The sequence below is a fragment of the Sphingomonas sp. HMP6 genome (genome assembly GCF_013374095.1).
Taxonomy (GTDB): Bacteria; Pseudomonadota; Alphaproteobacteria; order Sphingomonadales; family Sphingomonadaceae; genus Sphingomonas.
This window is the reverse complement of sequence record NZ_AP022672.1, coordinates 1602253-1659054: the sequence shown is the minus strand read 5'-3', so window position 1 is coordinate 1659054 and position 56802 is coordinate 1602253. Positions and strand designations below refer to the sequence as shown.

The 56802-nt window shown below is 65.2% G+C and carries 54 protein-coding genes and 1 tRNA gene (2 of these 55 cut by a window edge); 28 read left to right on the top strand and 27 right to left on the bottom strand.

Annotated features, from left to right (window positions below):
* Positions 1-445, bottom strand: the start of a protein-coding gene (gene hemW, locus HMP06_RS08280) for a radical SAM family heme chaperone HemW (RefSeq protein WP_176496661.1). 710 nt of this gene lie to the left of the window's left edge; 445 of the gene's 1155 nt are visible here — the first part of the coding sequence; it begins with the start codon at positions 443-445; the stop codon falls past the left edge of the window.
* Positions 446-483: 38 nt separating this feature from the next.
* Here hemW and HMP06_RS08275 point away from each other — a divergent pair, with 38 nt between their 5' ends.
* Positions 484-1041, top strand: a complete 558-nt coding sequence (locus HMP06_RS08275; RefSeq protein ID WP_232089923.1) for a CAP domain-containing protein — start codon at positions 484-486, stop codon at positions 1039-1041.
* A 54-nt stretch (positions 1042-1095) separates the two neighbouring features.
* On the opposite strand, the gene rdgB is transcribed toward HMP06_RS08275, so the two are convergent.
* Together rdgB and rph are read right to left on the bottom strand one after the other, a co-directional pair.
* Positions 1096-1728: an RdgB/HAM1 family non-canonical purine NTP pyrophosphatase gene (rdgB, locus tag HMP06_RS08270; RefSeq protein WP_176496659.1), complete on the bottom strand. Its 633-nt coding sequence runs from the start codon at positions 1726-1728 to the stop codon at positions 1096-1098.
* The gene (rph, locus tag HMP06_RS08265) at positions 1725-2441 is read right to left on the bottom strand and encodes a ribonuclease PH (RefSeq protein WP_176496658.1); all 717 of its coding nucleotides are present in this window, start codon (positions 2439-2441) and stop codon (positions 1725-1727) included. Before rph ends, rdgB begins: the two co-directional genes overlap by 4 nt.
* 127 nt (positions 2442-2568) lie before the next feature.
* Here rph and HMP06_RS08260 point away from each other — a divergent pair, with 127 nt between their 5' ends.
* From HMP06_RS08260 to HMP06_RS08230, 7 genes are all read left to right on the top strand, one after another.
* Positions 2569-3330 (top strand): energy transducer TonB, encoded by a 762-nt coding sequence (locus HMP06_RS08260; RefSeq protein WP_176496657.1) that lies wholly within the window; start codon positions 2569-2571, stop codon positions 3328-3330.
* A 45-nt stretch (positions 3331-3375) separates the two neighbouring features.
* Entirely contained in the window at positions 3376-4419 is a 1044-nt protein-coding gene (gene hrcA / locus HMP06_RS08255) for a heat-inducible transcriptional repressor HrcA (protein ID WP_176496656.1), read from the top strand.
* 17 nt (positions 4420-4436) lie between these two features.
* Positions 4437-4985, top strand: coding sequence for a nucleotide exchange factor GrpE (gene grpE / locus HMP06_RS08250; RefSeq protein WP_176496655.1), 549 nt, complete (start codon positions 4437-4439; stop codon positions 4983-4985).
* A gap of 84 nt (positions 4986-5069) precedes the next feature.
* On the top strand, positions 5070-5567 hold the full coding sequence (locus HMP06_RS08245) for a hypothetical protein (RefSeq protein ID WP_332103029.1): 498 nt from the start codon (positions 5070-5072) through the stop codon (positions 5565-5567).
* Positions 5530-5703 carry a hypothetical protein gene (locus HMP06_RS08240; protein ID WP_176496653.1) on the top strand — a complete coding sequence of 58 codons (174 nt, stop codon included), beginning with the start codon at positions 5530-5532 and terminating at the stop codon, positions 5701-5703. Before HMP06_RS08245 ends, HMP06_RS08240 begins: the two co-directional genes overlap by 38 nt.
* The gene (locus tag HMP06_RS08235; RefSeq protein ID WP_176498435.1) at positions 5703-6929 is read left to right on the top strand and encodes a threonine synthase; all 1227 of its coding nucleotides are present in this window, start codon (positions 5703-5705) and stop codon (positions 6927-6929) included. The genes HMP06_RS08240 and HMP06_RS08235 overlap by 1 nt, the downstream gene beginning before the upstream one ends.
* Before the next feature lie 117 nt (positions 6930-7046).
* On the top strand, positions 7047-9998 hold the full coding sequence (locus HMP06_RS08230) for a PAS domain-containing protein (RefSeq protein WP_176496652.1): 2952 nt from the start codon (positions 7047-7049) through the stop codon (positions 9996-9998).
* 49 nt (positions 9999-10047) lie between these two features.
* On the opposite strand, the gene HMP06_RS08225 is transcribed toward HMP06_RS08230, so the two are convergent.
* From HMP06_RS08225 to HMP06_RS08210, 4 genes are all read right to left on the bottom strand, one after another.
* Positions 10048-11193 carry an SET domain-containing protein gene (locus tag HMP06_RS08225; protein WP_176496651.1) on the bottom strand — a complete coding sequence of 382 codons (1146 nt, stop codon included), beginning with the start codon at positions 11191-11193 and terminating at the stop codon, positions 10048-10050.
* A 235-nt stretch (positions 11194-11428) separates the two neighbouring features.
* Complete coding sequence (gene dapE, locus HMP06_RS08220) at positions 11429-12547, bottom strand: succinyl-diaminopimelate desuccinylase (protein WP_176496650.1); 1119 nt, start codon at positions 12545-12547, stop codon at positions 11429-11431.
* Between the two features lie 67 nt (positions 12548-12614).
* Complete coding sequence (locus tag HMP06_RS08215; RefSeq protein WP_176496649.1) at positions 12615-12986, bottom strand: VOC family protein; 372 nt, start codon at positions 12984-12986, stop codon at positions 12615-12617.
* Between the two features lie 74 nt (positions 12987-13060).
* Positions 13061-13753, bottom strand: a complete 693-nt coding sequence (locus HMP06_RS08210; RefSeq protein WP_176496648.1) for a helix-turn-helix transcriptional regulator — start codon at positions 13751-13753, stop codon at positions 13061-13063.
* 127 nt (positions 13754-13880) lie between these two features.
* On the opposite strand from HMP06_RS08210, the gene HMP06_RS08205 reads away from it, so the two are divergent.
* On the top strand, positions 13881-14345 hold the full coding sequence (locus HMP06_RS08205; protein ID WP_176496647.1) for a cupin domain-containing protein: 465 nt from the start codon (positions 13881-13883) through the stop codon (positions 14343-14345).
* A 159-nt stretch (positions 14346-14504) separates the two neighbouring features.
* Here the strand turns inward: HMP06_RS08205 and HMP06_RS08200 are convergent, their stop codons facing one another.
* Positions 14505-15173: a glutathione S-transferase family protein gene (locus HMP06_RS08200; RefSeq protein WP_176496646.1), complete on the bottom strand. Its 669-nt coding sequence runs from the start codon at positions 15171-15173 to the stop codon at positions 14505-14507.
* An 89-nt stretch (positions 15174-15262) separates the two neighbouring features.
* Between HMP06_RS08200 and HMP06_RS08195 the strand changes: the two genes are divergently transcribed.
* Positions 15263-15727, top strand: coding sequence for an OsmC family protein (locus tag HMP06_RS08195; RefSeq protein ID WP_176496645.1), 465 nt, complete (start codon positions 15263-15265; stop codon positions 15725-15727).
* A gap of 105 nt (positions 15728-15832) precedes the next feature.
* Here the strand turns inward: HMP06_RS08195 and yihA are convergent, their stop codons facing one another.
* The 6 genes from yihA to HMP06_RS08165 form a co-directional block, all read right to left on the bottom strand.
* A complete protein-coding gene (yihA, locus tag HMP06_RS08190; RefSeq protein ID WP_176496644.1) occupies positions 15833-16468 on the bottom strand; it encodes a ribosome biogenesis GTP-binding protein YihA/YsxC in 636 nt (211 codons plus the stop codon).
* The gene (gene yidC, locus HMP06_RS08185; protein WP_176496643.1) at positions 16465-18243 is read right to left on the bottom strand and encodes a membrane protein insertase YidC; all 1779 of its coding nucleotides are present in this window, start codon (positions 18241-18243) and stop codon (positions 16465-16467) included. Before yidC ends, yihA begins: the two co-directional genes overlap by 4 nt.
* A 16-nt stretch (positions 18244-18259) precedes the next feature.
* Positions 18260-18472 carry a membrane protein insertion efficiency factor YidD gene (gene yidD, locus HMP06_RS08180; RefSeq protein ID WP_176496642.1) on the bottom strand — a complete coding sequence of 71 codons (213 nt, stop codon included), beginning with the start codon at positions 18470-18472 and terminating at the stop codon, positions 18260-18262.
* Positions 18473-18593: 121 nt separating this feature from the next.
* Positions 18594-18860 (bottom strand): ribonuclease P protein component, encoded by a 267-nt coding sequence (gene rnpA / locus HMP06_RS08175; protein ID WP_232089922.1) that lies wholly within the window; start codon positions 18858-18860, stop codon positions 18594-18596.
* Positions 18861-18916: 56 nt separating this feature from the next.
* Positions 18917-19051, bottom strand: coding sequence for a 50S ribosomal protein L34 (rpmH, locus tag HMP06_RS08170; RefSeq protein WP_010162954.1), 135 nt, complete (start codon positions 19049-19051; stop codon positions 18917-18919).
* Between the two features lie 86 nt (positions 19052-19137).
* Positions 19138-19401, bottom strand: a complete 264-nt coding sequence (locus HMP06_RS08165; RefSeq protein ID WP_176496641.1) for a hypothetical protein — start codon at positions 19399-19401, stop codon at positions 19138-19140.
* 140 nt (positions 19402-19541) lie between these two features.
* On the opposite strand from HMP06_RS08165, the gene HMP06_RS08160 reads away from it, so the two are divergent.
* The 4 genes from HMP06_RS08160 to HMP06_RS08145 all read left to right on the top strand — a co-directional run bounded on the left by HMP06_RS08160 (position 19542) and on the right by HMP06_RS08145 (position 22215).
* Positions 19542-21047, top strand: coding sequence for a YifB family Mg chelatase-like AAA ATPase (locus HMP06_RS08160; protein ID WP_176496640.1), 1506 nt, complete (start codon positions 19542-19544; stop codon positions 21045-21047).
* 80 nt (positions 21048-21127) lie between these two features.
* Entirely contained in the window at positions 21128-21661 is a 534-nt protein-coding gene (locus HMP06_RS08155; protein ID WP_176496639.1) for a DUF805 domain-containing protein, read from the top strand.
* Between the two features lie 93 nt (positions 21662-21754).
* Positions 21755-22093 carry a helix-turn-helix domain-containing protein gene (locus tag HMP06_RS08150; RefSeq protein WP_176496638.1) on the top strand — a complete coding sequence of 113 codons (339 nt, stop codon included), beginning with the start codon at positions 21755-21757 and terminating at the stop codon, positions 22091-22093.
* 37 nt (positions 22094-22130) lie between these two features.
* Positions 22131-22215, top strand: a tRNA-Leu gene (locus tag HMP06_RS08145).
* A 170-nt stretch (positions 22216-22385) separates the two neighbouring features.
* On the opposite strand, the gene HMP06_RS08140 is transcribed toward HMP06_RS08145, so the two are convergent.
* Positions 22386-24245 (bottom strand): ABC-F family ATP-binding cassette domain-containing protein, encoded by a 1860-nt coding sequence (locus HMP06_RS08140; RefSeq protein ID WP_176496637.1) that lies wholly within the window; start codon positions 24243-24245, stop codon positions 22386-22388.
* 302 nt (positions 24246-24547) lie between these two features.
* On the opposite strand from HMP06_RS08140, the gene HMP06_RS08135 reads away from it, so the two are divergent.
* Together HMP06_RS08135 and HMP06_RS08130 are read left to right on the top strand one after the other, a co-directional pair.
* The gene (locus HMP06_RS08135) at positions 24548-25000 is read left to right on the top strand and encodes a GreA/GreB family elongation factor (protein WP_176496636.1); all 453 of its coding nucleotides are present in this window, start codon (positions 24548-24550) and stop codon (positions 24998-25000) included.
* A 115-nt stretch (positions 25001-25115) separates the two neighbouring features.
* A complete protein-coding gene (locus tag HMP06_RS08130; protein WP_176496635.1) occupies positions 25116-25442 on the top strand; it encodes a hypothetical protein in 327 nt (108 codons plus the stop codon).
* A gap of 326 nt (positions 25443-25768) precedes the next feature.
* Here HMP06_RS08130 and HMP06_RS08125 read toward each other — a convergent pair whose 3' ends face one another.
* The 5 genes from HMP06_RS08125 to HMP06_RS08105 all read right to left on the bottom strand — a co-directional run bounded on the left by HMP06_RS08125 (position 25769) and on the right by HMP06_RS08105 (position 30891).
* Entirely contained in the window at positions 25769-27076 is a 1308-nt protein-coding gene (locus HMP06_RS08125; protein WP_176496634.1) for a sensor histidine kinase, read from the bottom strand.
* Positions 27077-27120: 44 nt separating this feature from the next.
* Positions 27121-27840 carry a response regulator gene (locus HMP06_RS08120; RefSeq protein WP_176498433.1) on the bottom strand — a complete coding sequence of 240 codons (720 nt, stop codon included), beginning with the start codon at positions 27838-27840 and terminating at the stop codon, positions 27121-27123.
* A 117-nt stretch (positions 27841-27957) separates the two neighbouring features.
* Positions 27958-28449: an EF-hand domain-containing protein gene (locus tag HMP06_RS08115; RefSeq protein WP_232089921.1), complete on the bottom strand. Its 492-nt coding sequence runs from the start codon at positions 28447-28449 to the stop codon at positions 27958-27960.
* Between the two features lie 127 nt (positions 28450-28576).
* Positions 28577-29365 carry a thioesterase family protein gene (locus HMP06_RS08110; RefSeq protein WP_176496633.1) on the bottom strand — a complete coding sequence of 263 codons (789 nt, stop codon included), beginning with the start codon at positions 29363-29365 and terminating at the stop codon, positions 28577-28579.
* Positions 29362-30891 (bottom strand): class I adenylate-forming enzyme family protein, encoded by a 1530-nt coding sequence (locus HMP06_RS08105; RefSeq protein ID WP_176496632.1) that lies wholly within the window; start codon positions 30889-30891, stop codon positions 29362-29364. The genes HMP06_RS08110 and HMP06_RS08105 overlap by 4 nt, the downstream gene beginning before the upstream one ends.
* Positions 30892-30988: 97 nt before the next feature.
* Here HMP06_RS08105 and HMP06_RS08100 point away from each other — a divergent pair, with 97 nt between their 5' ends.
* The gene (locus HMP06_RS08100; RefSeq protein ID WP_176496631.1) at positions 30989-31603 is read left to right on the top strand and encodes a glutathione S-transferase family protein; all 615 of its coding nucleotides are present in this window, start codon (positions 30989-30991) and stop codon (positions 31601-31603) included.
* Positions 31600-32397, top strand: coding sequence for an SDR family NAD(P)-dependent oxidoreductase (locus tag HMP06_RS08095; protein WP_232089920.1), 798 nt, complete (start codon positions 31600-31602; stop codon positions 32395-32397). The genes HMP06_RS08100 and HMP06_RS08095 overlap by 4 nt, the downstream gene beginning before the upstream one ends.
* A gap of 4 nt (positions 32398-32401) precedes the next feature.
* On the opposite strand, the gene HMP06_RS08090 is transcribed toward HMP06_RS08095, so the two are convergent.
* Positions 32402-33628: a TCR/Tet family MFS transporter gene (locus HMP06_RS08090; protein ID WP_176496630.1), complete on the bottom strand. Its 1227-nt coding sequence runs from the start codon at positions 33626-33628 to the stop codon at positions 32402-32404.
* 142 nt (positions 33629-33770) lie between these two features.
* Here HMP06_RS08090 and HMP06_RS08085 point away from each other — a divergent pair, with 142 nt between their 5' ends.
* The 5 genes from HMP06_RS08085 to HMP06_RS08065 all read left to right on the top strand — a co-directional run bounded on the left by HMP06_RS08085 (position 33771) and on the right by HMP06_RS08065 (position 43012).
* A complete protein-coding gene (locus HMP06_RS08085; protein ID WP_176496629.1) occupies positions 33771-34988 on the top strand; it encodes an acyl-CoA dehydrogenase family protein in 1218 nt (405 codons plus the stop codon).
* A gap of 185 nt (positions 34989-35173) precedes the next feature.
* Entirely contained in the window at positions 35174-36241 is a 1068-nt protein-coding gene (locus tag HMP06_RS08080; protein ID WP_176496628.1) for an acyl-CoA dehydrogenase family protein, read from the top strand.
* Positions 36242-36449: 208 nt separating this feature from the next.
* Positions 36450-39185: a TonB-dependent receptor gene (locus HMP06_RS08075; RefSeq protein WP_232089919.1), complete on the top strand. Its 2736-nt coding sequence runs from the start codon at positions 36450-36452 to the stop codon at positions 39183-39185.
* A gap of 194 nt (positions 39186-39379) precedes the next feature.
* A complete protein-coding gene (locus HMP06_RS08070; protein WP_176496627.1) occupies positions 39380-41689 on the top strand; it encodes a ribonuclease R family protein in 2310 nt (769 codons plus the stop codon).
* Positions 41690-41713: 24 nt separating this feature from the next.
* A complete protein-coding gene (locus HMP06_RS08065) occupies positions 41714-43012 on the top strand; it encodes an acetamidase/formamidase family protein (protein ID WP_197940729.1) in 1299 nt (432 codons plus the stop codon).
* 22 nt (positions 43013-43034) lie between these two features.
* Here HMP06_RS08065 and HMP06_RS08060 read toward each other — a convergent pair whose 3' ends face one another.
* From HMP06_RS08060 to HMP06_RS08050, 3 genes are all read right to left on the bottom strand, one after another.
* Positions 43035-44735, bottom strand: coding sequence for an SPASM domain-containing protein (locus tag HMP06_RS08060; RefSeq protein ID WP_176496626.1), 1701 nt, complete (start codon positions 44733-44735; stop codon positions 43035-43037).
* A 226-nt stretch (positions 44736-44961) separates the two neighbouring features.
* Entirely contained in the window at positions 44962-46122 is a 1161-nt protein-coding gene (locus HMP06_RS08055; protein ID WP_176496625.1) for a saccharopine dehydrogenase family protein, read from the bottom strand.
* Positions 46123-46235: 113 nt separating this feature from the next.
* Complete coding sequence (locus HMP06_RS08050; protein ID WP_176496624.1) at positions 46236-48047, bottom strand: ABC transporter transmembrane domain-containing protein; 1812 nt, start codon at positions 48045-48047, stop codon at positions 46236-46238.
* Positions 48048-48199: 152 nt separating this feature from the next.
* Here HMP06_RS08050 and HMP06_RS08045 point away from each other — a divergent pair, with 152 nt between their 5' ends.
* The 4 genes from HMP06_RS08045 to HMP06_RS08030 all read left to right on the top strand — a co-directional run bounded on the left by HMP06_RS08045 (position 48200) and on the right by HMP06_RS08030 (position 52719).
* On the top strand, positions 48200-49432 hold the full coding sequence (locus HMP06_RS08045) for a polyhydroxyalkanoate depolymerase (RefSeq protein WP_176498428.1): 1233 nt from the start codon (positions 48200-48202) through the stop codon (positions 49430-49432).
* 540 nt (positions 49433-49972) lie between these two features.
* Positions 49973-50569, top strand: coding sequence for a DUF5343 domain-containing protein (locus HMP06_RS08040; protein WP_176496623.1), 597 nt, complete (start codon positions 49973-49975; stop codon positions 50567-50569).
* Between the two features lie 185 nt (positions 50570-50754).
* Positions 50755-52107, top strand: a complete 1353-nt coding sequence (locus HMP06_RS08035; RefSeq protein ID WP_176495742.1) for an IS1380 family transposase — start codon at positions 50755-50757, stop codon at positions 52105-52107.
* A 306-nt stretch (positions 52108-52413) separates the two neighbouring features.
* Positions 52414-52719: a hypothetical protein gene (locus HMP06_RS08030; RefSeq protein WP_232089918.1), complete on the top strand. Its 306-nt coding sequence runs from the start codon at positions 52414-52416 to the stop codon at positions 52717-52719.
* 139 nt (positions 52720-52858) lie between these two features.
* On the opposite strand, the gene HMP06_RS08025 is transcribed toward HMP06_RS08030, so the two are convergent.
* The 3 genes from HMP06_RS08025 to HMP06_RS08015 form a co-directional block, all read right to left on the bottom strand.
* The gene (locus HMP06_RS08025; RefSeq protein WP_176498426.1) at positions 52859-53140 is read right to left on the bottom strand and encodes a CsbD family protein; all 282 of its coding nucleotides are present in this window, start codon (positions 53138-53140) and stop codon (positions 52859-52861) included.
* A gap of 324 nt (positions 53141-53464) precedes the next feature.
* The gene (locus tag HMP06_RS08020; RefSeq protein WP_176496622.1) at positions 53465-54643 is read right to left on the bottom strand and encodes an acetyl-CoA C-acyltransferase; all 1179 of its coding nucleotides are present in this window, start codon (positions 54641-54643) and stop codon (positions 53465-53467) included.
* 179 nt (positions 54644-54822) lie between these two features.
* Entirely contained in the window at positions 54823-55257 is a 435-nt protein-coding gene (locus tag HMP06_RS08015; protein ID WP_269473427.1) for a MaoC family dehydratase, read from the bottom strand.
* 123 nt (positions 55258-55380) lie between these two features.
* On the opposite strand from HMP06_RS08015, the gene putA reads away from it, so the two are divergent.
* Positions 55381-56802 carry the start of a bifunctional proline dehydrogenase/L-glutamate gamma-semialdehyde dehydrogenase PutA gene (gene putA / locus HMP06_RS08010; protein WP_176496620.1) on the top strand. Its footprint extends 1587 nt past the window's final position, so the window shows 1422 of its 3009 coding nt (coding positions 1-1422); it begins with the start codon at positions 55381-55383; the stop codon falls past the right edge of the window.

The following is a 56802-nucleotide window of genomic DNA, read 5'->3' as shown; positions in this document are numbered from 1 at the left end:
CGGCCAGCCCCTCGGCCACGTCATGCGCGCGGCCAAGGAAGCCGAGCGCCGCATCATCGAGCGCCTGCAACCCGAGCGACACGCGGTTGACCCCGGCGCGGGCGATGTCGGCGAAGCGCGCGGCCTCGACCGAGGAGGGGTTGGCCTCAAGCGTGATTTCGATGTCGTCCTCGGCGGCCCAATGCCCGGTCGCGGCGTCGATCACCGCCGCCACCGTCGCGGGCGGCATGAGCGAGGGCGTGCCGCCGCCGAAGAAGATCGAGCCCAAGCGCCGCCCCGGCAATGCCGCCGCTTCATAGGCGAGATCCGCGAGCAAGGCTTCGCGCCACGCCGCCTGGTCGACACTCTCGCGGACATGGCTGTTGAAGTCGCAATAGGGGCATTTCGACACGCAGAACGGCCAGTGGACGTAGAGCGCGAGCGGATCGGTTTGGGCGGGGTTCATCGCGCCGTGCTATGGCCGCCCTGAGGAGATTGCGAAAGATGCGGTTTTTGGTGCTGGCGTTGCTGTTGGTCGGCTGTTCGGCCGGGACGGACGATCGTCCGTCGCGGGTCGTCGAGCCGCGGCCCGACGCTGCGTCGGCGGCGCGCGGCGGAGCGCTGCTGCGGCGCGCGATGCTGACCGAGCACAACGCCGCGCGTGCTGCAGTCGGCGCGCCGCCGCTGGTGTGGAGCGATGATCTTGCGCGCGACGCGGCACGCTACGCCGCTGTCCTGGCCACGAGCGAGCAGTTCAAACACTCGACCGAACCACGCGGTGCGGTGCCGGAGGGGGAGAACCTCTTCATGGGATCGCGCGGGGCATATCGTTACGATGAGATGGCGCGGCTGTGGGTTGAGGAGCGCCGTTTCTATCGCGCAGGGGCGGTGCCGGACATCAGCACCACCGGACGCTGGCAGGATGTCGGGCACTATACGCAGATCATCTGGCGGCGCACGACGCAGGTCGGCTGCGCGCTGGCGAGCAGCCGACGCGACGATTATCTGGTGTGCCGCTACACGCCGCCGGGGAATGTGGTGGGGCGGCGGGTGGAGGACTGAGGTCGCATCGACGCCACCCCGGCCTTCGCCGGGGTGGAGATATCGCAAGATCGTTCAGAGCACCGCCGCGATCAGCTGCGCAAACGCCTTGGCGCGGTGGTTGTTGGCCTGTTTTTCCTCGAACGGCATTTCGGCATAGGTGCGCGTGTCGCCCTCGGGCACGAACATCGGGTCGTAGCCGAAGCCCATGTCCCCGCGCGGCGGCCAGATCAGCGTGCCGTCGATCCGCCCCTCGAACCATTGCACATGGCCGTCGGGCCAGGCGAGCGCGAGCGTGCTGACGAAATGCGCCGAGCGGCTGGTATCGGGGCCGAGCGTGGTGAGCTTGTCCTCGACCTTGCCCATTGCCAGTGCCCAGTCGCGCGTGCCGTCCGCTGTTTCGGCCCAGTTCGCAGTGTAGACGCCGGGATCGCCGTTCAGCGCCTCGACGCACAGCCCGCTATCGTCGGCGAGCGCGGGGAGGCCCGACAGATCGGCGGCGTAGAGCGCCTTCAGTTCGGCATTGGCGACGAAGGTCGTGCCGGTTTCCTCGGGCTCGGGCAAATCGAGCTCGCCCGCTGAAATCGCGTCGATACCGAACGGCGCGAGCAAGGCGCGGATTTCCTTGACCTTGCCGGCATTGTGCGTGGCGATCACCAGCTTGCCGGGGGCGAGCTTGCGGATCGCTTGCGGTGCGACCTCGCTCATTTCCCGACGGCCGTGGCTTGCGCGGCGAAGATGTCGGTGCAGCCGATGCGCGCAAGGCGGAGCAGCCGGAGCAGCGCCTCCTCGTCATAGGTTGCGCCCTCGGCCGTCGCCTGGACTTCGGCGATATTGCCGTTTTCGAGCAGCACGAAATTGGCGTCGGCGTCGGCGTTCGAATCCTCGTCATAGTCGAGATCGAGCACCGGCGTGCCCTTGAAGATGCCGCACGAGATCGCCGCGACCTTCTGCGTCAGCGGGTCGGCGGTGAGCTTGCCGCTCGCCATCAATCCGTCGATCGCGAGGCGCAGCGCGACCCATGCGCCCGAGATCGAGGCGGTGCGGGTGCCGCCATCGGCCTGGATCACGTCGCAATCGAGGACGATCTGGCGCTCGCCGAGCAGCTTGAGATCGGTCACCGCGCGCAAGGATCGGCCGATAAGCCGCTGAATTTCCTGCGTTCGACCTGATTGTTTACCCTTCGCCGCTTCACGCGACCCGCGCGTATGCGTGGCGCGCGGCAACATGCCGTATTCGGCCGTGACCCAGCCCTCGCCCTTACCACGCAGGAACGGCGGCACCTTTTCCTCGATCGAGGCGGTGACGAGCACTTTGGTCTCGCCGAAGCCGATCAGCACCGATCCTTCGGCATGTTTGGTGAAGCGCGGCTCGATGCTGATCGTGCGCATCTGGTCGGGGGTGCGGCCTGATGGGCGCATGGGGAGTCTCCTGGAAATGGTCGCGCTGCCCTACCTGTGCGTTGGGCGAGTGTCACCCTTGGAAGTTCGGGCCTTGGCAGGGGACCGGGACAGACCACATTCATCGCGGAAGGCGCAGGCGAACGGCATGACGGTTTACGGGTCCACGCAAGATCGGATCAAGAGCGCGGGCGCGGCGGCGGGGTTGGTCGCGCTGATCGGCTATGGCCTGATCGCGGGGCTGGGCGTTGGCGTTTCGCAGCGGATCGTCGAGCAACTAACCGTCGTCGCGCTCCTGCCCGACAGCCCCCCGCCCAAGCCCGATCCGGTGCGTGCGCCGAAACAGGCGGAGAAGCGCAAGGAGGGTGCGGCGTCGCCGCCAAACATTCGATCGAAAGCGACGGAAGTGGTCGCGCCGCCGGTGCCGATCCTCCTCCAGCAGCCACCGCCTGTGGTGGTGTCACCGGTCGCCGGGCTGGGGAGCGATCGTTCCGCCGGAGCCGCGCCGGTCATCGGTCCGGGAACGGGAAGCGGCGGGCAGGGCAATGGCCTGGGTAGCGGCGATGGCGGCGACGGCGATGGCGGCGGCGGCGGCGGGGGAACCGACGCCGAACTCGTCAGCAACAAGCTGCGCTACAAGGATTTGCCGCGCGCGCTGTGGGATGCGCAGGCGGCGGGGGTCGTCACCTATCGCGCGACGATCGGCATTAACGGGCGGCTCAGCGAGTGCCGGGTGACGCGAAGCAGCGGCAACGCCGCGCTCGATGCGGCAACCTGTGCGCTCGCGCTGCGGCATGTCCGTTTCCGTCCGGCGCGAGACGAGAAGGGGCGCAAGGTCACCGACAGCGCACTGTTCGAACAGGAATGGACGGTGGCGCGCGCCGAGGGGGCCGCGGTGGAGGTTCGCTGACCTGGACGATTGAGTCATCCGGCGACACGCCCCATATATCCCCCGATGGCACTCCCACCGATCACCGAACTCAACGACCGCGCGCGCGACGTGTTTCGCGTGGTGGTGCAAAGTTATCTCGATACCGGATCGCCGATCGGATCGCGTACGATCGCGCATCTCTCGGGTCTGAACTTGTCGCCCGCCTCGATCCGCAACGTGATGCAGGATCTCGAGGAGCTGGGTTTGCTCGCCGCGCCGCACACCAGCGCCGGGCGGATGCCAACCGACATTGGCCTGCGGCTGTTCGTTGATGGGATGATGCAAGCGCTCGAACCCTCGGCCGAGGAGCGCGCCGCGATTTCCGCGCAAATCGTCCAGGCCGGGCCGGTCGAACACGCGATCGCCGCGACCACGGCGGCGCTGTCGGGCCTGTCCGCGTGCGCGGGGATGGTGATGGTTGCAAAACGCGATCTCGTCTTGCGCCAGATGAGCTTCGTGTCGCTGTCAACCAATCAGGCGTTGGCGGTGCTGGTCGGGGAGGATGGATCGGTCGAGAATCGCGTGATCGATTTGCCGCCGGGCCTGCCGCCCTCGGCTTTGGTCGAGGCAGGCAATTATATGAGCGCGATCTTCGGCGGGCTGACGCTCATCGAGGCGCGCACCCGGATCGAGCGCGAACTGGTCGCCGAACGCGCAGAACTCGACGGCGCGGCGCGTACGCTGATCGAGCGCGGGCTCGCGATTTGGAGCGAGGATACCGACCGTCGCCCGGTGCTGATCGTGCGCGGGCAAGCGCGGCTGATCGACGACGCCGCCGCCGCCGATTTGGAGCGCGTGCGCGAATTGCTCGACGATCTCGAGGGCAAGCAGGAGATCGCGCGGCTGCTCGACAATGCCAGCGCCGGCGATGCGACGCGCATCTTCATTGGCGCTGAAAACAAATTATTCTCGCTGTCGGGATCGTCGGTGATCGCCAAACCGTTCCGTGGGCTGGACGGTCGCGTGGTCGGCGTGGTGGGCGTGATTGGCCCGACTCGGTTGAACTATGCGCGCGTCGTGCCCATGGTGGATTATACCGCCGCGACGCTCGCGCGGCTGATGAGTTAACAGGATAGTTTGACGACATGATCGAAGACGAAAAGATCGACATCACCAGCGGTGTGGATGTGCGTGAAGAAACCGCAGCCGAGGCCCCCGAGGTTGCGCAGCATGACGCGACCGCCAAGCTGGCCGAGGAACTGGCGGAAGCGAAATCGGCGCTGCTGTATGCGCATGCCGAAGCGCAGAACATGCGCCGTCGCGCCGAGAAGGAAGCCGCGGATGCGCGCGCTTACGCCGCCACCGCCTTTGCGCGCGATCTGTTGTCGGTCGCCGACAATCTCGCCCGCGGATTGGAAGCGATCCCGGCCGAACTGCGTGCCGATGAGAAGATGAAGGGCCTCGTCGCCGGGCTCGATGCGACGGGCCGCGAAATGGAAGCGGTGTTCCAGCGCCACGGCATCAAGAAGATGACCACGATTGGCGAGAAGCTGGACCCGAATTTCCACCAGGCGATGTTCGAGATTCCGAGCGATCAGCCGGTCGGCACCGTCGTGCAGGAAATGCAGTCGGGCTATATGATCAAGGACCGGCTGCTGCGCCCGGCGTTGGTAGGTGTGGCGAAGGCTGGGTGACGCTTATCGAAGGGTGGCTTCATGGTTCGGTTGAGACCTGAATTCGAAGCTGCTCTTCGCTATTTCGCTCGCGCTAGCACCGCGATGACGACGCTGGGGTTTCAAGCCCCGATCCTCGTAGGTGGAGCAGCGGTCGAGCTGTTCACCCGTAGTGCAATATCGACGGGTGACTTTGATGTATCCACCGCGCGGCAATCCGCATTCGAGTCTGCGCTCCGGGATTTGGGGTTCATCAAGCCATCCGGACCCGGCGTTGCGACACGCGGATGGATGCATCCGGATTTGGCGCTAGGCTTTGAGGTAGTCTCTAGCGCGCTTTTGGGTGGGCTGGCCGATCGAGATCGGGTGAAGATGATCGACCTTGGGGAAGATGGGGTCGCCACCATAATCGCGGTCGAAGACATCATTGCCGATCGGATGGGGCAGTTCGCCTCTGGGACCGCGCCGGAAATGCTTGATCAGGCATGGCGGCTGCTTGTTCTTCACAGCGAGGTAGATCGCGCCTATTTGGATCGAAGGGTTCGGGAAGAGACGGCTGGCGATTATGGCATCGACGATATCAAAGAAACCGATCCCGCTTGACGAATTCGTCGCGGATATCGAGCGCCGTCGAATTGAAACCGGCATCACCGAACTCCCCCGCAATGCCGGCAACCGCCGCACCGAGAGCAAACGCGCGTTGTTGAAGGCGATCGAGGAGGCGGGCGGCAAGTGGTGATCAACGCGAATCTAACCGCCGACCGCGCGACGTTCGTCACGCATCTCGAATGCCCGATGACGGGCGAGCGCTACGAGGCCGACACGCTTCATGGCCTGTCGCGCGTCGGGCGGCCGTTGCTGGTGCGGTATGATCTCGACGCCGTCAAAGCCGCGATTCCCAAGGCGATGATTGCCGCGCGGCAAACCGATCTCTGGCGCTGGCGTGAGCTGCTGCCGGTGCGGCATACCGCGAATATCGTCAGCCTCGGCGAAATCGAGACGCCGCTGATCCCGATCCCGCGCTCCTCGGGCAGCCCTAACGTGCTGGTCAAGGATGAGGGCCGCTTGCCCACCGGCAGTTTCAAGGCGCGGGGCCTCGTCATGGCGGTCGCGATGGCGAAGGAGCTTGGCGTTACCAAGATCGCGATGCCGACCAACGGCAATGCCGGGGCCGCGCTTGCCGCGTACGCCACGCGCTGCGGGATCGAGACGATCGTCTTCTGCCCGGACGATACGCCCGAGATCAACGTGCGCGAAATCCAGGCGCAGGGTGCGCGGGTGTACCGCGTCAACGGGCTGATCGATGATTGCGGGGCGATCGTCGGCAAGGGCGCTGCCGAGGGCCGCTGGTTCGATTTCTCGACGCTGAAGGAGCCGTACCGGATCGAGGGCAAGAAGACGATGGGGCTGGAACTGGCCGCGCAGTTCGGTTGGAAACTCCCGCACGCGATCTTCTACCCGACCGGCGGCGGTACCGGCCTGATCGGCATGTGGAAGGCGTTCGATGAGCTCGAAAAGCTCGGCTGGATTGGCCCGGAGCGCCCGCGCATGTACGCCGTGCAAGCGAGCGGCTGCGCGCCGATCGTCCGCGCGTTCGAAGCGGGTGAGGAACATGCCGAGCGCTGGGAAGATGCCGCCACCGTAGCGGCGGGCATCCGCGTGCCGAAAGCGGTCGGCGATTTCCTGATCCTCCGCGCGGTGCGGGAAAGCGGCGGCAAGGCGCTCGGCGTCGGCGATCCGGCGATCCTGAAAGCGGTCGATGAGTGCGCCCGTAAGGACGGGCTGCTGCTGTGTCCGGAAGGCGGCGCGACGCTGGCGGCGTATAAAGAGGCGCTGCGCACCGGCGAGGTCGATGAAGAGGAGCGCGTCGTGCTGTTCAATTGCGCGACCGGGCTGAAATATCCTATGCCGGAGGCGAACGATACGCTGGACCGGTTCGCACCGATCGATCTTGCGACGCTGTAGCGAGCGGAACATCGGCTGGCTTGGCCGGTTGAAACGAAACAGGCCGGTTCGCATGCTCACTTCCGTCCCAAGTCGTTGATTCGGCGTGTTGAGTGAGTGCATGATGAGGCTGTTGTGATGCCCGACACCGCCCCTGACCCCGACCCCGACCCCGACCCTAGGCCGACTGTGGCGGGCTTGGGGTTTCTTGACGGCGGGGGTGAAGTCGGCACGCTGCTGCGCGCGTTTGACTGGCACGCGCACCCGTTCGGGCCGCCCGATCGTTGGCCGGCCGCGTTGAAGCTGAGCGTCAGCCACTGCCTGCATTCCAGCTTTCCGACCGCCATCTATTGGGGGCGGGAATTTCGTATGATCTACAACGATGCCTGGACGGTGCTCGCCGAGAAGCACCCGTGGGCGCTGGGGCGCCCGGCGGCGGAGGTCCGGCGCGATATCTGGCCGGTGCTCGGGCCGCAATTCGCCGCCGTGCTGGCCGCGCGGCGCGGCGTCGCATATGTCGCGCAGCGGCTGATGATGCTTCGCGCAGGCGTCCCGACCGAGACGTTCTGGACCTACAACAGCTCGCCGATCCTCGATGAGAATGGCGCGCCGTATGGCATCCTCAACCAGGGTCTCGAAGTTACCGCGCAAGTCCTTAACGAACGGGCGCTGCGCACCGCGAAGGACGAGCGCGAGTTTATTCTGGCGCTGACCGAGCGGCAGCGCATCCAGGCCGATCCCGACGATGTGATGCAACTGACCGCCGATGCGGTGGGGGAATATCTCGGTGTCGATCGCGCGGGGTTCTTCGAGATGCTGCCCGGCGACGTGATCCGGTACGGCGCGTGCTGGGTCAGCGACCTGCTGCCGCCGCTGAGCGGCACGGTGGCGTCCGCGGCGTTCGGGACGCGGATCGGTGACACCATCCGCAGCGGCGGCACGTTAGTGTTTGCCGCGCCAGAGGATGCCGATGCGCCCGACCAAGGCGCGCTGGAGGCGACCGGAACGCGCGCGGGGATCAGCGTGCCGCTGGTGCGTGGCGGCGAATGGCAGGGCGGATTCTACCTCAGCAATGCGACCCCGCGCGGCTGGACGCGCAGCGAAATCGCGCTGGTGGAGGAAGTCGCGGAACTGAGCTGGGACGCCGTCGCCCGCGTACGCGCCACGGCGCGGTTGCAGGTGATCAACCTCAGCTTGCAGGACGAAGTCGCCGCGCGCACCGCCGAACGCGATAAGTTATGGGAGGTCAGCAACGATCTGCTCGGGATTGCCGAACCCGACGGGCGCTGGATCGCGGTGAACCCGGCGTGGGAACGCCTGCTCGGCTGGACGGCGGACGAGATCGTCGGCCGCGATACGGCGTGGCTGCGTCACCCGGACGACCATGGCGGCAGCGCGGCGGAACGCGCGGCGGTGGCGGAACCAGGGACGCCGCAGCGGCTCGAGAAGCGCTTGCGCACGCGCGACGGGAGCTATCGCACGCTGGCGTGGCAGACGATCCTGTTCGGCGACCGGCTCTACACCAACGCCCGCGACGTAACCGAGGAGCGCCGGCAGCAGGCGGCGCTGGTCGCCGCCGAGAAGCGCACGCGGATGGTGCTGGAGGCGATGGATGGGATGGGGGTGTGGACCTATGAGGCCGCCACCGACCGCTTTTACAGCGACCCCGGTTTCGGCGCGTTGCACGGATTCCCGGCGGAGGAAGCCGGGCCGGGCCGGTCGATGGCGGAGATCCTCGAACGGATTCACCCGGAGGATTTGCCGCGTACCTATGCCGTGATCGCGAAATCGCGCGAAACGGGCGAGGATGAAGAAAACGAATATCGCATCCTCCTGCCCGACGGGGCGATCCGCTACATCCTGTCGCGCAGCCATGTCATCCGCGATGCCGCCGGGCAGCTTGAACAGGTGATCGGCGTCGGGGTGAATGTGAGCCGCCAGCGCGAGTTGGAGGAGCGCTTGCGCCAATCGCAGAAGATGGAAGCCGTCGGGCAGCTGACCGGCGGGTTGGCGCATGATTTCAATAATCTGCTGACCGGTATTTCGGGCGCGCTCGAACTGATGCAGTTGCGCCTCAAGCAAGGGCGGATCGACGATCTGCCGCGCTATATCGGCGCCGCGCAGACCAGCGCCGGGCGCGCCGCGGCATTGACGCACCGGCTGCTCGCGTTCTCGCGGCGGCAACCGCTTGATCCGCGGCCGGTCGATGTGGCGCGGCTCATCGCTGGGATGGAGGATCTGCTGCGCGGGACGCTTGGCCCGGGGATCGCGCTGGCGGTGGATGTCGATTCCGACACCTGGCCGGTCCTGGCCGATGCCAACCAGCTCGAAAACGCGCTGCTCAATTTGTGCATCAACGCGCGCGACGCGATGCCCGAGGGCGGCACGGTGACGCTCCAGACCGGTCAGCAATGGCTCGACGACGCCGCCGCGATCGAGCGCGACGTGCCGCCGGGGGCGTATCTGACGCTGTGCGTGACCGACACCGGCACCGGCATGAGCCCCGACGTCATCGCCCGCGCGTTCGATCCCTTCTTCACCACCAAACCGATGGGGCAGGGGACGGGGCTCGGCCTGTCGATGATCTATGGCTTCGTCCGGCAATCGGGCGGTGAAATCCAGATCCGCTCGACACCGGGCGAGGGCACGACGATGTGCCTGTATCTGCCGCGCCATTATGGCGTGGTCGCCAGTGCGGCAGTGGGCGGGAGCGCGGCGCTGGAACCCGAGGGATTGGGCGAGACGGTGCTGCTGGTCGATGACGAGCCCGGCGTGCGGATGCTGGTAAGCGAAGTACTCGGCGAACTGGGCTATGCCGTGATCGCGGCGGAAACGGGGGCCGAGGCGCTGGAACTGCTTGTCTCGGCGCGGCGGGTCGATCTGCTGATCACCGATGTCGGCTTGCCCGGCGGCATGAACGGCCGGCAAGTCGCCGACGCGGTGCGCGCTGATCTGCCGGTGTTGTTCATTACCGGCTTTGCCGAGAATGCGGTGGTGGGGGATGGGCCGCTGGAGGCTGGGATGGCGCTGATCGCGAAGCCGTTTGCGATGGAGACGCTGGCGGCGCGGGTGCGGGAGATGTTGGGGTAGGGATATCTAGAATCCCCCCCCTGGCGGGGGAGGATTCTCGTGCAGCACGCTAAGCAGCCCGATCCCGCGCCCTCGCGACTTCATCCTTCCGCCGCAGATACGGCGCGACCAGATTCCGCGCGCGGAACCATTCCTGCCGTTCGGGCGAAAGCGTCGCGAAATTGCCGATGACGCGGCGGCACTCAGGCGCGCGGCACTGGCAGATCATGTGCCAGTTCGATTCGGCCAAAGTGGTCGAATAATCCCAGGCGATTTCCTCGCCCGGCGCGATGTCACGGATTGCGATCAGCGTCACGCTGCCGCCGGCGAAGCGCAGGCCGGCATTGGGCGCACAGCTATGGTTGATCAGATCGTCGATCCGCCCCGACGGGCCCATATAATGTTGCGGCGTGACCTGCACGAAGCGGTCGCTCGACCCGCGCATCAGGCTCGGCACGCGGTCGGCGCGGAAGCGGCGGCCGGTGAAGCGGATGATCTCGTCGCCCTCGGCAAAGCCTTGCGCGGCGTACACCGCCTTGCCGAGATGCGTCTCGCCGACCGAGAACAGGCTCGCCGCCGGACTATAGGCATCGAGCACATAGAGCCGCCCGTTGCGGAAACCGAGCGAGCGCAACGGGTTGATCGTCGCGAGGCCGACCATGAACCACACGCTTGCGTGGCACAGCAGTTCGACCAGGATATAAGCATATTCGCCAACCTGTTGATCGCCGCCGCGCGTCGCGACGAGCAGCGTGGCGAGATCGCCGACCGCCCACAGCCCCCAAGCGGGCGATCGCTCGCGGTTACGGTCCTGCGCCACGCTTTGCCACGTCGGCCAGAAACTGGCCGGTACAGCGGCGACCACCAGCATGTGCGCCCAGAAGGCGTTGTTCGACACGATCCACAGCGTCAGCGCGGCAAGGCAGGCGGCGGTACAGACGATCTCGCCGCGCGACGGTGCACTCCACACCGATCGCTGCCAGATGCCGATCGTCACCGCGACGCACGCCAGCGCCGACAGCGCGAACACCCAGCCTTGCAACGCGCCGGGGTTCACCGCGGCATAGGTCCCCGCCTCGACTGCGGTCGCGGCACTCCAGATCAGCCAGGAGGCGCGATTGGGTTGCACCAATTGCCGCCGCAGCCCGGTCAGATACAGCGTGTATCCGGTCAGGCTGCATCCGACGGCAATGAAGAACCAGGGATCGATCGCCATGCCCGCTTACCATTATGGTTAAGGGCAGGCTTACGCTCTTCGCCGACTCGCGTCCACAAAAACCAAGGAGTCAGCACGAGTCGCGGGGAATCGTGAGTCGTTTGAGTCGGTTATGGGCGGCAAACGCTGCCCAGTTCCCGTCCATGCTGAGCTTGTCGAAGCACTCGTGCAACAGGCGAAATCTGAGTTTGTGGCCCAGGCCCTTCGACAGGCTCAGGGCGAACTGAAGGAGGATTTACGTCGCGGCAACCCGCGCGATGATGTCCGCGTAGATATCGCGCAACGCCGCCAGATCCTCGATCGCCACCGCCTCGTCGACCTTGTGCATCGTGGCGTTGGTCAGGCCGAATTCCACCGTCGGGCACAGCGCCGAGAGGAAGCGCGCGTCGGAGGTGCCGCCGGTGGTGGAAAGCTCGGGGCGGATGCCGGTGCGGGCTTCGATCGCAGCGCTGAGCAGGTCCGAAAAGGCGCCGGGCGGGGTCAGGAACGCCTCGCCCGAGATGCGCGCGGTGACTTGGGCGGCGGGGTCGTGGCGGCGGACCAAAGCCTCGATCCGTTCGACCAGCGCGGTGCCGCGTTGCTCGTCATTGAAGCGGATGCTCAGCCGCGCGCTTGCCTGCGCGGGGATGACGTTGGTGGCGGGGTTGCCGACGGTGATGTCGGTCACTTCGATATTCGACGGCTGGAACCAGGCATTGCCGGTATCGAGCACGATAGCGTCGATCTCGGCGAGCATAGCGATCAGGCGCGGAATCGGGTTGTCGGCCAGATGCGGGTAGGCGACATGGCCTTGCTTGCCCGGCACCGTGATCCAAAGATTGACCGAGCCGCGCCGCCCGATCTTGATCATGTCGCCCAGCCGCGCGGAGGAGGTCGGCTCGCCCACCAGGCACAGATCGGGGGCGACGCCTGTCTCGCGCATCCGATCGATCAGCGCGCAGGTGCCGAAGGTGGCGGGGCCTTCCTCGTCGCCGGTGATGATCAGGCTGAGTGGTGCGCTGGGCTCGGCCGGGATGGCGGCGACGAACGCCGCGATCGCGCCCTTCATGTCGACCGCGCCGCGCCCGTAGAGCAGACCGCCGCGCTCGGCCGGGGTAAACGGGCCATTGGTCCAGCCCGCGCCCGGCGGAACGACGTCGAGATGCCCGGCGAAGGCGAGGTGCGGGCCGGCCCCGCCGCGCGTGGCCAGCAGATTCTCGACCGGCCCATCGGGCGCGTCCCCGACGATGAAGCGATCGACCGTGAAGCCGAGCGGCACGAGTGCTGCCTCGAGCACGTCGAACACCGGCCCCTGTGCGGGTGTCACGCTCTCGCACGCCAGAAGCGCCTTGGTCAGTGCTACAGGATCGGTCACGTCAGCCCCTTATCAGCCCGCTTCCCTTTCGCGTTTCCGGGCGCGGAAGGGAAGCGGCTTTGCGGCGTCAGCCGACGGGCGGGGCGGTGACCCGCAGACGATGTCCGTCGGCGTCCTGCGCGACGAAGGTCATGCCGAACGGCATCGGCGTCGGCGCTTGCAGGATCGTCACGCCGCGCGCGTGCCAAGCGGCGTGCAAGGCCGCGACCGCAGCGTCATCGGCGACACCGACACCGATCTCACTCGCGCCCGATTGCCCCGAACTGCTCGGCGCGACCGTGTCGCGTTGCCACAGCCCGAGCATGACGCCCTCGGTAAGCGGGAGCATCGCGAAGCCGGGTTTCTCTTCGATGATTGGGATGCCGAGCATTTCGCTGTAGAAGGCGGCACTGGCGGTCTCGTCGGTCACATGCAGTAGCACAAAGTTGAAGGTCGGCATCGAAGGTCTCCGCTGCGGCGCGCGGGAATGGCGCCGTCGCAGATCGGTCTACGGGTGCGTGCTGTCAGTTTGTGTCAGTATTGATCGGGGATGCCGCGGACCGTCCGCCATTCCTTGAGCAAGGCGGCACGACGGCGCGGGTATCGCCTGGGCGCGACGTACAGCGCGGTGATCCGGTCGGTGCGGAAATGGCGGTAGCCGCCGCGCGATTCGCACCAGCCGACGACGACGCGAACACGGTCGTAAAAGGCGAGCGCGAACGGCCAGATCGCGCGGTGCGTGATCGCGCCCTGTTCGTCGGCATAGGCGATCTGGATGATGTTTTCCGAGCGGATCGCCTCGCGGATCGTCGCAAGTTTGCGGTCGCCGACCGGAATCGGATCGCCGGGGCCGATCAGCAGGCCCGACGCTTCGATATTGGCCTTGAGATCGTCGGGCAGCACGGCGTTGATCTTGGCGAGCACGTTGCGCGCGGCCTTGCCGAGCGGCTCGTCGGCGCGTTCCGATACCCAGCGCGAGCCGAGCACCAGCGCCTCGATCTCTTCCTCCGAAAACATCAGCGGCGGGAGCATGAAGCCGGGGCGCAGCACATAGCCGACGCCCGCCTCGCCATCGATCGGCGCGCCCTGCGCGCGCAGCGTCTCGACGTCGCGATACAGCGTGCGGAGCGACACGCCGAGTTCCTCGGCCAGCAGCGAACCCGCGACGGGACGACGATGCCGCCGCAGCACTTGGATCAGATCGAGCAGGCGCTGGGAGCGGGACATCGCCACGCCGTAGCATATGCTGACGAAGCTTGGCAGTAGTGCCTCTGGATGAGGATTGGAGCTTCTCCGGCGGCGCATCCCGCGCCATACTCGCGCGATCCCGCCGGGGCGGGCCGGGGGACATGCCATGCCGAAACTCGATCTGGACTCGATTCCACAGACCAATGCGACGGGGTATCCGCCGCCGTTCGATGCGCCCGTTGCGGGCCGCTGGTATCGCCGCCTCGCGCCGCCGTCGGGCCTGTCGCACTTCGCGGCGAGCCATGTTGTGCTCAAGCCCGGCGCGTGGTCGTCGCAACGGCATTGGCACGCCGACGAGGATGAAATGGTCGTAATGATCGCGGGCGAAGCCGTGATGATCGAGGACGGCGGCGAGAAGCTGCTGCGCGCCGGGGACATCGCGACTTTCCCGGCGGGCGTGGAGAACGGGCATCATCTGCAGAACCGCAGCGATACCGACTGCGTGTTCGTCGCGATCGGCGCCGGGCCGCGCGCGGCGGGCGGGGCCTATTCCGACATCGACATGACGTTCGGGCCTGACGGCTATTTTCAGAAGGACGGCACGCCGTACGCTGCTGCGCGGCTGCCTTAACCTAAGGTCGTATTCGCCAAGGGTGGAACACTCTCCGTTCGCCCTGAGCCTGTCGAAGGGCTGCGTGCAACACGTCCGACATCGCTTGTGGCACGCAGGGCTTCGACAGGCTCAGCCCGAACGGAAATTAAGGTGACCCCGCTTAAAAACAAAAAGACTCTAGGCCTTTGCGGCGGGCTGCTCGAACTGTTCGATCACCCATTCCTCTTCCTGCGCACTGGCGATCCAATCCTGCATAAAGGGGTGGTGTAGCACGGCGTCCATATACCCCGTCGCAAAGCGCGCGACGGGAAGCGAATAGGTGACGATCCGAGTGACGACCGGCGCGTACATGATGTCCGCCGCGCGGAATGCGCCGAACAGGAAATCGCCTTCGCCGCCGAAGCGCGCGCGCGCCTGCGCCCATAGCTCCATGATGCGGGTGAGGTCGGCGACGACATCGTCATCGGGGCGCTGCGGCGGGAAGATCTGGCGCACGTTCATGCTGTGCTTGCGGCGCAGCGCGGTGAAGCTCGAATGCATTTCCGCCGCCATCGACCGCGCCATCGCGCGCGCGGCATCGTCGGCGGGCCAGAACAGGTCGCGGCTGGTCTTCTCGGCGAGATATTCGATGATCGCGAGACTGTCCCACACGACAGCATCGCCGTCCCACAGGATCGGCACCTTGCCTGAGGACGGCGCGAACTCATCGCCGTCGCGGCGCTTGTCCCATTCGGCATCGTAGAGCGGCACGACCGCTTCTTCGAACAGCAGCCCGGACTGCTTGCACGCGAGCCAGCCGCGCAAGCTCCAAGAGGAATAGGCCTTGTTGCCGATGATCAGTTTCATGAGGGTGGGGTAGCGCGCGGCGGCGTTGCCGACAACCGGGGACGGGGCGTAAGGTGTGTTTCCGGCGACATCGGGGGCTAGGGCATCACATGCAGCACGATTACACCGCGCGGATCGCCTGGACCGGCAATCGTGGCGAGGGGACGCGCAGCTATCGCGGCTATGACCGGACCTGGCAGATCGCGACGCCCGGCAAGCCGGTGGTGCACTGTTCGAACGATCCGCTGCTCGGCGGCGATCCCGGCCTGCCCAACCCGGAGGATCTGCTGCTCGCCAGCCTCTCGGGGTGCCACATGCTGTGGTATCTGCACCTGGCGAGTGCGGCGGGGATCGTGGTGACCGATTACGTCGACGATCCACTGGGGGTAGGGGAGAGCGCACCGGATGGGACCGGGCGGTTTATCCGCGCGGTGCTGCGGCCGACGATTACGGTGGCGGCGGGGACCGATCTTGCGGTGGCGGATGGGATCCACGGGCGCATCCATGCGCATTGCTTCATCGCGCGGTCGGTGAATTTTGCGGTCGAGTATGCCGCGACGTACACCCAAACCTGACGCTTGTGCTCCGGCGAAGGCCGGAGCGCTGGGATGGGTGTGGCTCCCCCGGCCAAGGCTCCGGCCTTCGCCGGAGCACAGCGGTTGCTACCCCCGGGCCGTGCTCTACCCGATCGCTTCCATCACCGCCGCGCGCAGTTCTGCAATCCCAAGTCCCGTCTCGCTCGACGTAACCAGCACTTCCGGGTGAGCCGCGGGGCGCTTGCGCGCTTCGGCGATCGTCGCTTCGGTCACCTCGGCGAGCTCGGTCGCCTTGATCTTGTCGGCCTTGGTCAGCACCATACGGTAGCTGACCGCTGCCTTGTCCAGCATCTCGAGGATGTCGCGGTCGACATCCTTGATGCCGTGGCGCGAATCGATCAGCACGAGCGCGCGCTTCAATACGTCGCGCCCGCGCAGGAAATCGTTTACCAGGTACCGCCATTTGCGCACCATGTCCTTGGGCGCCTTGGCGAAACCATAGCCGGGCATATCGACCAGCCGGAAGCTGAGCGGATTGCCGACGTCGAAGAAGTTCAGCTCCTGCGTGCGGCCCGGCGTGTTCGACGTCCGCGCGAGCGAATTGCGCCCGGTCAGCGCGTTGAGCAGCGACGATTTGCCGACATTGGAGCGGCCGGCGAAGGCCACTTCGGGCACATCGGCATTGGGCAGAAACTCCAGCGCGGGCGCGGACTTCAGGAACGCGACCGGCCCGGCAAAGGCTTTCCGCGCGGCTTCGATCGCTTCGGGTTCGAAACTCACGTCTTCACCACGGGTTTGGGGGTCGGTTCTTTCAGCGCCGGGTGCTTCGCATAGAGCAAACGCTGCTGCGCGATGGTCCACAGGTTCGACGTGATCCAGTAAATCTGCAGGCCCACCGCGAACGGCGCCATCACGAACATCAGCATCCACGGCATGATCGCGAAGACCTGCTTTTGTGCTTCGTCCATCGGGGCGGGGTTGAGCTTGAACTGGAAGAACATCGACACGCCGAGCAGCACCGGCACCACGCCGATCGCGAGGAAGCCGGGCACGGTGTAGGGCAGCAGCCCGAACAGGTTGAGGATGTGCGCCGGATCGGGCGCCGACAGATCGTGGATCCACCCGATGAACGGCTTATGCCGCATTTCGATCGTCAGCAGCAGCACCTTGTAGAGCGAATACATGATCGGGATCTGCAGCAAGGTCGGCAGGCACCCGGCGAGCGGGTTGACCTTCTCGGTCTTGTACAGCGCCATCACTTCCTGCTGCTGGCGTGCCTTGTCGTCTTTGTATTTCTCTTGCAGCGCCTTCATCTTCGGCTGGATCGCCTTCATGGCGGCCATCGACGCGAACTGGCGCTGCGCGATCGGGAAGATCAGCGTGCGGATCGTGACGGTCAGCAGGATGATCGCGACACCGAAATTGCCGATGTTACGGAACAGCCAGTCGAGATATTTGAAAATCGGCTTTTCGACCACTTCGAACCAGCCCCAGTCGATCGCCTTGCCGAAATTGGGGATGCCGAGCCGGTCTTCATAGCGGTCGAGCGTGTTGGTTTCCTTGGCGCCCGCAAAGAACTTGGAGGTCGAGACGAGCGCCTTCCCCGGCGCGACGACGCGTGGGGCGAGCGTGAAATCGCCCTGATAGGCATCGCCATTCGCCGCGCGGAAGCCCGAACGGACCGGTGCGCCGCGATCCGGGATCACGGCGGCGAGGAAGTATTTGTCGCCGAAGCCGAGCCAGCCGCCGGTTGTATCAAACATGTTGGCGCCGGGCTTCGAGCTGCTGCCCCATAGCCGCGCGAAGAAGCCTGGCTCCTTGCCCTTCAGATTGTCGAAGGTGATGTCGTAGGTCGCACCTTTGTCGAACACGCCGATCGGGCCGATGTGGTTGGTCCAGGTATCGGGCTCGGTGCCGACGCCAGCGCGCGAAACGAGCGCGTACGGGCGCAGCGCGATCGGGGCTGGGCCGGCGTTCGAAACCGTCTGGCGCACCGTGAACATATATTTGTCGTCGACCGCGAAGGTCAGCGCGAAGACCTGCCCCTTGCCGTTGGCCCATTTGAGCGTGACGGGCTTGCCGGGCGCGAGTTCGGTGCCGCTCGCGGTGAACAGCGTGTTGGCGTCGGGCACGGTGACGCCGTCGCCGCTCCATCCGAAGCCACCGAAATACGCATCCTTGGTGCCGCGCGGCGACAGCAAGCGGATCGGCGGAGAATTCTTGTCGACGGTTTCCTTATATTTGGTCAGCGTCAGATCATCGATCCGCGCGCCCTTCAAATTGATCGAACCCTCCAGATCGGCGGTACGGATCGCGATGCGCGGGCTTTCGGCGCGGACGACCTCGAGCGCGCGCACGGCGCCGGTTCCGGTCGTCGTGGGGCCAGCGGTGGTGGGGCCGGTCGGGGTGTCGATCACCTTGGTCGTGCCCGCGACGATCTTGGTCGCCGGCGGATTGGCGCGCGGGAACAGCGTGCTCGACAGGAAATTCCCACCGAGCAGGATGATCGCCGCCAGCACCGCGAACAGCACAAAATTCCGGGTATCGTCTTTCACGTAAACGTCCGTTCGATCAGGGTACAGGATCGGGTCCGTACCCGCCCCAGGGATGGCACCGCGCGATTCGCTTGGCCGCCAACCACCCGCCTTTCAACGGCCCATAGCGGCGAAGGGCGGTAATTGCATAGGCGGAACAGGTTGGTTGAAACCGGCAGGAGGGCGGGAGGATCGCCGAGGGGCCGACTTGCCAGCCGCGGACGAGGAGGATGAGGAAGCGGGTCAGCATGGGCCACCCCCGCACCGATCCCCGCTGCGCTCCTGCTGCGCAGGCAGGAGCTCTGGGTTACGAGCGCTGCCCTTGGCCGCCAACGCTCCGGCCTTCGCCGGAGCACGGTGGCTTGAGCGACTCACCGCGCCACCTTGGCCAGCGCCTTGATCAACTCCGCCCGCAACACGGCAAAGTCGCGCTCGACCCCGCCGTTGCGGCCGATCAACACATGATCAGCACCGCGCACGCCCGATTCGGGCAGCAGCTCACGCGCCAACGCCCGCAACCGCCGCTTCATGCGGTTGCGCACCACGGCATTGCCGATTTTCTTGGTCACGGTGTAGCCGATCCGCATCGTCGGATCGCCATCACCCCGCGGCCGCATCTGCAGGACAAAGCCCGGCATCGGCGCGCGTTTTGCGCCATTCGCCGCAAGGAAATCGCGGCGAATCGTCAGCGTGATTAGGCCGACAGCTTCTTCCGACCGCGATTGCGGCGTGCGCGGATCACGTTGCGGCCACCCGGCGTCGCCATGCGCGAGCGGAACCCGTGGCGGCGTGCGCGCACCAGATTGCTCGGCTGAAAGGTCCGCTTCATCGTTCATTCCCTGCACGTCAAAATAGCAAATGGCCGCCACGAGGACGGCCTTGATGGGGAGCGCTTAGCTTCAGGCCCGCGTAAAGTCAACGCGCGGCACGCGGCACTTTGTCGCGCGCGCGGCGTCGCGCGGCACTCTGACGCCGCAAACCCATGTCGGCATAATGGCCGACTCGCGGGTAGCGCCGCTTGACGTGGACGAACCCACGCCGCGCCTTGTGCGAATTCTGCAAGACCAGAGCGAGACCGGCGGCGAACACGAACACCCCACCCGGCCCGGGGATCGCGCCGATGACCGGTGACACGATGATCACGAGGATGCCGGAGACGAACAGGCCGGTGCGGATCATCGGGTTTCGCGACGTAATCATATCGTACGCATGTGGGACCAGTGTCTTGCGCACGCAAGGCGGCTGCGACAGGTTTCCGCGGCAGGTTCCTTCGGGGCGGAAACCGGTTATGCTCCACCCCTGTCCGGGGGGAATGGCGCATGGTGGCGAGCGTATCGACGGTGGCGTATCTCGGGCTCGAGGCGCGCGCGGTCGAGGTGCAGGTGCAGCTCATCCCCGGCCTGCCCGCCTTCAACGTCGTGGGTCTTGGTGACAAGGCGGTCGGTGAAAGCCGCGAGCGGGTACGCGGGGCGATCGCCGCGATGGGCCTGGCGCTGCCGCCCAAGCGGATCGTCGTGAATCTGTCCCCGGCTGATCTGCCCAAGGAAGGATCGCATTTCGATTTGCCGATCGCACTCGCGCTGCTCGCCGCGATGGGCGTGGTCGATGCCGAGACGCTTGCCGATTATGTCGTGGTTGGCGAACTCAGCCTCGACGCGCGGATCGCGCCGTCGCCGGGCGTGCTGCTGGCCGCGCTCCATGCCTCGGAAGTGGGGAAGGGGCTGGTCTGTCCGGCGGCGCAAGGGTCGGAGGCGGCCTGGGCCGGATCGGGCGTGCTGGCGGCCCCCGACATCCTGTCGCTGATCAACCACTTCAAGGGCCACGGCCTGCTCGGGGCGCCTGAGCCGGGTGAGGCCGAGGATTGGGTCGGCGGGCCCGATCTGCGGCAAGTAAAGGGGCAGGAAACCGCCAAGCGCGCGCTGGAGATCGCGGCGGCGGGGGGCCACAACATGCTGATGGTCGGGCCGCCGGGCGCGGGCAAATCGCTGATGGCGTCCTGCCTGCCGGGTATCCTCCCGCCGCTGGATGCGGGCGAGGCGCTGGAGGTGTCGATGGTGGCAAGCGTCGCGGGGACGCTCAACGGCGGGCGGCTCACCCGCAACCGCCCGTACCGCGCGCCGCACCATTCGGCATCGATGGCGGCGCTGGTCGGCGGCGGGTTGAAGGTCAAACCCGGCGAAGTCAGCCTCGCGCATCTCGGCGTGCTGTTCCTCGACGAACTCCCCGAATTTCAGCGCGCCGTGCTCGATTCGCTACGCCAGCCGCTCGAGACCGGCACCGTCAGCGTCGCGCGCGCCAATGCGCACGTGACGTTCCCGGCACGGGTCCAGCTGATCGCGGCGATGAACCCGTGCCGCTGCGGGCATCTCGGCGATGCGGCGCTGGCCTGCTCGCGCGCACCGAAATGCGCGGCGGATTATCAGGCGAAGGTGTCCGGGCCGCTGCTCGACCGGATCGATCTGCATGTCGAGGTGCAGGCGGTCAGCGCCGCCGATCTCGTCCTGCCGCCGCCCACCGAAGGATCGGCGGAGGTCGGCGCCCGCGTCGCCGCCGCGCGCGCGGTGCAGCAGGTGCGCTATGCCGATCACGCCATCCGTACCAATGCCGAGGTTGACGGTGTGCTGCTCGATACCGTTGCGACGCCGGACGAGGCAGGCCGCAAGCTGCTGGCGCAGGCGTCGGAGGCGATGCGGCTCTCGGCGCGCGGCTATACCCGCATCCTGCGGGTCGCGCGGACCATCGCCGATCTTGCGGGGGTGGAACAGGTCGGGCGCATCCACGTGGCGGAGGCGCTGAGCTATCGCCGGCAAGCGCCGCGCAACTGAGGTTCGACTTGCCATGGCGATGAAGTGCCGCGACACATGTCTTTGAACCGGCGAGGAATCGCTGAAAACTGGGGGCCGCTATGGAATGGATGATCTTACCGCTGAAACGCTATGCGGAATTCAGCGGGCGTTCGCGGCGCAAGGAATATTGGATGTGGATCCTGTTCCTGATCCTCGCCAACATCGTATTGAGCATCCTCGATGCCGTCCTCGGTCTGGGCGGCAGCGCGACGACCACGACCAGCAGCGCGCCCGGTGCGATGGGCGCCGCCGGAAATCTCAGCGGCGGACTGCTGTCGGGGGTCTTTTCGCTTGCCGTGCTGGTCCCGAACATCACGGTCGCGGTGCGGCGGTTGCACGATACCGACCGCAGCGGTTGGTGGATCCTGCTGCCGATCGTGCCGCTCGTGCTCGCGTTCGGGGGTGTGTTTGCCGGTGCTGCGGCGGCCAGCGTCTCCAGCATGATGTTCGCCGGCGTCGCGTTTCTGGGCGTGTTCATCTCCGGCCTGCTGCTGCTGGTCTGGTATTGCACCGAAGGCACGCGCGGGCCGAACCGCTTCGGCGATGACCCGAAGGCCGATCTGCCCGCCGACCTTGCGCGAACGTTCGAATAAGGGACTCGAGCGTCCGCCCGGCGGCGTCAACGGGATTGATCATATCGATTCGATTCCGTAACGGTTGCGCGTCGTAGGGCGGGGGCGCACGGAGTGGCAGCAGCGAATTTGGCGGAGCGCGGCTTCGATGCCTTCGAAGGAATCGAACTCGGCTTGATGCCCAGTGCCCGGCCTGGCGCCTTGCTGCGGCAAGCGCGCGAGGCGATCGGCGCATCGCTGATCGATGTATCGCGTCATACACGCATTACCGTATCTCACCTCGAATCGATTGAACGCGGCGACTATGATGGGTTCCACGCCCGCGTTTATGCGGTCGGCTTCGCGCGCAGCTATGCGCGCTTCGTCGGGATCGCCGAGCAGACGATCGCTACTGCGGTCAGCGCCGAATATGTTCAGGCGCGTCCGGGGCAACCGGTGCATCACTGGGCTTGAAGTCTGCCGCCGCTGCGGCTACCAGCGCCATCCGCACGCGGGTGTGGTGAAATTGGTAGACGCGCGGGACTCAAAATCCCGTTCCGCAAGGAGTGTCGGTTCGACCCCGACCACCCGCACCACCGGCCTCTCTCAGAGGGCCGGTCCCTATTCAGCTTTGACCTATCCTCCGTTCGGCCCCGGACTTGATCCGGGGTTGTCGACGCCGGCTCTGTGCGGTCGCTGGCGTCGCTTGCGGAGAGGTGCCGTTCGACAGGCCCAGGGCGAACGGGGCGGGGTGCCCGCCCAGACGTTACGCCGCGGTCAGTTCCAGCGTCTCGCTGATCTCGAACCACACGGCCTCGGCGGCATCCAGCTTCTTCGAAACCTGGGCGTGCTGCTTCGTCAAATCGGCGGGCGATAGCCGCGCCAGCCACGCCTCCGCCGTGCTCGGATCAAGCATCGCGCGGTCGATCGCGTCACGCTGCTTGGTCAGCTTGGCGACCAAAGCCTCGGCCTCGTGCGCCTTCTTCTGCAACGCCACCGCCGCCGCGCTCAGTTGCGGCTTGTCGTCCTTTTTCGCCGCCGCCTTGGTCTTGCCCGTGTCGCCGCCTTCGCCCGCCAGCACGAAGGCGATATAATCCTCCATGCTGCCAGCATATTCCTTCGCCGTGCCATTATCGACCAGCACCAGCCGATCGGCGGTGAGTTCCACCATATGCCGGTCGTGGCTAACCAGGATCACCGCGCCGTCATAGGCGTTGAGCGCCTGCACCAGCGCCTCGCGCGCATCGACGTCGAGATGGTTGGTCGGTTCGTCGAGGATCAGCATGTGCGGCGCATCGCGTGTGATCAGCGCCAGCGCGAGCCGCGCGCGTTCGCCGCCCGAGAGCTTGCCGACCTTCTGCGTCGCTTTCACGCCGGAAAAGCCGAAGCGCCCAAGCTGCGCGCGCACCGCGCCGGGCGTCTTGCCCGACATCATGCGCGTCATATGCTCCAGCGGCGTGTCGTCGCCGTCGAGCTCCTCGACCTGGTACTGCGTGAAGTATCCGACGCGCATCTTGCCCGACGCGGTCATCGCGCCGTCCATCGCGGGCAATTGCGCCGCGAGCAGGCGGGCGAGGGTGGTCTTGCCATTGCCGTTGCGCCCGAGCAGCGCGACGCGATCATCGGGATCGAGCCGCAAGTTCAAACGCTGCAGGATCGGCTTGTCGGCATAGCCGACCGCCGCCATGTCGAGCGTGATCAGCGGCGGGCGCAATTCCTCCGGCGACGGGAAATCGAACGACAGCGTCGAATCCTCTGCCATCGATGCGATCGGCTGCATCTTCGCCAGCATCTTCTGGCGGCTCTGCGCTTGCTTCGCGGTCGAGGCGCGCGCGCTGTTCTTGGCGATATATTCGCTCAGTTTGGCGCGTTGCGCATCCTGCGACGCCTTGGCCGCGGCAAGCTGCGCGACCCGCTCGGCGCGCTGCCGCTCGAAACTGTTATAGCCGCCGGTGTAGAGATGCACCTTGCCGCCTTCGAGGTGCAGGATCGTGTCGACGACATTGTTGAGCAAATCGCGCTCATGGCTGATCACGACCATCATCGCCGGGTACGATTTTAAGAAATTCTCGAGCCACAACGTCGCTTCGAGGTCGAGATGGTTCGACGGCTCGTCGAGCAACAGCAGGTCTGGCTCCGAAAACAGCAGCGAGGCGAGCGCCACGCGCATCTTCCACCCGCCCGAATAACTGTCGAGCGGACGCTGCTGCATTTCCTCGTCGAAGCCCAGCCCGACCAGGATCCGGGCGGCGCGCGCCTCGGCCGTGTACGCATCGATCGCGGTGAGGCGGTCGTACACCGCGCCCATCCGGTCGGGATCGGTGCAGGTTTCCGCCTCCAGCATCAGCGCCGCGCGCTCGGTATCGCCTGCCAGAACCGCCTCGATCGGCGTGGTGGTGCCCGACGGTGCCTCCTGCGCGATGTAACCGATGCGGGTGCCGCGCGGCATTTCGATTTCGCCGAGGTCGGGCTCCAATTGCCCGATCATAACCTTCATCAGCGTCGATTTGCCGGCGCCATTGCGCCCGATCAGCCCGACGCGGCTTTTGGGCGGCAAGGCGGCACTCGCGCCGTCGAGGATCGCGCGCCCGCCAAGGCGCACCGTGATACCGTTGATATTGAGCATAAGCCGCGCGCCTAGCAGATTGTTGCGCTGCACCCAAGGGGCGGGTTTGTGCGTTGGCGCATTCCAAACTCCGTTCGTGTCGAGCGAAGTCGAGACACCGGGGACGGGAAACCGATCCCGTTCGCCCTGGTGATGAGGTCGCCGAGCCCCCGGCTCGGCTGGAAACGTCCGGGGGACGTTTCCACCTCATCACTGTCGAAGGGCCCGTGCTCCACAGGCCACACCTCGTGGCAAAGAGTGCTTCGACAAGCTCAGCACGAACGGGCAGGGGAGTGTGCAATGGATAGGACAAAGGACCGAACATGAGCGTCGCCTTCCGCCGCGAAAGCGACGAAGAACATCTCGAACCCAAATTCGAACGCCCGATAGCGCCGGGGCCGAACCTCGTGACGCCGCGTGGGCTGACACTGATCGGCGCGAAGGTGGTGGAGCTAGAAACGTTGATCGCGTCTGCGGCGGAAGCGGATCGAGCCGCGCTCCAACGCGAACTCCGCTATTGGCACACCCGCCAGACCACGGCGGAGGTAGTGCCCCCGCCCGAACCCGGCACCGTCGGCATCGGCAGCCGCGTCACCTATCGCCTCAACGGCGCCGAGCGCACGGTTGACATCGTCGGCGGCGACGAAGCCGATCCGGCCGAGGGGCGGGTGGGCTTCCAGGCGCCCTTAGCGCGCGCGCTGATCGGCGCGGAAGTGGGCGAGCGCGTCGATTTCGCGGGGAAGGACGAGGCGATCGAGGTGGTGGGGGTGGGTTGAGGGGGTGGTGGCGGCTTCCGCCCAATTGCGGTCGTTCGGGTAGCGGCTATGCTGTGCCAACGATAGAGTGATTGGGTATATAAGATGGCCCAGATGGTCGGGCGGAGGCACCGGAGTGAATGACGGTTACATTTGCTGCTTCTGCGGCAAGGACATAACCAAAGAAGACTACGCTGCTCTGCGCTTGATCGCGACCAACCTGTGGGAGCGCGAGGCAGCACAGAGTGTCTACGCCCACTCTCGCTGCGCGGAGGACCAGATGGCGTTTGGGCAAATGTCGCCAGACGCACTTTTAGATGGCACCACTGGTTACTCTGCGCAGGAAATAATTTGGGGGGAAGACGAAGGCCGCCGGGTCAAGGTGCCACGTTGGGGGTGTCTGGTAATCGCGGCATTGCTCGTCGCAGGCGTTTACCTGCTGGTCCGCGCCTTGGGTCTGTAAGTTACGTAATCGCCAAATCTTCAAGGTTTGGCAAAGGACCGCTTTTCACCCAAAATCGGCCATGCGCCAATCTGCTGACCAAGAGATCTGTCCTACAAACCCGCCCAATGTCATAGTGCCGTCGCAAGCCTTCCACCCCACGCTCTTTGACCCCGCCGGCCCCTCAATCCCACCGCGCGGGACATCCGCGTCAAAACGTGTTTATCCCTAACTTTAGCCTAACCTTCCCCGCACGATGCCCGCAAAAAACGGCGTTTCGCGTGAACTTCAGTGAACTTCCACCCCCAAAACACCGTTCTGAGTGGCACTTTCGGCACTTTCGCCCCTTACCGCACCAGCACAATCCGCGCCACCAACCCGCCACCGTCGCGATTCTCCAGCGTGATATCCCCGCCCGCATCGCGCACGATCGTCCGCGCCAGCGCCAAGCCGAGCCCGATCCCGCCCGTCTCCTTGTTGCGCGATGTCTCGATCCGGGTGAACGCCTCGAACACGTCGCCCAGCCGGTCGGGCGGGATGCCCGGGCCGCGGTCGCAGACGGCGATGACGACCGAGCGCGCTTCGGCGGTGACCGTGACCTCCGCCGCGCCGGCATATTTCAGCGCATTTTCGATCAGATTGCGCACCGCGCGGCGCATCAGGCCGGGGCGCAGCCGCATCTTCAGCCGCGCCGCTTCCTCGAACACGATGTTGCTGCCCAGATCGCGGAAATCCTCGACCACGGCATCGACCAGTGCCGCGAGGTCGACTTCGGTCGGCGGTTCGCTCGGGCGGCCGAGCCGGGCCAGCGACAAGATGTCGTCGAGCGTCGAGTTCATCTCGGCGATCGTGTCCGCCATCTTCACCCGGTCATCCTCATCCTCGACCGATTCGATCCGCACGCGAAGGGCCGCAAGCGGCGTGCGCAGATCGTGCCCGATCGCGCCGAGCATCCGGTCCTTCTCGTCCAGCATCGCCGTCACGCGCAGCCGCAGCGCGTTGAACGCCACGATCACGTCGCGCACGTCCTGCGGGCCACGTGCCGCGACCGGATCGACCGCCGCGCCCGGCTGAAACGCGCGGGCGGCAGTGGCGAGACTGCGCAACGGCCGCGAAATCCGCCGTGCCGCCCAAAGCAGTGGGACCAGCGCGACACCGTACAGGATCAGCGTCTGCGCGATCAGCCGCCAGAAGATCGCGGCATCATTCCGCGACCACGGGAGATTGAGGATCAGCCATTGCCCGTCGGTCCGCTCGACCGCGACCATCAGCTCGGCCCCGGCGCGCAGCAGCCGCTCGACCCGCATCTTGCTCACATAGCGCAGCCGGGGGTCGTTGCGCTTGATCGGTATCACTTGCGTCTGGATGCGCCTCACCCGGACACCGGCATCGCTCAGCGCCCCGCGCAAAGCGGCCTCGACCTCGGGCACATGCTGCCCGGCAGGCATGACCGGAGAGGCGGCAGCGAGCTGGACACGGCTCCAATTCCCCCCGCCGATCGCGCGGCCGGCATGGATCCGCTCATCGGCATCGATGATCCGCGTCACCACCGGGCCGGTCGCCTGATCAAGCCGTGCCTGGCGGCGTTCCGACAGCAGCAGGCTGAAGTTGATCGCTTGGGCGACGAACAAGGCGACCGCGATCAGCAGCGCCATTTGCCCCGACAAGCTGCGCGGCAGCAGCCTCCCGGCCCCGCTCCTCAAAGCCGCGTCACTTCGGCGGCCAGCGTGTAGCCGCCGCCCCACACCGTCTTGATCAGTTCAGGCGTCTTGGGGTCGGCCTCGATCTTGCGACGCAGGCGACTGATCTGATTGTCGATCGCGCGGTCGAACGCGGCGGCCTCGCGCCCTTGCGTCAGATCGAGCAACTGGTCGCGCGTCAGCACCTGGCGCGGGCGGGTCACCAGCGCGTGGAGCAGGTTGTATTCGCCGGTCGACAGCGGCACCGACACGCCCTCGCGGTCGACCAACGTGCGCTCGCCCGATTTGAGCACCCAACCGGCGAAGGCGAAGGAGCCGGTCTCGGGCGCATGCTGGCGCGTGCCCCCGGCGGCGGCGCGGCGCAGGATGACCTTCACGCGGGCCGCCAGCTCGCGAGGGGAAAAGGGCTTCACGACATAATCGTCGGCGCCCATTTCGAGCCCGACGATACGGTCGGTCTCCTCGGTTCGGGCGGTGAGCAGGATGACCGGGGTTTCGCTGGTTTCGCGAATGTGGCGGGTCAGCGACAAGCCGTCCTCGCCCGGCATCATGATGTCGAGGATCACGAGATCGATCGCGTAAGCCGTCATTCTTGCACGAGCACCTTCGGCATCGCCGGCTTGCGTCACGCGAAAGCCCTGCCGCGTCAGATATTGCGCGAGCGGCTCCCGGATCGAGCGTTCGTCATCGACGAGCAACAGGTGTGGCGTGTCCCCCATGATGTCGGTCTCTAGCATGGCTGGGGCTTCTGGAAAGGAGGGGGCGTTCCAGCGGGACGTGGCGGACGAGCCCATGGGGGCGGCGCTCGTCCGGCGTCCGGGCCCGGAGAAGGGGGATTACTGGCCCGGATTGGGCGCAGGCGGCGGCGGGGCGATCGCATCGGCCGGATCGGCGCGGCGTCGCTCCATCATGTCACGGGCCTTGTCCGTCCACGCCTTGATCTCATCCTGTGAAAGCTGGCCGTTGTTGTTCGTGTCCATGCGGCTGAAGCGCTTGTCGGCCTGTGCGACGAATTCGGCGCGGGTCATCGCGCCGTCACTGCCGCCGGCGCGCGCCATCATCCGGCTGCCGGGGCCTTGCCGCTCGTCGGCGGTGATCGTGCCATCCTTATTGGCGTCCATCCGGTCGAAGCGGGTATTGGCCTGCGCGGTCGCCTCGGCCTTGGAAATCAGGCCGTCGCCGTTGGTATCGGCGCGCATCATGCCCATCCCGCCGCTCTGGGCGAAGGCGGCAGTCGCCAGCACCGTGACGGCGAAGGACGCGAGGAAGGTGTAGCGCATCGGGATCAACCTTTTCGACAGCACCGGGGCGATGCCGGTTCGTTGCATTCCTTATGCCGTGTTACCTGTCGCGCTGCTGTGCCCGCAGGTCGTACAAAGTGTCGCAAAATGTCGCAGACCGAACCTTCCGCCACCCCGGCTCAAGGCTGGAGTGACGGTGACGCGGGGCGGGCGATCACCCGAAGATGGCGACGCTCTGCATCCCCTGCGCGATCGGCACGCCATCGGCGTTCCACAGCATCATCGTCTGGCTCGATCCGCCGTTCACGGCGTGCTGCGAGTCTGCTGACAGCAGCCACCAGCCGTCGCTCGTCGTCGGCGTCGGGGTGAGCAGATTGACGATCCAGGTGACCGAACTGACCGGCACGAACTCCTTGCCGAACAGCTTGAACGCGGCCGGGGGCAGGGCGTCGGCGAGTGCCATCACCTCGACCATCGGGTCGATCCCGGCAGCATCGCGCAGGCGGGCCCAGCGTAGCCACCCGGCTTCGCCCAGTGGGACGCCGGGGGCCTGCTCCTTCAAGTCGAAGAAGTTGAAATTGCCGGTGAAAAATTCGTCCGGCCCGGTGTAAAGCGTCGCATCGGGCGCGGGCGGCGGCACGCGGCTGTCGAGCCGCCCGGCGAGTTCGACCCGCGACGGTTGTTCGGCCATGAACACGAAGATCGCGCGGTAGCCGAGCCCTGCTTCGGATACGATATCGGCCTGGATGAAGGCAGCTGTGCGCCCGCGGCGCAGCTTGGTCGCGGTGACGGTGACGGTGCCCGACAGCGGCCCGATGAACGACACTTGGGCCGATCGCAGCGGGGGAAGGTCGGGCTCGATCGCGTGTGCGGCGTGCAGCGCGAGCGCGCTCGACAGGCCGCCATAAGCGGTGCGGCCTTGCAGCCAGCTCGCGGGGATTTCAGCGCGGAACCCATTCTCGATCGGCGTCGCGGCGGCCAGAATGTCGCGAATCGAAATCATGCAATCGTCTCCATCAGCCGGTCGCGCAATGCGCGCTTGAGCACTTTCCCGATCGCGCTGCGCGGCAATTCGTCAATCGCGTGGAGCGCCGACAGACGCTGGGTCTTACCAAGCTGCGCGTTGGTCCAGGCGAGAATTTCCGGGATGCCCGCGTCCACCCCGGTATGCGGCACATAGAAGCCCACCGGCGTCTCGCCCCACGCTTCGCTCGGTACGCCGATGACGCTGCAATCGGCGACAGCGGGATGCTGCGATAGTACCGCTTCGAGATCGGTGGGATAGATGTTGAAGCCGCCCGAGATGATCAGATCCTTCTTGCGGTCGAGCAGCGTGAGGAACCCATCTTCATCGAACCGCCCGACATCGCCGTGGCGGATGTAGCGATTGCCCTCGGCATCGAACCATTCGGCCGCCGCGGTCGCTTCGCTGCGGCCGTGATAGCCCGTCATCATCGCGGGCGAGCGGCCGACGACTTCGCCCATTTCGCCTTGCGGTACTTCCTTGCCGTCGTCGTCGATCAGGCGAATGTCATGCCCCTCGACCGGGCGACCCACGGTGTGGAGCTTGTCGGGGAATTGGTTGGCGACGAGCAGGCACGTGCCGCCCCCCTCGGTCATGCCGTAATATTCGACCAGCAATCCGGGCCAGCGCGCCAGCACATCGGCCTTGAGCGCCGCCGAGAAGGGCGCGGAGGTGCAGGTCTTGAAGGCGAAGCTCGCAAGATCGAACTGGTCGAAATCGGGCAGCGCCATGATCCGGCTGTACTGCACCGGCACCAGCATCGTGTGGGTGGCGCGGTGTCGTTCGGCGAGCGTCAGATAGCCACGCGCGTCGAACTTCTTCATCAGCACCGCGGTCCCGCCCCAGCCAAGCGTCGGCAGGAAGCTGACCAGCGTCGTATTGGAATACAGCGGCGTGGCGAGCATCGTGACGGCCTCGCCGAATCCGGCGGCGGCGTTGCGGTTGATATGCGCCCAGCGCATCGCGTGGCTCTGCACGATGCCCTTGGGCGTGCCGGTAGTGCCCGACGAATAGATGATGTTGAAGCCGTCTTCGGGGCGGATCGTGACTGGGGCCGGCACGGCTCCGGCGGGTGCGAGCCACGGACCGAGCGACTTCAGATGCACGAGCTTACCCGGAATATGCTGCCCTGCCAGCGCAGTGGCCGCATCGGCATCGATGAAAGTCATCGGCGCGGCGCAATCGGCGATCATCGCGACGATGCTGTCGGGCGTGCCCGAGGGCGCGAGCGGCGTCGCCACGCATCCTGCGCGGAGTGCGCCCAGGAATACCGCGGCATAATCGATGCTCGCCGACGCGACGATTGCGACTGCGTCGCCTTGTTGTACGCCGTCGCGCTGTAGTGCGGCGGCGATCCGGTCCATCAGCGCATCGAGACTGGCGTAATCCAGTTCCCCGCTCGCGTCGGCCAGCGCGACCTTATCGCCGCGTTCGGCGGCATGCGCCCGGATTAGGTCGGGCAGGGTGGCGAAATCGCTTTCGAGCATTTCGGCGGCAGTCGTCATATAGGGTTTTTCCGATACCGTAGCCGCGATCCGCTAGGCGAGGCGCGCCCTAAATGCCATACGCGACTTTCGAAAAATGCAGTGGGGCCTACCGATCATGCTCTTTTACGATTCGCCGAACCCCGCGCCCAATCCGCGCCGCGTCCGCATCTACCTCGCCGAAAAGGGGCTGAGCGTGCCAACGCAGACGATCTCGATTCGCGACGGGGAGCATCGCGGTGACGCTTTTCTGCAGGTCAATCCGCTCGGGCAAACCCCGGCTTTGGTGATCGACGGGGCCGACGTGTTGACCGAGAGCATCGCGATCTGCCGCTTCTTCGAAGCGTTGCATCCTAGCCCGCCGATGTTCGGCAGCGGCGCGCGCGGTGTGGCCGAGGTCGATCAATGGATCCGCCGCGTCGAGATGCGGCTGATGACGCCGCTCGCGATGGTGTGGCAGCATACCCACCCCTTCACCGCGCGCGTCGTGAAGCCGCAATATACCGAGTTCGGCGAGAGCCAGCGCCCACGCGTCGTGGCGGCGATGCAGGAGTTGGACGCGGCGCTGGCGTCACGCGAGTGGCTAGACGGGAAGGGGTATTCGATGGCGGATATCGTGTTGCTGACCACGATCGATTTCGCAGTCTTCGTGGGCGTCGCGATGCCGGAGGACGCCACCGCCTTGCGCGACTGGCACGCCCGCGCCTCTGCCCGACCGAGTGCGCAGGCATGATGGACGCGATGGAGGGTGCGGTCGCGGTCGTGACAGGCGGCGGCACCGGAATCGGCGCAGCGGTGGTGCGGCGGCTGGCAGCGCGCGGGGTGCGCTGCGTGGTGAACTATGCGTCGAGCAAGGAGGATGCCGAGGCGCTGGTGGCCGAGATCGGCGCCGGCGCGATCGCGGTGCAGGCCGATATCGTCGAGGACGCGGCCTGCCGCGCACTGGCAGAAGCGGCGGTAAACGCGTTCGGGCGGATCGATTTTCTGGTCAACAATGCTGGCCGTACCAAGTTCGCCAATCATGAGGATCTCGATGCGCTCAGCGCCGACGATTTCATCGATATCTACCGGCTCAACACGATTGCGCCGTTCCAGATGATCCGCGCCTGCGCCCCCGCAATGCGGGAAGGTGGCATTGGCGCGGTGGTCAATGTCGCCAGCGTGGCGGGGGTGTTCGGGCACGGCTCGTCGGTCGCCTATGCCGCGTCGAAGGGCGCGCTCACCACGATGACCAAGAGCTTGGCGCGCGCGCTCGCCCCTGCGATCCGCGTCAATGCGGTGGCGCCCGGCTATGTCGGCACGGGCTGGTTCGAAAAGCGGCTCGGCGACGAGGGCTTTGCGAAGCTCAACGCCCGCATCGCCGCCTCCACGCCGATGGCGATGGCGGCGGGGCCCGACGATATTGCCGGGCCGATCGTGATGCTGCTCGATCCCGCGAGCCGCGTCATCACCGGCGAGACGATGCTGCTCGATGCTGGTGCGCATCTCGACGTCGGGCTGGCGCGGCGCCCGGGGCGCGAGGTTTAGGCGCTCAGGCCTCCGCAACCACGCTGGGCTGTTCCGGACCGCGATCGAGCACGCGCCAGACGACGATCCCGAGCGCAAGCAGCGCAAAGCTTGCGGCGAGCAGGAAGGCTGCACCGGGAAATCCGTGCTCGACCCCTGCCGCGAGCGCCTGCGTCATCGCGAACGGGCTGAGGATCGCGGCGACGCTGCCCAGGCTGCCGAGCCCGCCTTGCAGCGCGCCCTGCCGTTCCGGCCCGGCGAGGCGCGACAGCAGCCCGTTCGCCGCCGGGCCGACAAAGCCCGACAAGGCCGCCAGAATCATCACCGCATAGGCCTGCCATCCCGCCGTCACAAAGGAGAAGGCGAAAAACCCGCCCGCCCCGCACGCGAGGCCAATCATCAACGCCCGGCGTTCCCCGACCTGACCGATCACCGGACCGACGACAAAGCCCTGCACCAACGCCATCACCACCCCAACCCAGGCGAGACTGAGGCCGATCGCCGCGGGGCCCCACTGAAAGCGGATCGTCGCCCAAAAGGCCCAGGTCGCGGGATAGACCATATGCGCGACCTGCCAGGCGAAGCACACGGCGAGAAGCGGAAGGGCGGTGCGACTTTCGAACAAGGGTTTGAACGCGCCGATGATGTGAGCGTCGCGCCAGCGGAAGGCGCGACGGTGTTCGGGTGCCAGCGATTCGGGCATCGCGATCAGCATCACCACGGCATTGCCCAACGCAAGCACGGCGGCGGCAATGAACGGCGCACGCGGGTCCAAGCCAGCGATCACGCCACCCAGCGCTGGCCCGATGATGAAGCCGATCCCGAAGGCGGCGCTGACATAGCCGAACGCGGCGCTGCGTTTTTCAGGCGGGGTGACGTCGGCGATCACCGAGCTGGCCGGGCCATAAACTGCTCCCGCGACCCCGGCGATGGCACGGCCAAGGAACAGCCACGCCAGCGTCGGTGCCCAGGCCATCAGCGCATAATCCGCCCCGAAGGCGAGCATCGACGCGATCAGCACCGGTCGCCGCCCGAACCGGTCGCTCAAATTGCCGAGCACCGGGCCAGCGAAGAATTGCGCGACGGCGAAGGCGACCAGCATATAACCCGCAATCCGCGTCGCCTCGTCGATCCCGACATGGCCGAGCCGCGTGATGAGCGTCGGGAACACCGGCATCACGATGCCGAAGCCGATCGTGTCGATCAACACGGCGGCCAGCACGATCGGCACGGCGCGATTTTGGAAATGCATGAAGACCTTCCCCCCGGCGCGAGCTTATCCAATCGCGGCGGAATGTGCGAGGCGCTCCGGATAGGGCCTTTCGCGGGACGCCGAACTGTGGCATCGCCGGACCATACCCGATCTTCAGTTTTTGTTTGTCAGGAGAGGTTTTATGGCCACTGCGCCCGAACTCGATGTTGCAGCCAACCCGCTGGAAAGTTTTCGCACTGAGACGCGCGCCTGGATCGCGGCGAATTTTCCGCCATCGTTGAAAGGGCAGGACAATTCTATGTCTGCGCTCGAAGGGCCGGGGGATCTGAGCGAGGACGAAGCCGCATGGAAGGCCGCGATGGGCGAAAAGGGCTGGGGCGTGCCGGGCTGGCCGGTCGCCTATGGCGGCGGCGGGCTCGACAAAGCGCAGATCCGCGTGTTGCAGGAAGAACTTGCGCGCGTCGGCGCCACCAACCCGATCGGCGGGATGGGCATCATGATGTTCGGCCCGACCTTGCTCGAATATGGCAGCGAAGCGCAAAAGCAGGAGCATATTCCGGCGATCGCCAAGGGTGAAATCCGCTGGTGCCAGGGCTATAGCGAACCCAATGCCGGGTCCGACCTCGCCAATGTGCAGACCTTCGCCGAGGATGCGGGCGACCATTATATCGTCAACGGCCAAAAGACATGGACGAGCGGCGGGCAGTGGGCCGACAAATGCTTTGCGCTGGTCCGTACCGACAAGAGCCAGAAGCATGGCGGCATCAGCTTCCTGCTGATCGACATGACCGCGCCCGGCGTCGAGGTGAAGCCGATCCGGATGATTTCTGGCCAATCGCCGTTCTGCGAGACGTTTTTCACCAATGTGAAGGTGCCCAAGGAAAATCTCGTCGGACGCGAGGGGCAGGGCTGGGAGATCGGCACGCGCCTGTTGCAGCACGAGCGCAACAGCCTGTCGGGCGGCGGTGGTGCCTCGCGGCTGTTCGCGGGCAAGCCGATGGGGACGCTCGCCAAGGAGTATCGCGGCGAGGACGAGAAGGGCCGTGTACCCGACAGCGATCTGCGGATGCGGATCGTGCGCCACGAAATGGACAGCCGCGCCTTCGCGCTGACGCTGCGCCGCGCGGCGATGGAGGCGAAATCGAACCAAGGTCCGTCGGCGGCGACGTCGATCATGAAGAATGTCGGTGCCCGCATCACGCAGGACCGCGCCGAGCTTTCGATCGAGATCATGGGCATGGCCGGGCTCGGCTGGGAAGGGGAGGGGTTCAGCGAGGAAGAACTGACCCAGACCCGTACCTGGCTGTGGGGCAAGGCGGTCTCGATCTATGGCGGATCGACCGAGATCCAAAACAACATCGTATCGAAGCGCATCCTGGGGATGCTGGATCATCAATAGCCGCATTTAAGGCCCCCTCCTGCCTTTGCGGGAGGGGGTCTGGGGTCGGGTCTTCTTCTTCGCGGCAGTCGCAGCAGAAAAAGACCCTCACCGACTGCGACTAGGCCCGCGCGAAGACCGCGGACCAAGTCTTCGTAGCTTCTCCCGCGAAAGCGGGAGAGGGAGAAAGATAGAAGGTTTAGAACATGGCCGCACTGAACGACGAACAAACCATGCTGCGCGATATGGTGCGCGAATGGTCCGATAATGAATCTCCCGTCACTGCGTTCCGCAAGCTGCGCGCGGCCGCTCCGGTAGAGGGCTATGATCCTGCCGCGTGGCGCGCCCTGTCCGAAATGGGGTTGCCCGGCATCGTGATCCCCGAGGAATTCGGTGGCACGGCGTTCGGTTATCTGTCGCTCGGGCTGGTGCTGGAGCAGCTTGGCCGCAACCTCGCCGTTTCGCCGCTGGCCTCTACCGCTGCTGCGGCGAGCGCGATCGTGCTCGGCGGATCGGACGCGGCCAAGACTGAGTGGCTTTCGAAAATCGCCAGCGGCCAAGTGGTCGCGACGCTCGCAATCGACGAAGGCCCGGTGCATGATCCGGCGAAGATCACCGCGACGGTCGTCGACGGCAAGCTCAGCGGCACCAAGGCGTTCGTCGCGGAAGGCGATAGCGCCGGGCTGTTCGTCGTCGCCGCGACCGACGGCCTCTATCTGGTCAGCGATGCCACCGGCGTGACGCGCTCGCCCCGCCACATGACCGATTCCCGCAGCCATGCGCAGGTTACGTTCCATAGCGCCCCCGCCGAACGGCTCGGCGATACCAAGCTGACCGCCCAAGTGATCGACCGCGCGACCGCGATCACGTGCGCGGAAATGCTCGGCATGGCCGAACAGGCATTCCACACCACGAACGATTACCTGAAGACGCGCGTCCAGTTCGGCCAGCAATTGTCGACCTTCCAAGCGCTGCAGCACCGCATGGCGAAGATGTTCACCGAGCTCGAACTGATGCGTTCGGCGGTCGAAGGTGCGCTCGAGGCGATTGATGCGGGCCGCAGCGATCTCGATCAGGCGGTGAGCCTAGCCAAGGCCGTGGCGAGCGACACGCTGCATCTCGTCAGCCGCGAGATGATCCAGTTGCACGGCGGCATCGGCATGACCGACGAACATGATGCAGGCTTCTACATCAAGCGCGCGCGGGTGCTGGAGACGATGTGGGGCAATGCTGCCTTCCACCGCGAACGCTTCGCGCGGCTCAACGGCTATTGAGCGCTGCCGGTCGCGCTGCATTGCAGCGCGATTTAGGCGGTTTTCGAAAAAAGGGTTCTGGCCGAACCGGGAGTGTTGCCGGAGGGCAACATGGTTTGCTCTAAGCAAAAGGTGTGATTGACGAGACAGGTCGAGCGCGGCATCATCAATCTTCGATAAACCGGTACGGGGACGCAGCGACGCTCCCGGCCGCTTCGGGGAGAGAGCCGTGCTTAACCGTCTGCTGTACACCTGCGCCGCATCGGCGCTGGCGCTCGGGATCGCTTCACCATCGATCGCGCAAACCGCGCCGCCCGCCACGCCAGCGCCGACCTCCGCCACCGACGATACGAACGAAGACATCGTCGTGACCGCGCAGGGGCGCTCGCAGCTTCTGGCCAATGTTCCCGCCGCCATCTCCGCCGTAACCGCACAATCGCTCGCTAACTCCGGTGCCAACGACATCCGCGGGTTGACGCAACTCGCGCCGTCGCTGCTCGTGTCGTCGACTGGCAGCGAAGCCAACGCATCGCCCCGCATCCGCGGCATCGGTACGGTGGGCGACAACCCCGGCCTCGAAAGCTCGGTCGCGGTGTTCATCGACGGCGTCTATCGCTCGCGCGCCGGTGCTGGTTTGAACGAACTCGGCGAAATCGACCGGATCGAAGTGCAGCGCGGCCCGCAGGGTACGCTCGGCGGGCGTAATGCCTCGGCTGGCGTGCTCTCGATCTTCTCGAAGAAGCCGAGCTTCACCTTTGGCGGCAATGTCGAAGGGACCTATGGCAATTACGATTTCTATCGTCTCGCCGGATCGATCACCGGGCCGATCACCGAGACGCTCGCCGCACGGGTCGACGGGGTCTATGTCAACCGCAAGGGCTTCTATTACGACGCGGCCAACAACACCGACATCAACGATCGCGATCGCTATTTCCTGCGCGGGCAATTGCTGTTCCAGCCGAACGCGGACCTCTCGTTCCGGCTGATCGGCGATTATACGCGCCGCAATGAGAAATGCTGCGCCGCGACCTATGTCGACAATTCGGTCAGCCCCTATATCGGCAACCTCAACGATCCTTCGACGCCACTCGCCCCGCTCCAGGCCGGGGGCAACAACATCGTAAACGTGCTGCGCGATCTCGGGCAGAACGTGACCGCAATTCAGTCCCCCGGCTATAGCCGAAACGTGAACGTGACGCCCGGTCGCAGCTATGCCGGCATCACCACCGATTGGGGCGTGTCGGGTCAGCTCGACTGGAGCCTGGGAGGGGTTAATCTGACCTCGATCACTGCGTACCGCGACTATAAAGCCGGTCAGGGCGGTGATATCGATTATAGCTCAGTCGACATTCTCTACCGCGCGGCGGACGGCAATTCGAAGCGCCAGTTCCGCACCTTCACGCAGGAAATCCGTCTGCAGGGTTCGCTGTTCGAGGACAAGCTCGACTGGTTGGTCGGCGGCTTTTTCGCCAATGAAGACGCGACCATCACCGACAATCTGCGCTTCGGCAACCAATACGGTCGCTTCGCGTCGTGCCGCATTATCAGCGGGGGCGGCCTGGCGGGGCTCTACAGCCCGACGTCGCCCGATTGCGTCGCGTCCAAGGCACTGCTGTCGGGTGCGTTCGGCGCGGCCGGCCCGGCCATTGTCGCCGGGTTCGACAATCTCGATTCGATCAATAACAAGGGCACGACGCTCGATCGCTATACGCAGAACAGCCAGAATTGGGCGGTCTTTACGCACAATATCTTCCACGTGACCGATCGTTTCGACATCACGCTGGGCGGCCGTTACACGCGCGAAAAGAAGAAACTCAATGCGCTGTTTGGCAATGACAATACGGCCTGTGTCGCCAACCAGACGTTGCTGTCGCCGTTCCTGACCAACCCGGGGCTCGCGGCCGTCGCGGGGGGGGTGATCGGACTGTCGTGCCAGGGCAATTCGACCTCCGAACTGAACGGCGTGGCGATCAACAGCAGCCGTAGCGAAGGACGCTTCACCGGCACCGCCGTCGCATCGTGGCGCCCGATCGATCATCTGTTGGTCTATGGCAGCTTCTCGCGTGGGTATAAGGCCGGGGGCTTCAACCTGGATCGCTCGGCGTTGAAGGCACCCATCGCGAGCTTCGCCTCGCTCGGCGGTGCGCAAGCGCTGGTCGGCAATCTGCAATTCGATGCTGAAACCGTCGATGCCTATGAAATCGGCGCGAAATATTCGACCGGTCCGTTCTCGCTGAGCATCGCCGGCTTCCGGCAGGATTTCAGCAACTTCCAGTTGAACACGTTCAACGGCACGGTCTTCCTCGTCCAGTCGATCAATGGTTGCAAATCGAGCCTAGCCGGCGCGGATCGGGACGCCAGCGCGACCACCGGCGCGTGTCCAGCGAGCGATGTCGGATACGGCGTCCGCGCGCAGGGTGTGGAATTGGAGGCATCGCTCGCGCCCATCCGTGACCTTCGCGTGAGCCTGGGTCTGACGTACCAGGACACGAAGTATCGCGCGAACCTGGTCGGCAGTGCGAACGGCGCGCCGCTCGATCCCGCTTTGCGCAAGCTGCCGGGCCAGGCGCTGTCGAACGCGCCGCTGATCGTCGCAACCGCCTCGGCGGCGTGGACCCCGCGGATCGGCAGCAGTGGACTGTCGGGGCTGTTCTACATCGATTCGCGCCTGAGCGACGATTACAACACTGGCTCCGACCTGTTCCCGCAAAAGGGCCAGGACAGCTTCGCACTGTTCAACGCCCGCGTCGGTCTGCGCGGCAAGGACGAGCGTTGGGCGCTCGAGTTCTGGGGCCAGAACATCTTCAACCAGAATTATGCCCAGGTTGCGTTCAACTCCCCGTTCCAGGCGGGCACCACCAGCGCGCCGTTCACCGATCCGCAATATCCCGGCGGCCGCAACCTGTTCTCGCAATTCCTGGCCGAACCGCGGACGTATGGCGTGACGGTAAGAGGGAAGTTTTAAGCCGCAGCGGAGGATGCGATTTAGCGTAGCTAAATCGCATCCTCCGCAAGGCCGGCCGGCGCGGCAAGCCGCGTCCGACCACTTGGGCTTTGCCCAAGTCCGGCCAGCCGCCGAACGACTTACAAAGGGCGCGCCACCTCACCAGGTGACGCGCCCTTTGCCGTTTGCCCCGCGCTCGCGTATCGCAGTTGACGATGTCCAAATCCCCAAAGCAAACCCCCGGCCTGCCAACGCGCGAGCAGATCCTCGCCTTCATCGCGGCGTCGCCGGCGCCGGCCGGCAAACGCGAGATCGCCAAGGCGTTCGGCCTGTCGGCGCAGGACAAGATCCTCTTGAAGGCGCTGCTCAAGGATATGGGCGACGAGGGGCTGATTGATGCAGCGCCCGGCCGCGCGTTTCACAAGATGGGCGGCGTGCCCAAAGTCACCGTGCTGCGCATCGCCGATGTCGACGACAGCGGTACGGTGTGGGCGGTGCCTGAACGCTGGGATGCCGACACACCTGCCCCCCGATTGCGGGTGCGCGAACGCAAGCGCGGTGCGCTGGGCATTGGCGACCGCGTGCTGGCGCGGACGGAAGAAGCCGGAAACGGCCTGATCGCGCATCCCATGAAGGTGCTGCCCAAGGGCGAGGAGCTGGTACTCGGGGTGCTGCGTCAGGAAGGCGCAACGCTGTGGCTGCAAGGGGTGGAGAAGAAGGAACGCCGCGAATTCGTGGTGTCGGACGCGGGTGATGCGCAGGTCGGCGATCTGGTGCTGGCCGAACTTGCTGGACGCCCGCCGCGAATGACGGTGCGCGTCACCCAAGTGCTGGGCGATCCGTTCGCGCCGCGCAGCTTTTCACTGATCGCGATCCACAAGCTCGGCATTCCCGACGTGTTTTCGGCCGAAACGTTGGACGAAGCGGTGCGGGTTGCGGGGCAACCGCTGGGCGCGGGGCGAGAAGACTTGCGCCACCTCCCGATCGTCGCGATCGATCCGGCTGACGCGCGCGATCATGACGATGCCGTCTGGGCGGCACCCGACGATGATCCTGCCAACGAAGGCGGCTGGAAAGCGATCGTCGCGATTGCCGACGTCTCTTTCTACGTCCGCCCCGGATCGAGCCTTGACCGCGAGGCGCGGCGGCGCGGGAACAGTGTGTACTTCCCCGACCGCGTCGTGCCGATGCTCCCCGAGAGCCTTTCGGCGGAAATGTGTTCGCTCAAAGAGGGCGTCGATCGTGCAGCGCTCGTTTGCCATTTGCAGGTTGGGAAGGGTGGCGCGCTGAAATCCTGGCGCTTCACCCGCGCGGTGGTGCGGATCGCGGCGAATATTGCGTATGAGGATGCGCAGGCGGCGATCGACAATAAGCCTCTCCCCTTCAGGGGAGGGGTTGGGGGTGCGGCCGTGCCTCAATTCGACGGCGGGATGTCGGCACAGCCACACCCCAATCCCTCCCCTGAAGGGGAGGGGCTAAGGCAAATCCTCCTCCCGCTCTGGGCTTGCTGGAAGGCGCTCTATAAGGCCCGCACCGCCCGCGCGCCGCTGGACCTCGATCTGCCGGAACGCCGCGTGGTGCTCGACGAGAAGGGGCGCATTCTCTCGGTCGCCCCGCGCGAGCGGCTCGATTCGATGCGGCTGATCGAGGATTACATGATCGCCGCCAACGTTGCGGCGGCCAAGGCGCTGGAGGCGAAGAAAGCCCCGGTCATGTACCGCGTCCACGAAGCGCCGAGCCGCGAGAAGCTTGTCGCGCTCAAGGACTATCTCAAGACCTTTGGAATTGAGTTCGCGCTCGGGCAGGTGGTGCGGCCCAAGACCTTCAACCAGATCCTCGACACGGTGATCGACCGCGACGAGCGGCCGCAGATTATGGAGCAAGTCCTGCGCACGCAGACGCAGGCTTATTATGCGCCCGCCAATATAGGCCATTTCGGGCTGGCGCTGGGGAGTTATGGCCACTTCACCTCGCCGATCCGGCGCTATGCCGATCTGCTCGTACACCGGTCGCTGGTCGCGGCGTACGATCTCGGGCCGGGCGGTCTAAGCGAGGGCGAGGCGGCGTCGATGGACAAGATCGGCGAGAGCATCTCGATGCTGGAGCGCCGCGCGATGGAGGCCGAGCGCGACACGATCGACCGTTATGTCGCGGCATTCCTGTCCGAAAAGGTCGGCGAAGTGCTGGAGACGCGCATCACCGGCGTCACCAATTTCGGCTTCTTCGCCACCGTCGAGGGGATCGGCGGCGACGGGCTGATGCCGGTGCGCGATCTGGGGGGCGAGTATTTCCGCTTCGACGAGGCGAGCCGAACGCTGATCGGCGATCAGACCGGCACGGTGTTCGCGAGCGGCCAGAAACTGCCGCTACGCCTCGCCGAGGCGAACCCGGTATCGGGCGCTCTCCGCTTCGAGATGGTCGAGGGACGGGGCGAGCGACCGGAGCGCGACCAACGCGGCCCGAAACGCGTGATCAAGCATCGCGGTCGACCGGCCAACATCCGGCATCAGGGCAAGAAGCGGTAGGGGATCACGGTGAGATACAGTTTCATGCGTATGAGCGCGGCGGCAATCCTGCTGTGTCTCGCGACCGGAGCATCGGCGCGCGAGACGTGGATCGTGCGTACCGATCTGTGGGGCAATCCCGCCTTTTCGACGCTCACGCTCGAGCGGGATGGGCAAAGGCTCGACGGTGACCTCGACGGAGACCGCGGGTCGGGCGAGGTGCGGGGCAAGAGCATCGTTTTCGACGCCATCGATCGCAGCGGTGTGGTCTCGCATCTGGTGGCCACGAGCACTGGCCAGCGCTTGCGCGGCACGATCGAGGGGCCGGACACCAACACGCCGAATGTGCGGGTGTCGCACGCCTTCACCGCGTGGCGCGTGCCGGATCGCCCGGCCGGCCCGGCGCGGACGATCGACTTCGTACCGAGCGATTATTCCAATACGTTTGCCGCCGACCGCGCGCCCGTGCTGACGCTCTGGCCGCGGGATAGCGTGCGGACGACCACGATCGATTCGGGCGGTGTCGATGCAAAGGGTGTGACGCGCGCTTTGTTCGGCAATCCGCAGACCGGCCCGTTCTTCATCGCGGGTGCGGTGCCGGGAGATACACTTGTGGTCCGGCTCGTACGGCTGAGGTTGAACCGCGATTATGCCGATAGCCTCGATACGATCGTCGGTCGTGCGTTGGGCGCATCGTTCGCGACGCAGGCTGCGGAGCTCGGCAAGCCGGTCCGCTGGAAGCTCGATCGCACGACCGGGCGCGCCAGTCCGGACGGTGCGACCGGCGCACTCGCGGCCTATTCGGTGCCGGTGCGGCCGATGCTCGGCGGGCTCGCCGTCGCGCCCGGCTTCGGCTCGCCGCCACTATCGACCGGCGACACCGGGCGCTTCGGCGGTAACATGGATTTCAACGAAATGGTGGAAGGCAACATCGTCTATCTGCCGGTGCAGCAGCCGGGTGCGCTGCTTTATCTAGGGGATGCACACGCGCTGCAGGGCGATGGCGAGACCTCGCAATATGCGCTCGAGACGTCGATGGATGTGACGTTCACGGTCGATCTTATCAAGGCGAACGCGATCCCCACGCCGCGCGTGGAATCGCCGACGCAGATCATGGTGCTCGGCCAGGCTGGCTCGCTCGACGAAGCGCTGAAGGGCGCGAGCGTCGGGCTGATCCAGTGGCTGCAAAAGGACTATGACATGACCTTGTCGCAGTCCGCGCAGGTGCTTGGCAGCGCGGTGCGATATGGCGTGCCCAATCTTGCCGGGCGGAGCGTTGGCGTGTCGGCCAAGCTCGACAAGGCGCTCTTGCCGGCGCCGCATCATGTTGTGAGCGTCGAATAGCGCCGCGCTCTGCCGCCAATGGTTAGTGGGGGCGCAGGGTGATCGCCTCGCCGCCAAGCGCGGTCCGCTCGTTCAGGCGATACTGCGCCTGCGCACTGAAGCCGAGTTCGGCGAGCGCGTTGGCCTCGATCAGCAACAGATCGAGATCATCGCTGAAGCGGGTGCGGCCAGCCGCGCATAAGGCGACGACGCGATCGGGCATACCGTGCGCCTCGCGGATCGCGTCGTGCAGGTCGAGCAGCGTGTAGTTGGTCGGCAAGCTGTCCGAGGGCAGCGTTTGCTCAAAGCTCCGCGTGCGCCAGTTTGCGACGTCGTAGAGATGGGCGATCTGTCGCCCCAGCCGCTCGTCGCGCAACGTCTCAAGGAACGCGACGTGCAGCGGATGGTTGGCCGAGCCGATATTTTTATGGTCGAAATCATGCTCCAGATGCCCGCCGGTATTTTGCATCATGTACAGCCGCACGCTGTCCGCGCCGAGCGTCTCGGCGAGATCAACCAGCGCGGGCATTTCATGGAAATTGTCGAGCTGAATCGTTGCGTTGATGTGAAATTCGCGGAAATTGCCGCGTGCGCGCTTGGCCGCGATGAATTGCAGGTTTGGCAGTAATTTGGCCCAAGTGCCGGGTCGCCGCAGGACGGCATACACCCACGGCGTGCAGGAATCGATTGAGACGTTCACACTCGGCAAATACTTTTCGAGCCCGGGATATTGCGCCCAGCGCGCTTCGTTCATCAACAGGGCATTGGTGTGGAGATCGAGCCGCGCGTCGAGATCGTGGTCTGACATGTAGCGCAGGATCGAGCGGTAATGCGGGCTCGACCACGGATCACCCTGACCCGAGACCGAGATCAACACTTCGCCCTCGGCATTGAGTAGCGGGCCAAACACGTCGCGCTCGATGATCGCGAAGCGCCGCTCCTGCTCCGCATCGGCAACCTCAATGCCGCCGCGGCACGACGGGCACGCCAGGTTGCACGTCACGTCATGCGCCAAAAACAGCCACCGCGGCCCCTTTGCCATTTCGGTGACGCTCGCGTCGATGATATGGCGCAGGTCGGGGTCGGTAACGTCATCGCGTTTCGGAAGTACGTCGTCGATGATGAAGCTGCAGCGTTGTTTGTTGCAGTGACGGTAACTGCCGTCGAGGATGCTCGCACGCATCGCCTGGGCCGACTCACTGTTCCAGATTTGCGCGAAGCTTTGTCCGTCGAGGTTGCCGAGCCGCTGCTGCGTCCAGATCGAGCAACACGGCGCTACGCTGCCGTCCATCAGCGTTTCGAACTTGACGAAGGGGGAGTCGCAGAAGCGGTCCGACAGATCGGGGGAGGGGCCGCCCTGACCGTGGCGCTGCACGAAGAACAGCGCGCCTGCCACTTGCGGGCAGTGGGCATTCTGCACCGCTAGCCGATCGAGCGTCGTCAGCCCCGTGGCGCGATCACCGGCGAGCGCTTGCAGCAGGCCGAGCAGGACGGTGAGTGATTTTAGAACGGTGCCGGACTGCCTGTCGATCAGACCTTCAGTTAGCCCGCGCAGATCGGCGATCTCCGCTGGCGTCGCGGTGCTCAAAAGCTGCCAGATTTCAGGGTGATCAAACCCGTCTTCGAGATGGGTGACAATGTTCTCGAGGATTTGGAGATAGTCGGGTACCGGGTCCGCGATCGGCTCGGTGCCGACGGCCGCATCGTCGAATACGGCGTGGTCGTTCTGTCCTGCGAAATCCATGACGGCCCGTTCTATGGTCTGCGTTACCTCCAATTATAGGTGAAGGCCGAGCGGAACCGGGGGACGTCGGTCGTTACGTGCCGGCGTTGTACGTATCTCGCCCCCGATGTGACGGCCTTCGATGCCGCTTTACGCAAACAAGGCGAGCGCCTTACCGACGGTATAGAGCAGGGTGAGAAGGGCGACGCTTCCCATCCGCAGCTGCAATGGCCCGAGAGGAACGACCTCACCCCGCCCGGAAGGTCAGCCCGGCGCGCGCTTGTAGCCGGTCCGCCAGCACTTTCCCCATCAGCGCGCCCGGCGTCCAGATGCCGCCGTCTCCGGTTACATCCTCGACCAGGCACAGCGCGGTCTCGGCGATCATCTTGCTGGTCGATCCATAGCCCGGATCGCGGTCGCCGGTGACGACGCAGTCGATCCGCTCGCCACCAGGGCCTTCGCCGATGAACAGCAGATCGTAGAAACCGGCGTCGCGTTCCTCCTTCGACGGGCCTTCGCCAGGCTTGGGGCCCTTGTCGCTGGAGAGCGGGTTCAGCTTGGCGATCGCCTCTGCGGCGGCCTTGCCCATCTCGCCCAAGCCCGGCGCGACCATCATCTCGTCATAGACGAAGTCCGCGCCGTACCCGGATCCGCCGAGCAGGAAGTTGGTACGGTGGACGTTCTTGGTGTTGATCGGCGCCATGATGAAGGGCGCGACCCACGCCTCGATCGTGCGGTCATATTCCGGCAGCAGGCCCTTGGGCTGGCTCGGGCCAGTGAAGCCGGGGGCGAGCGCAAACGGGTTGATCAGAAGCCCAAGCAGCGACGGGTCCTTTGCGGCCGCAGCGAGCGTCGCCTTCAGGCTCGCCGCCGTGCCGCCCGAAAAGCCGCCCTGCATCTTTCGTACACGCCCCTTTACGCGTGGCATGGCGTGGCCGAACTTTTCCTTGGCGGCGTCCTGCAGCGTCAGCACGCCGAGATCGAACGGGATCGAATCGAAGCCGCAACTGAACACGATCCGCGCGCCCGACGCTTTCGCAGTTTCGTGGTGCGCGTCGATCATCTGGCGCATCCAGGCTGGCTCGCCGCACAGATCGACATAAGCGGTGCCGGTCTCGGCGCAGGCGGCGACGAGGTCGCTGCCATAGAGCTGGTACGGGCCGACGGTGGTGAGAACGACCTGCGTGCGTTGGCACATGGATCGGAGTGAGGCGGGGTCGTCGGCATTGGCGGTGACAAGCGGCGTGTCGGCGGGCGCGCCGATCAGGTCACGCACTTCCTCCAGCTTGGCGAGCGAACGCCCCGCCATCGCCCAACGCTTGGCACCGGTCTGAGAGAGATACTCCGCCACGAGCCGCCCGGTGAAGCCGGTCGCGCCATATACGATGATGTCGAAGTCGCGTGTCATAATACCCCTCCGTCACCCCGGACTTGTTCCGGGGTCCACCGCTCAACCGGCAATGCCGCATCTTGCGGCACGGTGGACCCCGGAACAAGTCCGGGGTGACGGTTATTTGGCGATCATGCCGCCTCGCTGAACTGCAAACTCGCCAGCCGTGCGTAGAGGCCGTTCTGATCGACCAGCGTCCCGTGCGATCCGCTCTCCACGATGCGACCGTCGCTCATCACGATGATCCGCCGTGCCGCGCGCACGGTGGCGAGGCGGTGGGCGATGACGAGCGTGGTGCGCGTCGACATCAGCCGTTCGAGCGCCTCTTGGACGAGCCGCTCGCTCTCGGCATCGAGCGCGCTGGTCGCCTCGTCGAGCAGAAGGATCGGCGCATCGCGGAGCAGCGCGCGGGCGATTGCGACGCGCTGCCGCTGGCCACCGGAGAGGCGCGCGCCGCCTTCGCCGAGATAGGTATCGAGCCCCTCGGGCAGCTTGCGCAGGAACTCGGCGGCATTGGCCGCCTCGGCTGCCGCCCACAGTTCGTCGTCATGCGCGTCCCAGCGGCCATAGCGCAGATTGTCGCGGGCCGATGCGCCGAAGATCACCGTTTCCTGCGGCACCATCGCGATGCGAGCGCGGACTTCTGCCGGGTCGGCCTCGCGCAGATCGACGCCGTCGATCAGCACGCGGCCGGCATCGGGATCGTAGAAGCGCTGGATCAACTGGAACAGCGTGGTCTTGCCTGCACCCGACGGGCCGACGATCGCGACCGTCTCGCCGGGTGCGACCGACAACGAGAAGTCGTGCAATGCCGCCACGTCGCGGCGGGTGGGGTAGCGGAACTCGACATGTTCGAACGCCAGCGTGCCACGGGCGGGAACGGGCAGGGTGGTCGGCTTGGCAGGCGCGCGGATCTCGGGTTCTTCGTTGAGCAGTTCGGCCAGCCGCTCGGCCGCGCCCGATGCGCGGAGCAGGTCGCCATACACCTCGGTCAGGGCGGTAAAGGCGCCCGTCACCAGCCCGGCGGTGAAGATGAACGCGGTCAGCGATCCAGCCGACAGCCGTCCCGCCGCGACATCGGCGAAGGTCGACCACATTAGCAGCGTCACCGCGCCGAACAGCAGGCCGATGACGAGCGCGGTCATGATCGCGCGGATCGTGATGCGGCGCTTGGCCGCTGCGAAGCTGCTGTCGACCGCTTTTGCAAAGCGCTCCGCCTCGCGCCGTTCCTGGCCGAATGCCTGAACGATCTTCATCGCGCCGAACGTCTCGACCACCATCGCGCCGATATCGGCGATGCGGTCCTGACTGGAGCGCGAGTACTTCCGAACGCGGCGGCCGAGCAGGACGATCGGCAGCACTACGATTGGGATCCCGATAATCAGCATGACCGCCAACTTCGGCGCCAGCGCGAAGAGCGAGATGAGCCCTCCGATCCCGGTCAGCGTGTTGCGCAAAGCGACCGAGACGGTGGTTCCGACAGCAACTTCGATCTGCGCGGTGTCGGAGGTGAGGCGTGAGGCGACCTCGGACGGGCGGTTCTCCTCGAACCAGCGCGGCGCGAGCGTCAGGAGGTTGGACTGCACCGCCATCCGCACGTCGGCCACGGTGCGCTCTCCCAGCCACGACACGAAGTAGAAACGCAGCGCCGTCGCGATCGCGAGCACGCCGACCACCGCGAACAGGCCGTAGAAGATCGTGTCGATATGATGCGCATCGGTCGTGCCGTGGGTGAAGCCCTGGTCGATCACCGACTTGATGCTCCACGGTATGTACAGCGTGGCGGCCGAGGTGGTGAGCAAGGCGGCGAGTGCGATCAGAAGCTGCGCCGGGTAGCGCGAGGCGAAGCGCCAAATCATCACCAGGCTGCTGAGCTTGCGCTTCTCTGGCGGCGTTGTCGCTGCGGTTGCTTCGATCGGGACGGCGGGTTCTATATCGGCCATGCGGATCGCCTAGCAGGACGCGGAGCAAGCCTCAATCGCATTGGTGACGGATGCGAAAGGACCAGTTGCCGTTTGCCGCAGTGCGGCATAAGCTTAAGCGAACCGTAATGCGCCGCCGCTATGGTGGCACCTCGATTATTGGAATGTCCGGTATGCTGTACAGTGCGTATGAAATGCAGAAATCGATGTTGGCCAGCGCAGGCGCGATGGCCGATTTCAGTGCGGAATTGCTCAACAACCCGGCCAATCCCTTCGCCTATTTCGGCGGCGGGCAGATCCTGAGTTCGGCGCTGGAGGTGTTTGCCCACGCCGCCGCACCACGCGGCAAGCCGGACTTCGCGCTGAACACTACTACGATCAACGGCGAGAGCGTCGCGGTGACCGAGGAGATCGTGCTGCGCAAACCCTTTGGCCAGTTGAAGCGCTTTGCTCGCGCTGGGGTCACCGGCGGGCCGAAGCTGCTGATCGTTGCGCCGATGTCGGGCCATTACGCCACATTGCTGCGCGGCACGGTGGAGCGGATGCTGCCGGTGGCGGACGTGTACATCACCGATTGGCGCGATGCGAAACAAGTGCCGCTGTCCGACGGCAAATTCGATCTCGACGATTATGTCGATTATCTCATCGCGTTCCTGGAGGCGATCGGCCCGAATGACGGTGCGGGCGGCACGCACATGCTCGCCGTGTGTCAGCCTTCGGTGCCGTGCTACGCCGCCGCCTGTTTGATGAGCGCGGACAAAAATCCCTGCCGCCCCAAGACGCTGACCATGATGGGCGGGCCGGTCGATACGCGGATGGCCCCCACCTCGGTCAACACGCTGGCAACCGAGCGGCCGCATAGCTGGTTCAGCCAGAATGTGATCGCCACGATACCGGCACAATATCCCGGTGCCGGACGGAAAGTCTATCCGGGCTTTCTGCAGCTCGCCGGGTTCCTGTCGATGAACCTCGGCAGCCACATGATGAGCCATTACGAGATGTTCAAACATCTGGTCGACGGCGAGGATCTGGAGGCCGACGCGACCAAGGCGTTTTACGAGGAGTACCGTTCGGTCTGCGACATGACCGCCGAATTCTATCTGCAGACGATCGACGTAGTGTTTCAGGACCATGCCTTGCCCAAGGGCGAGATGCTGCACCGCGGCCGCCGGGTCGATCCCGCCGCGATCACCGATATCGCGATCCTCGCGATCGAGGGCGAAAAGGACGATATTTCGGGGCTCGGCCAGACCAAGGCCGCACTCGACATCGCGACCAACCTGCCTGAGGACAAGAAGCGCTATTACATGGCTGAGGGTGCCGGGCATTACGGCATCTTCAACGGCTCGAAGTGGCGCACCAAGATCGCCCCGGTGCTGGAGGAATGGATCGCCGCGCACGGTTGAGGCGGGCCGAAAGTGCCGAAAGTGCCGCTCAAAACGGGTGCGAAAGGTTAGGCTAAGGTTAGGCGTAACCGCAGCGTTTGCGGCGTCGGGGTGATGGCCCGGGCGGGGTGCGGCGCATTCGCTTGTCCGCGTAAAGTCACACGAGTCACGACATCACGGGTGGGTGCGCTCCCGCCCCGTGGCTAGCGTGCTGACCGGCGATTTCAAAGACCCGCACCGATTATGGCAAAGGGTGGAGGTGTAGGACAGGGGGGTGGGTTTTTGTCGAGAGGGGAAGGCAACTTTCGAGTGATGACGAGATACAAGCTGCCTGACGTTCACTTCTAGCGTACGAATTACTTAGCTTAATATCGGCACTTCAACTACCCGGCCGCCATACTCCAGCGGCCATTTGTCATTCGCGCCATGAATTTTGCCGGCTTCTTAGTCGGGTGGTCCGAATTAGAATCCACTTAACTTCAGTCGCATAAGCTGCAATGAACAGGTAGGCTACGTGCGGCAAAGAGGGGGAGCGAGTGGGCGACGTTATCTATACGACGGTTGCAGGCAAAATTAAGCCATTGCTGGACAAAATTAAAACAGTTGGGGTTCCCGAAGGTCACAAATGCGTGGCTGAAAACAATCGGCTTTACCTCCAGCAACGACGGCTCGCTTATCGGCGTACTGAAGGTTGCTCAATTGATAGACGGTAGCCAGGCTCCGACTGCGTTGTGGCAGAAATTCCGTGGATCCGAGGGACCCACCGCGCTCGCTGAGGGTATCAGAACCGGATATTCTGAATTGTACGGCGTTTATCCAGACGCACATGATCGCCCCAGCATTGATCTCGAGAATGTTTTTTCACAGAGTTCCAAAGCTGGAAGACAGGCCATATCAAAGGCGGTTGCCACCTTCAAAAACTTGGCAAAGGAAGCTGATTTTTCGAAAAGCAGCCAGGCTGTGCCTGCCGAGGCTGAACATTTCGAAACTACGACATTGCACGCGCCCGTAGAAGGCAAACACCCGACCAATGCCCGGGGCACAGCCCCAAACTTGCATATCGACGTTCAAGTCCATATTTCTGCGGATGCGAGCGTAGAGCAAATTGACCAGATATTCGCTAGCATGGCTAAACATCTGTATGGCTCGCAGACGTGATCGCAGAGCCGGAAATATTCAAAGCCGCGAAAGCAATACAAGAAGATGTTAGTGCGGTCTTAGCCCGGATTATTCATCGGGAGCGATAATCGGTGGTGGCGATCGTGGTCTAAGTCTTTGGTTTGGAGTAGAGAAAGGGTGCTTACGCCATCCCTCTGCTCCAGACAGAAAGTGCCACGACCGCCATGGCCGACGATAGTGGGTTCTCCTTCACCTTCCCAGCCATTCGTGGTCGAAAAATCACCGCCGCGTTCGACGGCGGTCGGCTGACGTCGGACGGCGGCGTGCTACTGCTCGCACAGGCCGAGCGGCGGTTGGGGATCGCGGATCGGCTCGCCGCCTGCATCGCTGATCCGCGCGATCAGGGTCGGGTGATCCACCGGGTCGCCGACATCTTGCGCGCCCGCATGCTCGCGATCTCGTGTGGGTATGAAGACGCCAATGATCTCGACGCCCTGCGGCATGATCCAGGGTTCAAGCTGGCGCTCGGCAAACTGCCGGGTGATCCGTTCGGGCTGGCCAGCCAGCCGACGATGAGCCGGTGGGAAAACGCGCCGACTACGCGCGAGTTGATCCGTCTGACCGGTACGCTGGTCGACCTTTATTGCGCGAGCTACCCCGTGCCACCTGCGGCGGTGACGCTCGACATCGATGATACCGTCGACGTCGTACACGGCGCGCAGCAGCTCTCTTTCTGGAACGGCCACTACGGCGAGCGCTGCTTCCTGCCGATCCATGTCTACGACACCGCTACCGGGCGGCCGGTTGCGATGCTGCTGCGCACCGGCAAAACGCCGTCGGGCAAGGAAGTCGCCGGCCATGTTCGCCGGCTCGTGCGACGTATCCGTCGCCACTGGCCCGATACCCGGATCACGCTGCGCGGCGATGGTCATTACGGTCGGCCAGAGCCGATGGCCTGGTGCGAGGCGAACGGAATCGACTACATCTTCGGGCTGCCCGGCAACCGCACGCTCCACGCCGATCCCGTCATCGTTCGGGAAGGCGATGCCTGCGCGACCGACCGGGCATTGCAGGGACTGGTCGAACTAAGGCGTTACGCAGAGACGCGCTACGCTGCGAAAACCTGGGGGAATACCGAACGTCGCGTCGTTGCTCGCATCGAGGCGAGCAGCCTCGGCCTCGACATCCGCCTCGTTGTCACCTCGCTTGCCGAGGGCAGCGCTGAACGGATCTATGACACGCTTTACTGCGCCCGCGGCCAGGCGGAAAACTTGATCAAGCTGCATAAAACGCAGCTGAAGAGCGACCGAACCTCCTGCTGCTCGGCCAACGCCAATCAGATGCGGCTCATCCTTCACACCGCCGCCTACTGGCTGATGTGGGCCGTGCGGCACGCTATGCCCGCAACCGCCACGCTCCGCACCGCCGAGTTCGCGACCATCCGCCTGCGGCTGCTCAAGGTCGCCGCGCGCGTCGTCGAAACCACCAGCCGCATCCGCATCGCCTTCGCAAGCGCCTGTCCCGATGCCGCGCTGTTCCGATCCATCGCGCTCAACTTGCGCACCACGGGACCATGATCGATGCGGCAGTGGCCGCCAAACGAACCCCGCCCATCAACTCCGCCCCAAACTGTGAACCCGCGATGAGACAGGCGCTTGGGACCCATGCGCCCTGCCTGCGGCTACACGACGCCTGCGCTGACCCATCGGCTGAGAAACGCTGCCGGTGAATAGATCAGGTTAGGGGCTCCAGTACAAGGCGTGCCAGCGCCGAGGAATGCAATCATCCCCGCCATCTTTTTCGATAACACTCGGGGCTACCTCGTCAAAGTTGCGAACCAAGCCAACGGCGCCTATTCACAGGGGTGGTACGATGCTTGCGCAGTGATGCTGCGGCGATTGCTGGAGACGTTGATTATCGAAGCCTTTGAAAAGCACGGCATTGCGGAAAAAATTCAGAATTCGAGTGGAGATTTTCTTTTCCTCCGCGACCTGATCGACCGGGCGGTATCTGAGACAAGCTGGAATTTGAGCCGCAATGCCAAAGCAGCTATGCCTAGGTTGAAAGATGTGGGCGATAAATCGGCGCACAGCAGGCGGTTTAATGCAGTTCGTCCAGACATTGATAAAAATGGCGCTGATTTTCGCGTTGTCGTTGAAGAGCTCTTGATTATCGCAGGTATGCGCTGATCCTTTATATTCGAGATAATCACTTCACGCGTTAATCGAGATCGCGCCGCCGCTGCCGATCAGCACTTCGTTCAGAATGCCACGCCTTCCACAACCAGCCCGCCCGGTTCCGGGGACGCACCGCGCCCCCGGAACCCCATCACTTGCCGCGTAGCGTGTTGAACACGGCCAGGGCGATCGTGCCGACCAAAGCCGCGGTTGCCCACGGGCGATCGCGCGCGAAGGTGCGGGCCTTGTCGATCAGCGGGCCGGGGTTGCCGATCGCGTCGGTCGCCGCGCCGAACACTTGCTTGGCATCGCCGACGAGCTGATCGCTCGCGCCGCGCGCTTTGATCGAATTGTCGCCGGTCGCGGTGCCGACGGCTTGCTTGACCGAGCCTGCGACCGACTGGGCCTGACCTTCGAGCGTGGTACCGTTCATCATCCTGTTCCCTTGATACGATCCGCCGGATGGCGATCGGACCACGTAACGAACGGAACGCGAATTGGGTGCGCGGGCGAGCCTTAGGCGCTTTCTTTGAAGCGTGATCACCTCAGTTTCCGTTCGGGCTGAGCCTGTCGAAGCCCTGCTCTCCGCTACACGCCGTGTGAAGGCTTCGAGGTGCCCTTCGACAAGCTCAGGGCGAACGGAGAAGGATTCAGCCTCGCCGAAGACGAGCCTAATCTCCGGGCAGCCTGTGCCGGACACGAAAAAAGGCGACGTCGATCCGACGCCGCCTTTTCTCAATTCCGCAAATTCAAGGCGTTAGAGGACCTCGAACAACCCCGCAGCACCCTGACCGCCGCCGATGCACATCGTGACGACGACGTACTTCGCACCACGGCGCTTGCCTTCGATCAGCGCGTGGCCGGTCGCGCGGGCGCCGGTCATGCCGTAGGGGTGGCCGATCGAGATCGCGCCGCCGCTGACGTTGAGCAGCTCGTTCGGAATGCCGAGCTTGTCGCGGCAATAGAGGACTTGCACGGCGAAGGCTTCGTTGAGCTCCCACAGGCCGATATCGTCCATCTTCAAATTGAAGCGTTCGAGCAGCTTGGGGATGGCGAAAACGGGACCGATGCCCATTTCGTCGGGCTCGGTGCCCGCGACGGCCATGCCGACATAGCGGCCGAGCGGCTGGAGCCCGCGTTGCTCGGCGAGCTTTTCCTCCATCAGCACGCTGGCCGAGGAGCCGTCCGAGAGCTGCGAGGCATTGCCTGCGGTCACGTTCATGCCGGGGCCCATGACGGGCTGGAGCGCTTGCAGGCCTTCGAGCGTCGTTTCGGGGCGGTTGCCCTCGTCCTTGGCGAGCGTCACGTCCTTATAGGTGACCTCCTTGGTCTCCTTGTTGGTGACGGCCATGCTTGCGCTGGTCGGGACGATCTCGGCATCGAAATAGCCGGCGGCTTGCGCAGCCGCAGTGCGGCGTTGCGATTCGAGCGCATATTCATCGCACGCTTCGCGGCTGATATTGTAGCGCTTGGCGACCGTCTCGGCGGTGACCAGCATCGACATATACACATCCTTGTGCATCGCGATCAGTTCGGGGTCGGCGGCGACGCGCATTTGCGGGGTCTGGACGAGGCTGATGCTCTCGACCCCGCCACCGATGGCGATCTGCATGTTGTCGGTGATGATCTGCTTGGCGGCGGTGGCGATCGCCATCAGGCCCGAGGCGCACTGACGATCGACCGACATGCCGGGGACGGTGACGGGCAGGCCGGCGCGGAGCAGCGCGGTGCGCGCAATGTTGCCGGCCTGATGGCCCTGTTGCAGCGCGCAGCCGAACACGACGTCATCGACCATGCCGCCTTCGATCCCGGCGCGCTCGACGGCGGCCCTGATCGAATGCGACGCGAGGGTCGGGGCGGGGGTGTTGTTGAAGGCACCGCGATAGGCGCGGCCGATCGGGGTGCGGGCGGTGGAGACGATGACGGCGGAACGCATGGGGGCTTTTCCTTTATTGCCCTCTCCCGCATTCGCGGGAGAGGCTACGGAGACTTGGGTCGCGTTCTTCACGCGGCCCTGGGCGAAGTCGGTGAGGGTCTTCTGTTTCTGACGTCGAAGAGAAGAAGGCCCTCACCCAACCCTCTCCCGCGAAGGCGGGAGAGGGCTTTAAGGGAGGTTCAAACGAAAATCTGCGACATCCATTCGGCGATCATCGCGGGCTTTTCCTCGCCTTCGATCTCTACGGTGAATTCGTTGGTCTGCTGCCACTGGCCGGGGCGCTTTTCATCGAAGCTGAGCAACTTGAAGCGGCCGCGGACGCGCTTGCCGGAACGCACCGGCTGGAGGAAGCGGACTTTGTTGCCGCCGTAATTGACGCCCATCTTGACGCCTTCGATCGTGACGCCGTCGATGATCTTCGACGACAGCAACGGCATCAGCGACAGCGTGAGGAAGCCGTGCGCGATCGTGCCGCCGAACGGCGTCATCGCCGCCATCGCCGGGTTGACGTGGATGAACTGGTGATCGCCGGTCGCGTCGGCGAACTTGTCGATCATTTCCTGGCTGACCTCGACCCAGTCGGACACCTGTTCGGTGCCGATGCGGCCGGCCATTTCCTGGACTGTGATGCTGGTCACGGCATTCCCCTCAAGGACAAATCGTCGCATAGGCGCGTGGCGCGGCAAATGGCACCGAGGCCCGCCGCGCGCAAGCCTCACCCGACCGGAAACCGGAACATGACCCCTGACGTAGCGTCCAATGCCCGCAAATCCATGCCATCGCTGCACCGCGCGAGCGAACCCGATGTTCTAAAGCCGCTGCTTGAGCGTGCCGCGCTCACCCCCGAGTCGCGCGAACGGACGCTGGGGCACGCCGCCGGGCTGCTTGCGGACTTGCGCGCGGCGCAAGGCAAGGGGTGGGTCAACCAGTTCCTGCAGGAATATCGGCTCAATTCGTCCGAGGGCGTTGCCTTGCTGTCGCTGGCCGAGGCGTTTCTGCGCGTACCCGATCCGGAGACGGCGGATTTGCTGATCGCCGACAAATTGGGGGATGCCGACTGGCGCGCGCACACGGGCAAATCGAACTCGACCCTGGTCAATTCCGCGACCTGGGGGCTGGTCGTCGGGCGTGCGCTGGTGGGCGAGGGGGAGAAGCCATCGTCGCTGCGTCGCCTGATCAGCCGCGCTGGCGAGCCGTTCGTGCGGCAGGCGGTTGGCGCCGCGATGCGGATGATGGGCGAAATCTTCGTGATGGGCCGCACGATCGACGAAGCGATGAAGCGGATGCGCAAGCCCGAGCATAAGGGCTTCACCGCTAGCTTCGACATGCTGGGCGAGGCGGCGCGGACTGAGGCCGATGCGGCCCGGTACTTCCGGGCGTACACCGATGCGGTGGCGGCGGTGGGGCGTGATGCGGCGGCGGGGCATTCGATTTCGGTCAAATTGTCGGCGCTGCACCCGCGCTATGAGGTGGCGCGGTGGGACGAATGCGTGCCTGCGCTGACCGAAATGCTTGAGGCGCTGGCGGTGCAGGCGGCTGGGCTGGGGATCGCGCTGACGGTCGACGCCGAGGAGAGCGAGCGGCTGGAGATGAGCCTCGACATCATCGGCACGGTGGCGGGCCTGCCCAGCCTGAAGGGCTGGGACGGTTTCGGCATGGCGGTGCAGGCGTATGGCAAGCGCGCGCGGCCAGTCGTCGCCTGGGCGGGCGAACTTGGCCGGACGATGAACGTGCGGTTGGTGAAGGGTGCCTATTGGGATAGCGAGATCAAGCGGACGCAAGTCGAGGGGCTGGCCGATTATCCGCTGTTCACGCGGAAAGCGGCGACCGATGTGTCGTATCTCGCGGTGGCGCGCGACATGCTCGATGCGCCTGCGATCCGGCCTGCGTTTGCCAGCCACAATGCGCTGACTGTGGCGACGATCATGGAATGGGCGGGTAATTCGCGCGACTTCGAGTTCCAGCGGCTGCACGGCATGGGCGACGGGCTGTACGAGCGGCTGGTGCGCGAGAATGGCTATCATTGCCGGGTCTATGCGCCGGTCGGCGGGCATCGCGATTTGCTGGCGTATCTGGTGCGGCGTTTGCTGGAGAATGGGGCGAATTCTTCCTTCGTGCATCAGCTTGCGGATGAGCGGCTGACCGAGGCGGAGATTCTG

Coding starts and splice junctions, on each gene's coding strand:
- HMP06_RS08275 (WP_232089923.1), top strand. CDS start 484: ATGCGGTTTTTGGTGCTGGCGTTGCTGTTGGTCGGCTGTTCGGCCGGG.
- rdgB (WP_176496659.1), bottom strand. CDS start 1,728: ATGAGCGAGGTCGCACCGCAAGCGATCCGCAAGCTCGCCCCCGGCAAG.
- rph (WP_176496658.1), bottom strand. CDS start 2,441: ATGCGCCCATCAGGCCGCACCCCCGACCAGATGCGCACGATCAGCATC.
- HMP06_RS08260 (WP_176496657.1), top strand. CDS start 2,569: ATGACGGTTTACGGGTCCACGCAAGATCGGATCAAGAGCGCGGGCGCG.
- hrcA (WP_176496656.1), top strand. CDS start 3,376: ATGGCACTCCCACCGATCACCGAACTCAACGACCGCGCGCGCGACGTG.
- grpE (WP_176496655.1), top strand. CDS start 4,437: ATGATCGAAGACGAAAAGATCGACATCACCAGCGGTGTGGATGTGCGT.
- HMP06_RS08245 (WP_332103029.1), top strand. CDS start 5,070: ATGACGACGCTGGGGTTTCAAGCCCCGATCCTCGTAGGTGGAGCAGCG.
- HMP06_RS08240 (WP_176496653.1), top strand. CDS start 5,530: ATGGCATCGACGATATCAAAGAAACCGATCCCGCTTGACGAATTCGTC.
- HMP06_RS08230 (WP_176496652.1), top strand. CDS start 7,047: ATGCCCGACACCGCCCCTGACCCCGACCCCGACCCCGACCCTAGGCCG.
- HMP06_RS08225 (WP_176496651.1), bottom strand. CDS start 11,193: ATGGCGATCGATCCCTGGTTCTTCATTGCCGTCGGATGCAGCCTGACC.
- HMP06_RS08215 (WP_176496649.1), bottom strand. CDS start 12,986: ATGCCGACCTTCAACTTTGTGCTACTGCATGTGACCGACGAGACCGCC.
- HMP06_RS08210 (WP_176496648.1), bottom strand. CDS start 13,753: ATGTCCCGCTCCCAGCGCCTGCTCGATCTGATCCAAGTGCTGCGGCGG.
- HMP06_RS08205 (WP_176496647.1), top strand. CDS start 13,881: ATGCCGAAACTCGATCTGGACTCGATTCCACAGACCAATGCGACGGGG.
- HMP06_RS08200 (WP_176496646.1), bottom strand. CDS start 15,173: ATGAAACTGATCATCGGCAACAAGGCCTATTCCTCTTGGAGCTTGCGC.
- HMP06_RS08195 (WP_176496645.1), top strand. CDS start 15,263: ATGCAGCACGATTACACCGCGCGGATCGCCTGGACCGGCAATCGTGGC.
- yidD (WP_176496642.1), bottom strand. CDS start 18,472: ATGCTGACCCGCTTCCTCATCCTCCTCGTCCGCGGCTGGCAAGTCGGC.
- rnpA (WP_232089922.1), bottom strand. CDS start 18,860: ATGCCGGGCTTTGTCCTGCAGATGCGGCCGCGGGGTGATGGCGATCCG.
- rpmH (WP_010162954.1), bottom strand. CDS start 19,051: ATGAAGCGGACCTTTCAGCCGAGCAATCTGGTGCGCGCACGCCGCCAC.
- HMP06_RS08165 (WP_176496641.1), bottom strand. CDS start 19,401: ATGATCCGCACCGGCCTGTTCGTCTCCGGCATCCTCGTGATCATCGTG.
- HMP06_RS08160 (WP_176496640.1), top strand. CDS start 19,542: ATGGTGGCGAGCGTATCGACGGTGGCGTATCTCGGGCTCGAGGCGCGC.
- HMP06_RS08155 (WP_176496639.1), top strand. CDS start 21,128: ATGGAATGGATGATCTTACCGCTGAAACGCTATGCGGAATTCAGCGGG.
- HMP06_RS08140 (WP_176496637.1), bottom strand. CDS start 24,245: ATGCTCAATATCAACGGTATCACGGTGCGCCTTGGCGGGCGCGCGATC.
- HMP06_RS08135 (WP_176496636.1), top strand. CDS start 24,548: ATGAGCGTCGCCTTCCGCCGCGAAAGCGACGAAGAACATCTCGAACCC.
- HMP06_RS08125 (WP_176496634.1), bottom strand. CDS start 27,076: ATGGCGCTGCTGATCGCGGTCGCCTTGTTCGTCGCCCAAGCGATCAAC.
- HMP06_RS08120 (WP_176498433.1), bottom strand. CDS start 27,840: ATGGGGGACACGCCACACCTGTTGCTCGTCGATGACGAACGCTCGATC.
- HMP06_RS08115 (WP_232089921.1), bottom strand. CDS start 28,449: ATGCAACGAACCGGCATCGCCCCGGTGCTGTCGAAAAGGTTGATCCCG.
- HMP06_RS08110 (WP_176496633.1), bottom strand. CDS start 29,365: ATGATTTCGATTCGCGACATTCTGGCCGCCGCGACGCCGATCGAGAAT.
- HMP06_RS08105 (WP_176496632.1), bottom strand. CDS start 30,891: ATGACGACTGCCGCCGAAATGCTCGAAAGCGATTTCGCCACCCTGCCC.
- HMP06_RS08100 (WP_176496631.1), top strand. CDS start 30,989: ATGCTCTTTTACGATTCGCCGAACCCCGCGCCCAATCCGCGCCGCGTC.
- HMP06_RS08095 (WP_232089920.1), top strand. CDS start 31,600: ATGATGGACGCGATGGAGGGTGCGGTCGCGGTCGTGACAGGCGGCGGC.
- HMP06_RS08090 (WP_176496630.1), bottom strand. CDS start 33,628: ATGCATTTCCAAAATCGCGCCGTGCCGATCGTGCTGGCCGCCGTGTTG.
- HMP06_RS08085 (WP_176496629.1), top strand. CDS start 33,771: ATGGCCACTGCGCCCGAACTCGATGTTGCAGCCAACCCGCTGGAAAGT.
- HMP06_RS08080 (WP_176496628.1), top strand. CDS start 35,174: ATGGCCGCACTGAACGACGAACAAACCATGCTGCGCGATATGGTGCGC.
- HMP06_RS08070 (WP_176496627.1), top strand. CDS start 39,380: ATGTCCAAATCCCCAAAGCAAACCCCCGGCCTGCCAACGCGCGAGCAG.
- HMP06_RS08065 (WP_197940729.1), top strand. CDS start 41,714: ATGCGTATGAGCGCGGCGGCAATCCTGCTGTGTCTCGCGACCGGAGCA.
- HMP06_RS08060 (WP_176496626.1), bottom strand. CDS start 44,735: ATGGATTTCGCAGGACAGAACGACCACGCCGTATTCGACGATGCGGCC.
- HMP06_RS08055 (WP_176496625.1), bottom strand. CDS start 46,122: ATGACACGCGACTTCGACATCATCGTATATGGCGCGACCGGCTTCACC.
- HMP06_RS08050 (WP_176496624.1), bottom strand. CDS start 48,047: ATGGCCGATATAGAACCCGCCGTCCCGATCGAAGCAACCGCAGCGACA.
- HMP06_RS08045 (WP_176498428.1), top strand. CDS start 48,200: ATGCTGTACAGTGCGTATGAAATGCAGAAATCGATGTTGGCCAGCGCA.
- HMP06_RS08035 (WP_176495742.1), top strand. CDS start 50,755: ATGGCCGACGATAGTGGGTTCTCCTTCACCTTCCCAGCCATTCGTGGT.
- HMP06_RS08025 (WP_176498426.1), bottom strand. CDS start 53,140: ATGAACGGTACCACGCTCGAAGGTCAGGCCCAGTCGGTCGCAGGCTCG.
- HMP06_RS08020 (WP_176496622.1), bottom strand. CDS start 54,643: ATGCGTTCCGCCGTCATCGTCTCCACCGCCCGCACCCCGATCGGCCGC.
- HMP06_RS08015 (WP_269473427.1), bottom strand. CDS start 55,257: ATGGCCGGCCGCATCGGCACCGAACAGGTGTCCGACTGGGTCGAGGTC.